At 60.5% G+C, this 48,958-nt stretch carries 52 protein-coding genes and 1 pseudogene (1 of these 53 running past the window's edge); 28 read left to right on the top strand and 25 right to left on the bottom strand.

Annotated features, from left to right (window positions below; all coding sequences use genetic code 11):
• Nucleotides 1-486 (bottom strand): annotated as a pseudogene (locus Q1A34_RS18995) (signal recognition particle-docking protein FtsY); the annotation flags it as partial.
• An 80-nt stretch (nt 487-566) separates the two neighbouring features.
• Entirely contained in the window at nt 567-2,267 is a 1,701-nt protein-coding gene (locus Q1A34_RS18990) for an NAD(P)H-dependent oxidoreductase subunit E (protein ID WP_300038190.1), read from the bottom strand.
• Between the two features lie 220 nt (nt 2,268-2,487).
• Here Q1A34_RS18990 and Q1A34_RS18985 point away from each other — a divergent pair, with 220 nt between their 5' ends.
• A complete protein-coding gene (locus Q1A34_RS18985; RefSeq protein WP_300038187.1) occupies nt 2,488-2,667 on the top strand; it encodes a hypothetical protein in 180 nt (59 codons plus the stop codon).
• Between the two features lie 15 nt (nt 2,668-2,682).
• Nucleotides 2,683-3,090 (top strand): hypothetical protein, encoded by a 408-nt coding sequence (locus tag Q1A34_RS18980; protein WP_300038225.1) that lies wholly within the window; start codon nt 2,683-2,685, stop codon nt 3,088-3,090.
• Nucleotides 3,091-3,092: 2 nt separating this feature from the next.
• On the opposite strand, the gene xseA is transcribed toward Q1A34_RS18980, so the two are convergent.
• Entirely contained in the window at nt 3,093-4,646 is a 1,554-nt protein-coding gene (gene xseA / locus Q1A34_RS18975; protein WP_300038184.1) for an exodeoxyribonuclease VII large subunit, read from the bottom strand.
• An 80-nt stretch (nt 4,647-4,726) separates the two neighbouring features.
• On the opposite strand from xseA, the gene purD reads away from it, so the two are divergent.
• Entirely contained in the window at nt 4,727-5,989 is a 1,263-nt protein-coding gene (gene purD / locus Q1A34_RS18970; RefSeq protein ID WP_300038181.1) for a phosphoribosylamine--glycine ligase, read from the top strand.
• A 22-nt stretch (nt 5,990-6,011) separates the two neighbouring features.
• On the opposite strand, the gene Q1A34_RS18965 is transcribed toward purD, so the two are convergent.
• From Q1A34_RS18965 to Q1A34_RS18955, 3 genes are read right to left on the bottom strand one after another with little or no spacing between them, the layout of a single operon-like run.
• Nucleotides 6,012-6,419 (bottom strand): hypothetical protein, encoded by a 408-nt coding sequence (locus Q1A34_RS18965; protein WP_300038178.1) that lies wholly within the window; start codon nt 6,417-6,419, stop codon nt 6,012-6,014.
• Nucleotides 6,410-7,177 carry a VCBS repeat-containing protein gene (locus Q1A34_RS18960; RefSeq protein WP_300038175.1) on the bottom strand — a complete coding sequence of 256 codons (768 nt, stop codon included), beginning with the start codon at nt 7,175-7,177 and terminating at the stop codon, nt 6,410-6,412. Before Q1A34_RS18960 ends, Q1A34_RS18965 begins: the two co-directional genes overlap by 10 nt.
• Nucleotides 7,177-7,500 carry a 2Fe-2S iron-sulfur cluster-binding protein gene (locus tag Q1A34_RS18955; protein ID WP_300038172.1) on the bottom strand — a complete coding sequence of 108 codons (324 nt, stop codon included), beginning with the start codon at nt 7,498-7,500 and terminating at the stop codon, nt 7,177-7,179. Before Q1A34_RS18955 ends, Q1A34_RS18960 begins: the two co-directional genes overlap by 1 nt.
• A 126-nt stretch (nt 7,501-7,626) precedes the next feature.
• Between Q1A34_RS18955 and Q1A34_RS18950 the strand changes: the two genes are divergently transcribed.
• On the top strand, nt 7,627-8,007 hold the full coding sequence (locus Q1A34_RS18950; protein ID WP_300038168.1) for an OB-fold nucleic acid binding domain-containing protein: 381 nt from the start codon (nt 7,627-7,629) through the stop codon (nt 8,005-8,007).
• Nucleotides 8,008-8,278: 271 nt separating this feature from the next.
• On the opposite strand, the gene Q1A34_RS18945 is transcribed toward Q1A34_RS18950, so the two are convergent.
• The 6 genes from Q1A34_RS18945 to rpiA all read right to left on the bottom strand — a co-directional run bounded on the left by Q1A34_RS18945 (nt 8,279) and on the right by rpiA (nt 14,627).
• On the bottom strand, nt 8,279-9,745 hold the full coding sequence (locus Q1A34_RS18945; protein WP_300038165.1) for a DegQ family serine endoprotease: 1,467 nt from the start codon (nt 9,743-9,745) through the stop codon (nt 8,279-8,281).
• 196 nt (nt 9,746-9,941) lie between these two features.
• Nucleotides 9,942-10,136, bottom strand: coding sequence for a DUF2065 domain-containing protein (locus Q1A34_RS18940; protein WP_300038162.1), 195 nt, complete (start codon nt 10,134-10,136; stop codon nt 9,942-9,944).
• Nucleotides 10,133-11,029 carry a protease modulator HflC gene (locus Q1A34_RS18935; protein ID WP_300038159.1) on the bottom strand — a complete coding sequence of 299 codons (897 nt, stop codon included), beginning with the start codon at nt 11,027-11,029 and terminating at the stop codon, nt 10,133-10,135. The genes Q1A34_RS18940 and Q1A34_RS18935 overlap by 4 nt, the downstream gene beginning before the upstream one ends.
• Nucleotides 11,029-12,183, bottom strand: a complete 1,155-nt coding sequence (hflK, locus tag Q1A34_RS18930; RefSeq protein ID WP_300038156.1) for an FtsH protease activity modulator HflK — start codon at nt 12,181-12,183, stop codon at nt 11,029-11,031. Before hflK ends, Q1A34_RS18935 begins: the two co-directional genes overlap by 1 nt.
• Nucleotides 12,184-12,255: 72 nt before the next feature.
• Nucleotides 12,256-13,725, bottom strand: coding sequence for an FAD-dependent oxidoreductase (locus tag Q1A34_RS18925; RefSeq protein ID WP_300038153.1), 1,470 nt, complete (start codon nt 13,723-13,725; stop codon nt 12,256-12,258).
• A 113-nt stretch (nt 13,726-13,838) separates the two neighbouring features.
• Nucleotides 13,839-14,627 (bottom strand): ribose-5-phosphate isomerase RpiA, encoded by a 789-nt coding sequence (gene rpiA / locus Q1A34_RS18920; protein ID WP_300038150.1) that lies wholly within the window; start codon nt 14,625-14,627, stop codon nt 13,839-13,841.
• Nucleotides 14,628-14,808: 181 nt separating this feature from the next.
• Between rpiA and Q1A34_RS18915 the strand changes: the two genes are divergently transcribed.
• The 3 genes from Q1A34_RS18915 (at nt 14,809) to Q1A34_RS18905 (ending at nt 17,861) form a co-directional block, all read left to right on the top strand.
• Nucleotides 14,809-15,501 carry a glutathione S-transferase gene (locus Q1A34_RS18915; RefSeq protein WP_300038221.1) on the top strand — a complete coding sequence of 231 codons (693 nt, stop codon included), beginning with the start codon at nt 14,809-14,811 and terminating at the stop codon, nt 15,499-15,501.
• Nucleotides 15,502-16,875 (top strand): L-serine ammonia-lyase, encoded by a 1,374-nt coding sequence (locus Q1A34_RS18910; RefSeq protein ID WP_300038147.1) that lies wholly within the window; start codon nt 15,502-15,504, stop codon nt 16,873-16,875.
• A gap of 83 nt (nt 16,876-16,958) precedes the next feature.
• Nucleotides 16,959-17,861, top strand: coding sequence for a DMT family transporter (locus tag Q1A34_RS18905; RefSeq protein ID WP_300038144.1), 903 nt, complete (start codon nt 16,959-16,961; stop codon nt 17,859-17,861).
• Here Q1A34_RS18905 and Q1A34_RS18900 read toward each other — a convergent pair.
• Nucleotides 17,791-18,513, bottom strand: coding sequence for a thiamine diphosphokinase (locus Q1A34_RS18900; protein ID WP_300038141.1), 723 nt, complete (start codon nt 18,511-18,513; stop codon nt 17,791-17,793). The two genes, Q1A34_RS18905 and Q1A34_RS18900, sit on opposite strands and share 71 nt — an antisense overlap.
• Before the next feature lie 138 nt (nt 18,514-18,651).
• On the opposite strand from Q1A34_RS18900, the gene Q1A34_RS18895 reads away from it, so the two are divergent.
• A complete protein-coding gene (locus tag Q1A34_RS18895) occupies nt 18,652-20,751 on the top strand; it encodes a hypothetical protein (RefSeq protein WP_300038138.1) in 2,100 nt (699 codons plus the stop codon).
• Between the two features lie 66 nt (nt 20,752-20,817).
• Here Q1A34_RS18895 and Q1A34_RS18890 read toward each other — a convergent pair whose 3' ends face one another.
• Both Q1A34_RS18890 and Q1A34_RS18885 read right to left on the bottom strand, forming a co-directional pair.
• Nucleotides 20,818-21,042 (bottom strand): DUF2842 domain-containing protein, encoded by a 225-nt coding sequence (locus Q1A34_RS18890; protein ID WP_300038135.1) that lies wholly within the window; start codon nt 21,040-21,042, stop codon nt 20,818-20,820.
• Nucleotides 21,043-21,050: 8 nt separating this feature from the next.
• Nucleotides 21,051-22,346 carry an adenylosuccinate synthase gene (locus tag Q1A34_RS18885; RefSeq protein WP_300038132.1) on the bottom strand — a complete coding sequence of 432 codons (1,296 nt, stop codon included), beginning with the start codon at nt 22,344-22,346 and terminating at the stop codon, nt 21,051-21,053.
• Between the two features lie 129 nt (nt 22,347-22,475).
• Between Q1A34_RS18885 and Q1A34_RS18880 the strand changes: the two genes are divergently transcribed.
• Nucleotides 22,476-22,874 (top strand): DUF6524 family protein, encoded by a 399-nt coding sequence (locus Q1A34_RS18880; RefSeq protein WP_300038129.1) that lies wholly within the window; start codon nt 22,476-22,478, stop codon nt 22,872-22,874.
• Between the two features lie 24 nt (nt 22,875-22,898).
• Nucleotides 22,899-23,123 carry a hypothetical protein gene (locus tag Q1A34_RS18875; RefSeq protein WP_300038126.1) on the top strand — a complete coding sequence of 75 codons (225 nt, stop codon included), beginning with the start codon at nt 22,899-22,901 and terminating at the stop codon, nt 23,121-23,123.
• A 141-nt stretch (nt 23,124-23,264) separates the two neighbouring features.
• Here Q1A34_RS18875 and Q1A34_RS18870 read toward each other — a convergent pair whose 3' ends face one another.
• From Q1A34_RS18870 to nthA, 3 genes are read right to left on the bottom strand one after another with little or no spacing between them, the layout of a single operon-like run.
• A complete protein-coding gene (locus Q1A34_RS18870) occupies nt 23,265-23,573 on the bottom strand; it encodes a nitrile hydratase accessory protein (protein ID WP_300038123.1) in 309 nt (102 codons plus the stop codon).
• Nucleotides 23,570-24,244: a nitrile hydratase subunit beta gene (gene nthB, locus Q1A34_RS18865; RefSeq protein WP_300038120.1), complete on the bottom strand. Its 675-nt coding sequence runs from the start codon at nt 24,242-24,244 to the stop codon at nt 23,570-23,572. Before nthB ends, Q1A34_RS18870 begins: the two co-directional genes overlap by 4 nt.
• Nucleotides 24,241-24,852, bottom strand: a complete 612-nt coding sequence (gene nthA, locus Q1A34_RS18860; protein ID WP_300038117.1) for a nitrile hydratase subunit alpha — start codon at nt 24,850-24,852, stop codon at nt 24,241-24,243. The genes nthB and nthA overlap by 4 nt, the downstream gene beginning before the upstream one ends.
• Nucleotides 24,853-25,158: 306 nt before the next feature.
• On the opposite strand from nthA, the gene secG reads away from it, so the two are divergent.
• Entirely contained in the window at nt 25,159-25,524 is a 366-nt protein-coding gene (gene secG / locus Q1A34_RS18855) for a preprotein translocase subunit SecG (protein ID WP_300038114.1), read from the top strand.
• Between the two features lie 171 nt (nt 25,525-25,695).
• Nucleotides 25,696-27,342: a CTP synthase gene (locus Q1A34_RS18850; protein WP_300038111.1), complete on the top strand. Its 1,647-nt coding sequence runs from the start codon at nt 25,696-25,698 to the stop codon at nt 27,340-27,342.
• A 59-nt stretch (nt 27,343-27,401) separates the two neighbouring features.
• Here the strand turns inward: Q1A34_RS18850 and Q1A34_RS18845 are convergent, their stop codons facing one another.
• Nucleotides 27,402-28,022, bottom strand: a complete 621-nt coding sequence (locus tag Q1A34_RS18845; protein ID WP_300038108.1) for a hypothetical protein — start codon at nt 28,020-28,022, stop codon at nt 27,402-27,404.
• Between the two features lie 670 nt (nt 28,023-28,692).
• Here Q1A34_RS18845 and Q1A34_RS18840 point away from each other — a divergent pair.
• From Q1A34_RS18840 to Q1A34_RS18770, 15 genes are all read left to right on the top strand, one after another.
• The gene (locus Q1A34_RS18840) at nt 28,693-29,541 is read left to right on the top strand and encodes a choice-of-anchor E domain-containing protein (protein WP_300038105.1); all 849 of its coding nucleotides are present in this window, start codon (nt 28,693-28,695) and stop codon (nt 29,539-29,541) included.
• 278 nt (nt 29,542-29,819) lie between these two features.
• Nucleotides 29,820-30,602, top strand: a complete 783-nt coding sequence (gene rlmJ, locus Q1A34_RS18835; RefSeq protein WP_300038102.1) for a 23S rRNA (adenine(2030)-N(6))-methyltransferase RlmJ — start codon at nt 29,820-29,822, stop codon at nt 30,600-30,602.
• A gap of 48 nt (nt 30,603-30,650) precedes the next feature.
• Nucleotides 30,651-31,301, top strand: a complete 651-nt coding sequence (locus Q1A34_RS18830; protein WP_300038099.1) for a hypothetical protein — start codon at nt 30,651-30,653, stop codon at nt 31,299-31,301.
• Nucleotides 31,302-31,311: 10 nt separating this feature from the next.
• Nucleotides 31,312-31,749, top strand: a complete 438-nt coding sequence (locus Q1A34_RS18825; RefSeq protein ID WP_300038096.1) for a TerB family tellurite resistance protein — start codon at nt 31,312-31,314, stop codon at nt 31,747-31,749.
• A 38-nt stretch (nt 31,750-31,787) separates the two neighbouring features.
• Nucleotides 31,788-32,228 (top strand): TerB family tellurite resistance protein, encoded by a 441-nt coding sequence (locus tag Q1A34_RS18820; RefSeq protein ID WP_300038093.1) that lies wholly within the window; start codon nt 31,788-31,790, stop codon nt 32,226-32,228.
• The gene (locus Q1A34_RS18815) at nt 32,225-32,968 is read left to right on the top strand and encodes a PhnD/SsuA/transferrin family substrate-binding protein (RefSeq protein ID WP_300038090.1); all 744 of its coding nucleotides are present in this window, start codon (nt 32,225-32,227) and stop codon (nt 32,966-32,968) included. Before Q1A34_RS18820 ends, Q1A34_RS18815 begins: the two co-directional genes overlap by 4 nt.
• Nucleotides 32,969-33,079: 111 nt before the next feature.
• Complete coding sequence (locus Q1A34_RS18810; RefSeq protein ID WP_300038087.1) at nt 33,080-33,856, top strand: amino acid ABC transporter ATP-binding protein; 777 nt, start codon at nt 33,080-33,082, stop codon at nt 33,854-33,856.
• Nucleotides 33,857-33,887: 31 nt separating this feature from the next.
• Nucleotides 33,888-34,613: a transporter substrate-binding domain-containing protein gene (locus tag Q1A34_RS18805; RefSeq protein ID WP_300038084.1), complete on the top strand. Its 726-nt coding sequence runs from the start codon at nt 33,888-33,890 to the stop codon at nt 34,611-34,613.
• A 74-nt stretch (nt 34,614-34,687) separates the two neighbouring features.
• Complete coding sequence (locus Q1A34_RS18800) at nt 34,688-35,572, top strand: ABC transporter permease (protein WP_300038217.1); 885 nt, start codon at nt 34,688-34,690, stop codon at nt 35,570-35,572.
• Between the two features lie 91 nt (nt 35,573-35,663).
• The gene (locus Q1A34_RS18795; RefSeq protein WP_300038081.1) at nt 35,664-36,470 is read left to right on the top strand and encodes an amino acid ABC transporter permease; all 807 of its coding nucleotides are present in this window, start codon (nt 35,664-35,666) and stop codon (nt 36,468-36,470) included.
• Nucleotides 36,471-36,596: 126 nt separating this feature from the next.
• Entirely contained in the window at nt 36,597-37,931 is a 1,335-nt protein-coding gene (locus tag Q1A34_RS18790; RefSeq protein ID WP_300038078.1) for a glutamine synthetase family protein, read from the top strand.
• A 13-nt stretch (nt 37,932-37,944) separates the two neighbouring features.
• Nucleotides 37,945-38,622, top strand: coding sequence for a type 1 glutamine amidotransferase (locus Q1A34_RS18785; protein WP_300038075.1), 678 nt, complete (start codon nt 37,945-37,947; stop codon nt 38,620-38,622).
• Nucleotides 38,622-39,980: a glutamine synthetase family protein gene (locus Q1A34_RS18780; RefSeq protein WP_300038072.1), complete on the top strand. Its 1,359-nt coding sequence runs from the start codon at nt 38,622-38,624 to the stop codon at nt 39,978-39,980. The genes Q1A34_RS18785 and Q1A34_RS18780 overlap by 1 nt, the downstream gene beginning before the upstream one ends.
• 8 nt (nt 39,981-39,988) lie before the next feature.
• Nucleotides 39,989-41,293: an FAD-binding oxidoreductase gene (locus Q1A34_RS18775; RefSeq protein WP_300038069.1), complete on the top strand. Its 1,305-nt coding sequence runs from the start codon at nt 39,989-39,991 to the stop codon at nt 41,291-41,293.
• Nucleotides 41,294-41,373: 80 nt separating this feature from the next.
• Complete coding sequence (locus tag Q1A34_RS18770; RefSeq protein ID WP_300038066.1) at nt 41,374-42,564, top strand: aminotransferase class I/II-fold pyridoxal phosphate-dependent enzyme; 1,191 nt, start codon at nt 41,374-41,376, stop codon at nt 42,562-42,564.
• Between the two features lie 9 nt (nt 42,565-42,573).
• On the opposite strand, the gene phaR is transcribed toward Q1A34_RS18770, so the two are convergent.
• The 3 genes from phaR to phaC form a co-directional block, all read right to left on the bottom strand.
• The gene (gene phaR / locus Q1A34_RS18765) at nt 42,574-43,146 is read right to left on the bottom strand and encodes a polyhydroxyalkanoate synthesis repressor PhaR (RefSeq protein ID WP_300038064.1); all 573 of its coding nucleotides are present in this window, start codon (nt 43,144-43,146) and stop codon (nt 42,574-42,576) included.
• Nucleotides 43,147-43,282: 136 nt separating this feature from the next.
• Nucleotides 43,283-43,726, bottom strand: a complete 444-nt coding sequence (locus tag Q1A34_RS18760; RefSeq protein WP_300038061.1) for a phasin family protein — start codon at nt 43,724-43,726, stop codon at nt 43,283-43,285.
• A 134-nt stretch (nt 43,727-43,860) separates the two neighbouring features.
• Nucleotides 43,861-45,666, bottom strand: coding sequence for a class I poly(R)-hydroxyalkanoic acid synthase (phaC, locus tag Q1A34_RS18755; protein WP_300038058.1), 1,806 nt, complete (start codon nt 45,664-45,666; stop codon nt 43,861-43,863).
• 105 nt (nt 45,667-45,771) lie between these two features.
• Between phaC and phaZ the strand changes: the two genes are divergently transcribed.
• Nucleotides 45,772-47,052 carry a polyhydroxyalkanoate depolymerase gene (phaZ, locus tag Q1A34_RS18750; RefSeq protein ID WP_300038055.1) on the top strand — a complete coding sequence of 427 codons (1,281 nt, stop codon included), beginning with the start codon at nt 45,772-45,774 and terminating at the stop codon, nt 47,050-47,052.
• 5 nt (nt 47,053-47,057) lie between these two features.
• Here phaZ and Q1A34_RS18745 read toward each other — a convergent pair whose 3' ends face one another.
• From Q1A34_RS18745 to Q1A34_RS18735, 3 genes are all read right to left on the bottom strand, one after another.
• Entirely contained in the window at nt 47,058-47,768 is a 711-nt protein-coding gene (locus tag Q1A34_RS18745; RefSeq protein WP_300038052.1) for an alpha/beta fold hydrolase, read from the bottom strand.
• A gap of 439 nt (nt 47,769-48,207) precedes the next feature.
• A complete protein-coding gene (locus Q1A34_RS18740; RefSeq protein ID WP_300038214.1) occupies nt 48,208-48,822 on the bottom strand; it encodes a hypothetical protein in 615 nt (204 codons plus the stop codon).
• Nucleotides 48,823-48,839: 17 nt separating this feature from the next.
• Nucleotides 48,840-48,958, bottom strand: the 3' portion of a protein-coding gene (locus Q1A34_RS18735; RefSeq protein ID WP_300038047.1) for a VOC family protein. 307 nt of this gene lie beyond the right edge of the window; 119 of the gene's 426 nt are visible here — the last part of the coding sequence; the start codon falls outside the window, past its right edge; it ends in the stop codon at nt 48,840-48,842.

The raw sequence follows: 48,958 nt of genomic DNA, 5'->3' as shown, positions 1-48,958 counted from the left end.
GGGTTCGGGTTCGGGTTCGGGTTCGGGTTCGGGTTCGGGTTCGGGTTCGGGTTCGGGTTCGGGTTCGGGTTCGGGTTCGGGTTGAAGGACTTCCGGATCCGCCCCCGTGTCAAGTACTTGCGGGCCGGGTTCTGTCGGGTCTGTCGCGGACAAAGTTTCAGAGCCGGTATCGGACCCGACCGCTTCCGGAATCAGATCCGGCGCCTTCTCAGGAGACTGAAGAACCTCGTCTGTCGCCAGGATTTCGCCCGAAGAAGGTTCCGGCGCTTCTTCTTCGGAACTCAGGCCGGGCTCCGGTTCCAGCTCCGGGCCCGGTAAAGTCTCCGAAGAAACCCCGGATCCCTTCGGTACGGGTTGCGCTGTCGCCGAGGGTTCGGGCGCAAGCGTTTCCTCGACGCCACCGTCCTCCACAATGGCTTCCAGCCCCTCGTCGATCTTTGACGACGACTTGAACAGCCGGTCCTTGAGTTTCTTGAAAAACGCCATAGCAGCGGCCCCGCCCCGTAAATTTGCAGCACCTCCCATCTAAGGGGAATTGCACCGGAGTAAAAGGCCCGCTGCGGGTATCAGATTTCGTCAGGGAAATGTTTGATGACCATGCGGATCGGATTTGGTGCCGCCTGACCCAGCCCGCAGATCGACGCATCGACCATCGCCGTGCTCAGCTCTTCGAGCAGGCCCTGATCCCACTGATCCGCCTGCATCAGTTTTACCGCCTTTTCGCAGCCCACGCGGCAGGGCGTGCACTGACCACAGCTTTCATCCTCAAAGAACCGCAGCATATTGAGCGCTGCGCCCCGCGCGCTGTCCTGATCCGACAGCACCACAACAGCCGCAGAGCCGATGAACGACCCCAATGGCTGAAGCGTGTCGAAATCAAGCGGCACATCGCAGATTGATGCGGGCAGGATACCGGATGACGGGCCGCCCGGCTGATAGGCCTTGAAGGCGTGGCCTTCTGCCATTCCGCCCGCTGCCTCAATGATATCGGTAATTGTCGAACCTGCGGGCAGAAGGTGCACACCCGGGTTTGCCACACGCCCCGAAACCGAATAGCTGCGCAGGCCCTTGCGCCCGTTCTTTTCAACCGAGGACAAAACTTCGGGGCCCTCACGGCAGATCCGCGCGACCCAGTGCAGCGTTTCAACATTGTGGACCAGTGTCGGACGGCCAAAAACACCGACCTGTGCCACAAAGGGCGGGCGGTGGCGGGGCATGCCGCGTTTGCCTTCGATGCTTTCGATCATCGCGCTTTCTTCGCCGCAGATATACGCACCTGCGCCCCGCCGCAGATCGATGTAGCCGGGTGTGACGATGCCTGCTTCTTCCAGCGCGCGAATTTCGCGGGCGAGAATTTCCAGCACGGCGGGGTATTCGTCGCGCATATAGATAAAGGCGGTTTCTGCCTCCACGGCCCAGGCTGCAATCAGCATGCCTTCCAGAAAGAGATGCGGCACACGCTCCAGATAGTAGCGGTCTTTGAAGGTCCCCGGCTCGCCCTCGTCACCATTCACGGCCAGATAGCGCGGGCCTGCGTTAGCACGCACAAAGCCCCACTTTTTGCCCGAGGGAAAACCGGCACCGCCAAGGCCCCGCAAACCTGAGGCCAGAACCTGTTCCTGCACTGCTTCCCAGTCGCCGCTTTCCCGCAGGGACTTCAGTGCGGCGTATCCACCGTCGGCCACATAGGCGGAAAAGTCCTGATACTCGGGGATGTGCGCATGCGTGTCACCGGCAGCAATCGCCACTTGCACTTTTTCGGGCGTGGCGTGATCGATATGGGCGTGCCCCAGTTCCAGCACCGGCGCTGTGTCACAACGGCCCATGCAGGGCGCGCGAAGAACGCGTACCTCTGCCGGATCCAGCCCTTCTTCGAGCGCGGCCCTGAGCTGCTGCGCACCGGCCAGCTCACATGACAGCGAATCGCAGACGCGGATGGTCAGCGCAGGAGGTGGCGTTTCGCCTTCTTTGACGACATCGAAATGGGCATAAAATGTCGCCACCTCGTAGACCTCGGCCATGGACATGCGCATTTCTTCGGCAAGTGCACGCAGATGGGCGGCAGAAAGATGCCCATAGGCATCCTGGATTTTGTGCAGATGTTCGATCAGCAGGTCAGCACGACGCGGCGCGTCGCCCAGCAGAGCACGGACGACTTCCCATGCATCATCCTGCAGCTGGCGCCCTTTGGTATGGTGCCGGCCTTTGCCCTTGCCCGATTTCCAAACGCCTTTGCGCGGGGTTTTATCTGCATTGTCCAGTGCCATCGGCGTTTTCTCCGGGTGCTGCGCATCATTTGCGGCAGCGGTTTGTGATGTCGTTCAGTGCCAAGACTATCAGCCCGGCTGGCCCAAAAATAGCGCCAAACCACCTGTGCAATGCGGCCAGAAACGACACTCCCGTGTCCGATCCGAAACTTCTGTCATTAACCGCACCCTCGCTGCGCGCTTGGAGCCGGCAACCGGAAGAGGTAAACAGACAGTTAACATGAAACCAACAACCGCCTCCTGTCTGTTCTGCCTGACCCGCCTGCCAGCTGGTGCGGCCCCGGGCGGTGTCCGGGCCGGAAGCGGCCTGGTCACTGTGGCACCGGCTGTCTATGCAGCCGACCGTTCAGGCCTGTCCGTGTCAGCAGCTGCCGGGTGGACACAGGCCGTTCTTTTGTAAATGTGAAAGGTGATGATGATGAAAAACCCCCTTGCCCTGCTGCTGGTCTGCGCGCTTTGCACAGGCCCTGGACTCGCCGCCGAAGGCAACATGAATGCCGAGGCCTTTGATGATTACACACGCGGCAAAACGCTGTTTTACGGCGAGAATGGCGCGACCTATGGCGCAGAGGTTTACATGGACAACCGCCGTGTGCGCTGGTCCTTTCTGGACGGTGAATGCAAGGAAGGCGTCTGGTACGAGGAAGCAGGCCAGATCTGTTTTGTCTACGAGGACAACCCCGATCCCCAGTGCTGGACGTTCCGCCAGAACGGTCAGGGCCTGATTGCCAGCTTTCGCAATATGCCGGGTGGAACCGAGCTTTATGAGGCAACGGATCTGAACGAAGAAATGATCTGCCTCGGCCCGGACGTGGGCGTCTGACGCTAAAAGAGCGAGCCCTGTTCGGGTGGTTTTTTCCCCGGCGTTTTACGGGCTGCGGGTTTCGCAGACTGTCCGCCAACGGTTGCGCGGCCATCGGCAAACTGGATCTCCAGGCGTTCGGCTTTCTTTGCTGATGCACTGTCTGTGATGACAACACCTGCGCTGCGGACCACCGCGAAACCGCGCTCCAGCGTGGCCTCATAGCCCAGCGTGCGCCGCAAGCGTTCTGCCGCGTCAATCCTGCTCTGCCATGCCGCAGTCTGGCGCTGACCGGCTTCGGAAAGGCGGCGGGAAACGATGTTCAGCTGCCTGCGGCGCTCCTGCGTTTCCCGGGCCAGTGTGTCAGGCCGGAACCGGCGCAGCTGAGCTTTCAGGCGCTCGTCCTTGACGCCTATGGCGCGGAGCAGCGCGGGCCCCAGACGCACCGCACGTTCGCCGAGCCGCCGCTGATCCCCCGCAACCGCCCGTGTCAGCGTCGCCGGACGCAGAGAACCGCTGATATCCGCCAGACGCACCTTGCGCTGCTGCACACCAGTCATCAGGGCAGGCCCCAGACGCGCGGCCCGCGTATCCAGCCGCTGGCGGGGGCTGTCGAGCAGGCTGTCCGGCCGGGGCAGCGCGCGCTCCAGATCCCGCAGCCGCTGACCGCGCCGGGTCAGACCGTTGCTCAGCGCCTGCCGCATCCGGGCGTCCTGACCGTCCAGCCAGGCCATCAGTTCATGGCGCACCGGCACGGCCAGTTCCGCAGCCGCTGTCGGCGTCGGTGCGCGGTGATCGGAAACAAAATCAATCAGGGTGGTGTCCGTCTCATGCCCCACGGCGGAAATGAGCGGGATATCAGAGGCTGCGACGGCCCTCGCGACAATCTCCTCGTTGAATCCCCACAGATCCTCGACCGAGCCGCCGCCCCGCGCGACGATCAGCAGATCAGGACGCGGCATTGCCCCGCCGGGCGACAGAGCGTTGAACCCGGCCACCGCGCGGGCCACTTCGGGCGCGCATCTCTCTCCCTGTACGGCCACCGGCCAGATCAGCACCTTGCGCGGGAACCGGTCGCGCAGACGGTGCAGAATATCGCGGATCACCGCGCCCTGCAGTGACGTCACAACGCCGATCACATCCGGCAGATACGGCAGGCTTTTCTTGCGCGCGGCATCAAACAGCCCCTCTGCGGCCAGAGCTTTCTTGCGCTTTTCCAGCATCGCCATCAGCGCACCTTCGCCCGCCACGGCCAGACGCTGGGTATTAAGACCGTATTTGGACTGGAAACCAGAGGCGGTCATCTTGCCCTCGGCGACGACCTCCATCCCTTCCTCGGGCATCATGCCCAGTCCCGGCACCTGGCCTTTCCAGGTCATGCACGACAGCACAGAGCGATCATCCTTGAGGTCAAAATACAGATGTCCGGAACGGGCCAGGACCACGCGCCCGACCTCGCCGCGCACCCGGACCCATCCCAACTCACTCTCCACGAGCTTTTTGACCGCACCGCCGATCTCGGAGACGGTGAATTCAGGTGTGTTTGATCCCGGGGCCGGGTTGTCGATCAGGTCCATTGCTGCTCTGGTGTTGTCGTTTGCTCGGGCGCAGCTTAGAACGCCGCAAAGCGGATGACCATGCAGATCAGGAGCGCCCCATGAACATTCTTATCCTTGGCAGCGGCGGACGTGAACATGCACTGGCCTGGGCGGTGATGCAGAACCCGAAATGCGACCGCCTGATCGTGGCACCGGGCAATGCAGGCATTGCAGGTATTGCGGAATGTGCCGCCCTCAATATCGGGGACGGCGGCGCTGTGGTGACCTTTGCCGAGGAAAACGCGATCGACTTTGTGATTATCGGCCCCGAAGCGCCCCTGGTGGCCGGTGTCGCCGACCGGCTGCGTGCAGCGGGTCTGCTCGTCTTTGGCCCGGATGCAGCAGCCGCGCGGCTGGAGGCCTCGAAATCCTTTACCAAAGAGATCTGCGATGCGGCCGGCGCACCGACCGCCGCCTATGGTCACTTTACCGATGCAGCAAGTGCACGCGCCTATGTCGAGGCACAGGGAGCGCCGATTGTGATCAAGGCGGACGGGCTGGCCGCGGGCAAAGGCGTGATCATCGCCCAGACGACCCGGGAGGCACTTGCGGCCGTCGATGATATGTTCGACGGCGCGTTTGGTGCTGCCGGAGCAGAGGTGGTGGTCGAGGAGTTCATGGACGGCGAAGAAGCCTCATTCTTTGTGCTGTGTGACGGTGAAAATGTGCTGCCCATTGGTACCGCTCAGGACCACAAACGCGTCGGCGAAGGCGATACCGGGCCCAATACTGGCGGTATGGGTGCCTATTCGCCTGCACCTGTGATGGATGACGCGGTTGTCACCGCCACGCTGGACCGGATCGTGCGCCCCACAATGGCCGAGATGGCCCGGCGCGGCAGCCCTTATCAGGGTGTGCTCTTTGTCGGGCTGATGATCGAAAACGGCGCGCCCCGGCTGGTCGAATACAATGTGCGCTTCGGCGACCCGGAATGCCAGGCGCTGATGATGCGCCTGGGGGCTCAGGCGCTGGATCTGATGCACGCCACGGCAGAGAGGCGCCTGAGCGAAATGAATGTGAACTGGGCCGATGACCATGCCCTGACCGTCGTGCTTGCCGCCTCAGGGTACCCGGGAGCCTATGAGAAAGGCTCCGTGATCCGTGGCCTGGACGGGCTGCCCGAAGATAGCCGGAGGATGGTGTTTCACGCCGGAACGGGGCGCGATGCGGGGCAGTTTACAGCACAGGGCGGGCGCGTTCTGGCCGTGACAGCCCGGGCGGATACGCTGAAAGAGGCGCAGGCCACGGCCTACGGTATGGTCGACAGTATTGACTGGCCTGAAGGGTTTTGTCGTCGCGATATCGGCTGGCGGGCGCTCTGAGCCTGCTCGGTTCGCGTGCGGATCAGGAAGTGGGCGGCGGCTCGCACACAACGCGATCATCGTTCAGAACATCAATGCGCTGGAACTCGCTGCCATCCGGGGCCGCGACCACCAGTGTGTCGTCGACCTCAAAAGGTACCCAGCAATGTGACTTCGGCGGCCGCTCATCGTCATAGGAAAAGCACACCTGCCCCTCCCGCACAAAGACCGTTCCATAGGCGCAACTGCCGTCGGAACGTGCCCAGACTGTCCTGTCGCGACGCAGAAACTGCTCCACACCAACAAGGTTCCCGCTGTAATACATCACAAAGGTCGCCGTGCGTCCGGTGACCCTGTCCAGAAAATCGTCGGCGGACAGACGATCCTGCGCCGTGGCCGGCAGCGCCACCAGCAGCACCAGTGCCACCAGTACAGCGCGCGCTACCGGCACGACAGAGCATTTTCAAAGGCGTTCGGCGCGGTTCCGTGTTCCATTGGGTCAGACATAAACCCATCGCCATCCCAGCGCAGCGCAACCAGCCCGGACCAGTTGGCAGTGGCCAGCACCATTTCAGGCCCCGCACCGCAATCGCGCAGTCCGCCCGAGATGAAATCCTCGCCAATCCGGTGATTGCTGTATCCGGCGATTGCAGCAACCTGCTGAAAAGCGCCATCCTGCCAGCGCCAGATCCGCAGGGTTTTTGCCAGGTGTGGCCGGTCGACAAAGGCGATCTCGATATGCCCGTCACCGTCCAAATCTGCAGCACCGACAGGCGCCAGCCAGCGAAACCGTGTACCGATGTTCGGTGTCGCAGCCAGTTCTTTCAGCTCGGCCCCTTGGAGACCATAGATCACAAGACGCGCGCCCAGAGCCGCGTCGCTTTCAACGGTAACAACCTCTGGCGCACCGTCGCCGGTAATGTCCCAGAGGCGCGGGGCGATATCTTCGAAAACCCGTCCTGTGGGTGCCGTGATCACATGGGACAGGGTGCGGCCATCCGTGGTGACGGACGAAACCTCGAGGGTCTGCCATTCTATGCTGTCGCCGAGGACCCCATGCGGATAATCACTGGTCGGCCCTGTATAGACAGCGTCCGTAATCCCGGAGGCTGCAACAGGCCCCGCCAGCCACAGACACAGCATCAGCAGCGCGCGGCGCGCAGATGGGTGCGGCACGCGGGACAGCAGACGCCGCGCCCCTGTGATCATCAGATCTGTTTTTCTGGCATCTGGACTACCAGGCCGTCCAGTGCGTCTGTCACCTTGAGCTGGCAGGTCAGACGGGAGCGCGCCGGATCGGGTTCATAGGCGAAATCCAGCATGTCTTCTTCCATGTCTTCCTTGGCCGGCAGCTTGTCGGTCCAGGACGGATCCACATAAACGTGGCAGGTCGAGCAGGCACAGGCACCGCCACAGTCGGCCTCGATCCCCGGAATATTGTTATCCCGCGCGCCTTCCATAACAGTCAGCCCATTGGCGACCTCAACAACATGCTCTTTGCCGCCGTGTTCGATATAGGTGATCTTTGCCACGTCTCCGGGCCCCCTTTTATGTGTCTTCGGACATGTCTACCGGGGCGATATAAGACGCGCCAGCCCGTTTTGCGAGACCGAATGATCACGTTTGCGCTGCCGCTCAGATGTTCTATATATGTTCTCATGCAGATCATTCCCTCTTATCCGCCGGCCCACCGCGGCACACGGACAGACAGATGGCCCCGCCCGCCCTCTTGTCTGACGGCTGCCCGGCTGAATGAGCCGCCGCTCAATGCCAGGATCACCGTGGCGGGCCTGGTTATTCTGCGCCAGCGTCCCGGGACGGCAAAGGGGGTGATCTTTCTGACCCTCGAGGACGAAACCGGCGTGGTCAACATCATCGTCTGGCGGCATGTCTACGAACGTTTCCGCAGGGCTGTGGTGGCAGGTCGGATGCTGCGTGTCACCGGCCGTCTGCAACGCGCCCACTCGGTAACCCATGTGCTGGCCGAACAGATCGAAGACATTTCTGCGCTGCTCGACACGCTTGTCGCCCCCGCCTGAAACCCAGCGCGCCGGGTACAGCGGGTGGCCTGGGAACATCGCAGACCGCATCCCTCTTCCGGCGACAGACCATCAGAAAAATGGCCCGTGATACCGCGCAGAGATGACGCCGACACCCCGCGTACGGCCTGCGCTCCACCGGGACACAGACCGGGACTGACTGCTGCGCAGGCCCAAAAGGGCGTGCCAGCAGGCGCATCACATGCTGCAGACCACGTAAAAAAGGCGCCCCCTTTCGGGAGCGCCTCTGTCACATGAAGAAAGCTGGCTGTTATTCAGCCTCGGCCAGCGAAAGAGCCACGAAACGCGGATCGCCGGCCCGCCGCACCAGCAGCAGCAATGACTTCCGGCCCGCTTCGCGCGCGGCTTCCACGCGCTCTTTCAGCTCGGCCACAGTGCCGATCTTGTTCTGCCCTGCCTCGACAATCACATCTCCGGGGCGCAGGCCTTTCTCAAAGGCTTCGGATGCCTCATCCACCTCTGTCACAGCAAGACCCGATACGCCTTCAGGCACACCCAGCTCTTCGCGCAGTTCGTCGTTGATCACCGTCAGGGTCAGACCCAGCATCTCTGTGCTGACCGGTTCCTCTTCTTCAGGGGCCTGGGCGACAGCCGGAACGGCACCTTCGGCCTCTTCGCGGCGACCCAGTGTAACGCGCAGCACTTTGGATTTTCCGTCGCGCATAACTGTGACGCGCACGGTTTCGCCCACCGGGCTGTTCCCGACACGGCGCACCAGTTCACGCGTATCCGCGACTTCCTCACCGGCAAAGCTGATGATCACATCACCGGCTTCCATACCTGCCTCGCGCGCGGGGCCCTCGGGCACATCTGTCACCAGTGCACCGGCAGCTACCTCGAGCCCGATCGCTTCGGCCACATCCTCCGTCACGTCCTGAATGCGCACACCCAGCCAGCCGCGACGCGTTTCACCGAACTCTTTGAGCTGGTCCACAACGCGGGTCACAACATTGGATGCCATGGAAAAACCGATGCCGATAGAGCCACCATTGGGCGACAGAATAGCCGTGTTCACACCGATCACTGCGCCGTCCATGTTAAAGAGCGGGCCACCGGAGTTGCCGCGGTTGATCGCCGCATCGGTCTGAATGTAGTCGTCATATGTGCCGCTGAGCGCCCTGTTGCGCGCAGAGACGATCCCGGCCGAAACAGAAAAGCCCTGCCCCAGCGGGTTGCCCATGGCAATCACCCAGTCTCCCACACGGGCGGTGTCACTGTCGCCAAAGGAGACAAACGGCAGCGCCTCGTCGGCCTCGACTTTCAGCAGGGCGATATCGGTGTTGGGGTCCGTGCCGATCACCTCTGCGACAAGTTCCTCGCCGTTGAAGAATTCGATCAGGATTTCGTCCGCACCTTCGATCACGTGGTTGTTCGTGACCACGTACCCGTCTTCAGAGATCACAAAACCGGAGCCCAGAGCAGAGGACCGGCGCGGGTTGTCCCCGTCATCGCCGCGGTCGCGGAAAAAATCCTCAAAGGGCGATCCTTCGGGCACGATGCCCTGGGGCCCTGTGCGCCGTGATACGACCGTCGATGTGGTGATGTTCACGACGGACGGGCTGATCTTTTCGGCCAGCGGCGCAAGACTTGCCTGCTGGGCCGCCGCCATCAGCGGGTGCAGCAGCATAAATGCCAGCGTCAGAACCGCCAGCACCAGAACGCGTGCCTGCATGTATGAAGTTATGAATGTGGACTGAGATACCGCCTTGGGCTGCATGCTTTGCCTCCTCGCTCTCTTTTCCGGCCGCACGGGCCTCATTTGCACAGGTCCCGGCAACGGGGACAACAGTGCATGTAGGGTGACATGGTTGCAACAACCAAGATGGGTCATGTCCGCAGTGTTTCAACTATGCGTTACCAAAGTGTGAACTGGTTACCCAAGTATTTACGCACCGTGCGCAGGCAAGGCCGGGTCAGACGCCCAGATGGAACGCCAGCCAGACCAGAATGGCGCCGGACACAACGACCAGCCAGCCGATCTGGCGCACCGCCGCCTCGGGCAAAGAGCGCAGAATTTCCAGCATACGCTCCACAAGCGAAGGGGCCAGCGCATAGGCCAGCCCCTCGATAATCATCACCAGCCCGAGAGCCAGAAGGAGGATGCTCACCGCTCGCCCTCTTCGGAACGGGCACCCTGATCAGATCGCAGATAGTTGAAGAACTCCGAATCCGGTGACAGCACCATCGTCGAGTTCGAGCCCTTGAGCGAGCGCTCATAGGCCGTCAGCGAACGATAAAATTCAAAGAATTCCGGATCCGCGCCAAAGGCACCCGCAAAGATTGCGTTACGTTCCGCATCTGCCTGACCGCGGATAATGTCAGCTTCGCGCGTTGCATCAGATGTCAGCTCGACCACCGTCCTGTCGGCCAGAGCGCGCACACGCTGGGCTGCTTCCTCACCGCGTGCGATCTCGTCTGCTGCCTCACGTTCCCGTTCAGCCCGCATCCGCGCAAAGGTCGCATCAAGGTTCTGTTCCGGCAGGTTGGTCTGTTTGAGACGCACGTCGACCACCTCAAGACCCAGCGGCAGGGCACGCTGGCGCGCCTGTGCGGTGATCCTGGCCATCAGGTCGGCCCGGTCTGCGGACAGGATGGTGTTTGACGTCACGCCGTCCGAACCCAGAACCTCGCGGATAACAGGGTTGAGAATGCGTTCCAGACGGTCTTCTGCACCGCGCAGACCGTTGACACCAACCGCCTCGCGGAACTGAATCACATCAGAAATACGGTACCGCGCGAAGGCATCGACAACCAGACGACGATCATCTGAGGGCGTCACCTCGGTGACGTCGGTATCCAGCGCCTGAATACGGTCGTCATAGCGCACAACTTCCTGAATAAACGGGATTTTGAACGCAAGGCCGGGGTCTTCCTTGACGGATTTGATCTGACCAAACTGCAAAACCAGCGCTTTTTCACGTTCGTCTACGATGAAGACCGAACTCAGAACGCCAACAGCGGCGATCACGGCAATCGGGATAAGAAAGTTCGTGGCACGCATCAGTTTGTACCTCCGGAATTGCGGCGCAGTTCGTTGAGCGGCAGATAGGGAACGACACCCTGCCCGCCAGTCCCGCCGGCATCGCCTTCAAGAATGATTTTGTCGACATCGCCGAGAACCCGCTCCATCGTCTCCAGATAGAGACGTTTCCGGGTGACTTCAGGCGCTTTGGAGTATTCCTCAAGCACCGATGTAAAGCGCGCGGCTTCACCCTGGGCCTCGTTGACCTGTTGGGCGCGGTAGGCTTCGGCCTGCTCAAGCTGGCTGGCGGCCTCACCACGCGCACCGGCGGTGACGCGGTTTGCATATGCGTCGGCCTGACGCTCCAGACGGTCACGCTCCTGTTCAGCGGCCTGCACTTCACGGAAGCTGTCGATCACCTCACGCGGCGGGTCCGCTTTGTCGAGGTTGAGCAGAACAATATTCACGCCGCTGTCATACTGATCAAGCGTCGACTGGATCAGTTCCAGCGCCTCATCGGCGATAAGCTGACGATCCCTGTTCAGGATCGGCGCCAGCTGGTTACGCGCGATGACCTCGCGCATGGCCGATTCAGACACCGCACGAATGGTTTCCTGGGGTTCGGCCAGGTTAAACAGATATTTCGCCGGGTCGCTGATGTTCCAGACCACCTGGAAATCAATGTCGATGATATTCTCATCCGTGGTCAGCATCAGACCGCTGTCTGTGCGTGACCCGATGTCCTCGGTTTGCTGACGCGTCACAGGCAGAACTTCTGCGGTGACCAGCGGCCATGGCGCAAAGTTCAGGCCGGGATTGCCGATGGATGAGTATTCACCAAGGAACAGTTCCACTGACTGTTCTTCGGGTGCGACTGTGTAAAAGCTGGCCATCAGCCAGGCGCCGACAGCACCGATTGCAATCAGACCAACCGTGCCGCGTGTCAGGGCCGGACCACCACCGCCCTGGCCACCGCCACCGCCGCCATTGCGGCCGTCGCCGCCTTTGCCGCCCATCAGAACGCGCAGGCGTTCCTGACCTTTTTTGACCAGCTCATCAATCTCGGGGATCTGCGGGCCGTCGTTGCGGGGTCCGCGCGGGCCTCCGCCGTTGTTTCCCCCTGATCCGTTGTTCGGTCTGTCACCGCCCGAATTTCCGCCGCCCCCCCAGGGGCCGCCATTATTGCCAGCCATTAATACTCTTTCCTTCCTCAACCGCCTCTGTGCGATAAATCCATGCCATAGGTACGACGAAACGCGCGGAATTCAAGCCGTACGCATCGGGTTCCGCATTGTCACGATCTCTTCCGACATTGTCGGGTGAACCGCAACCGTCCGGTCGAAATCTTCCTTGGTTGCACCCATTTTCACGGCGATGCCCGCCAGCTGGATCATCTCGCCTGCATTTGGTGCGACGATATGGCAGCCGAGGACCACGCGCGTGGCCTGGGACACGATCAGCTTCATCAGCACACGGTCGGGCCGTCCGGCAAAAGCCGTCTGCATCGGCCGGAAAGACGTGCAGTAGACTTCCACAGGTTCCTGCTCCCGTGCGGCTTCCTCGCTCAGCCCCACCGTGCCCATCTCGGGCTGGGTAAAAATGGCCGATGGGATCAGTTCGTGATCCACAGCTGTCGGCTCTCCTTTGAAGACCGTGTTCACAAAGGCCATGCCCTCGCGGATCGCAACGGGTGTCAGGTTCACGCGGTCAGTTACGTCACCGATGGCGTAGATCGAAGGCACAGCGGTCTGGCTGTATTCGTCCACCACGATCTCACCGCGCCGGCCCAGTCTGACACCGGCCTCTTCCAGCCCCATGTCACGGGTGTTCGGATCGCGGCCGGTGGCAAAGAGCACCACATCAAAGACCTGCTCGCTGCCATTGGTCGCTTTGACCCAGATTGGCCCGGATGTCTGACCAACTTCACGTTCGTGCGCGGTCTCGGCACGCTCACGCGCCATGCCACCCAGCGCCGCATCGCTGGCCGTCCCGGCGCCTGACAGCGAATGATCAGCATCCGCCGGGGCCATTTCCACGATGTTTGTGCCCACTTTCAGGTCGATGCCCCGCTCACGCATGGATTCAGCGACAAGACCACGCGCCTCATCATCAAATCCGCGCAGGATCTGCGCGCCGCGGTAGTATTGCGTCACCTTCACGCCCAGCCCGTTCATGATCCCGGCAAATTCACAGGCGATGTAACCGCCGCCGACAATCAGGATGGATTTCGGCAGTTCTTTCAGGTGAAAAATGTCATCTGACACAATACCCAGATGTGCGTTAGGAATATCCGGGCGGACCGGATGGCCGCCGGTGGCGACCAGAATGTGTTTGGCCGTTCTGGTCTCACCGGTGGACAGCTTTACCTCATGCGGGCCTTCGATGCTGGCCCGGGCGTCAAATGTCTCTACACCCGATCCGGCCAGCAGGTTACGGTAGACCTGTTCCAGGCGGTCCAGCTCATTGTTCAGCCTGCCCTGAAAGGATGACCAGTCAAAAGGCCCCTGTTTCAGGTCCCAGCCATAAGAACGCGCGTCATCGACCACATCGGCGTATTCAGAAGCGAAAACCATCAGTTTTTTCGGCACACAGCCGCGGATCACACAGGTGCCGCCATAGCGGTCATCCTCTGCCAGAGCGACCTTTGCGTCTGCCTCGCCTGCTGCCACGCGGGCCGCGCGCACGCCCCCTGACCCGCCTCCGATAACAAAAAGATCATAGTCGAATTCGCTCATGGCTGGGCCTTTCTGTGGTCTGTTTCAGTCCGGGCACCTGTCAGGTGCAGGAGCTTTGTTATCTGCGGGCCGCGCCGCACGGGCGCAAGCAGGGTCACCGATCTGTGATAGGCTCAGTCCACAAGATCGGCAAAAAGATTATCTGTATCGGCAAAGTCGAAACGCTCTGTGGCCACCCGGCCCTCGCTGAGATCGCGGATTTCCACACGGCCATCTCCAAAGCCGATGATCACACGGTCACAGATGTCGATGAACAGCCCGTTCTCGACCACACCGGGCATCTGGTTGATCACCAGCGCCAGTTGGCGCGCGTCCCCGATCCGTTTCAGGTGCAGATCCAGGATGTGATTGCCCTCGTCCGTGACAAAGGGCGCATCGCCGTTCATCCGCAGCGTGGTGTCACGGCCCAGAACGTCCATGGAAACCAGCGTCTCCTCCACCAGGGCCTTTGTTGTCTGCAAACCGAAAGGGATCACTTCGATGGGCAGCGGAAAGGCCCCCAGTGTACCCACTTCTTTGCCCGCATCCGCGATGACGATCATCTGGTCCGAGGCCGTGGCCACGATTTTCTCCTGCAGCAGAGCCCCGCCGCCGCCTTTGATCAGGTTCAGGTCGCTGTCAAATTCATCCGCCCCGTCGATGGTCAGATCCAGCCAGCGCGCCTGATCCAGCGTGATGACCTCGATCCCAACCTCGCGCGCCAGTTCGGCGGTACGTGTGGATGTGGGCACCCCTTTGATCTGCAGGCCCTCATCCCGGACCCGCTCGCCCAGGCATTTCACCAGCCATGCCGCGGTGGAACCCGTCCCCAGACCAACTTTCATCCCGCTTTCCACGTATTGCGATGCACGTTTTGCAGAAATGAATTTCGCTTTGTCGATCAGGGAGAGTTCGGACGTCATCGGGCAGGCTCCTGGTGCTGGCAGTCACAGGCCTTATAGGCAACAGGCGCAGGCCTTGCGAGACCCGATTTGCCATGATTCAGAGCATCTGTGCCGGCACACCCGGCAATTGATGCGTTTTTCGACGCCACCGGTCGCTTTTGCTGCGCCCGGGCCGGTGCAGATACCCTATCTGACAGGCATGACCCAGACTTATGTGCTTCACTATGCGCCCGACAATGCCTCCCTGCCGGTCCGGCTGGTGCTGGAGGAACTGGGCCTGCCCTACCGGACACAACTGGTCGACCGGAAAGCACGCGCGCAGCACTCAGCGGATTACCTGGCCGTGAACCCCGCCGGGCTGATCCCCGCGCTGGAAACACCGGACGGGCCGGTGTCGGAAACTGCGGCGATTCTGCTCTGGCTCGCCGACCGGCACGGCAGCGGCCTGTTTCCTGCGCCAGACAGCCCTGCCCGGGCGGAGGCGCTGAAATGGCTCTTTTTTGCCTCCAACACACTGCACGCCGAGCTCCGGCGGCTGTTCTACCCCGACCAGTACATCGGATCCGGGCCTGCGGATCAGGAGAGGCTCCGGTCCTTTTCCCGCCAGGCCATCATCCGGCACCTGACGTTGTTGGACCGTGTTGTCAGCCCGGGCACAGCGCCGGGCATTCTGGACTGGTATCTCGGCGCGATGCTGCGCTGGTGCGCGCTCTATCCACGCGGCGCGGATCACAGCTGGTTTGATCTCAGAGCCTTTGACAATCTCTTTCAGATGGCCCAGGGGCTGGAGGGGCGCGCCAGCACGCGGGCGGCACAGGCCGCCGAAGGTCTGGGCGCCACCCCGTTCACTGCGCCGCGCGCGCCAGAACCGCCCGAGGGGAGTGCTCTTTAGATGTTTTTGTCTGTATTCGATATGTTCAAAGTGGGTATCGGCCCCTCGTCATCCCATACGATGGGCCCCATGATGGCTGCTGCACGCTTTCTGGACATGATGCGCACCTCTCCTTTCGAATTTCACGGTCTGCGCGCCTCTCTGCACGGCAGTCTCGCCTTTACCGGCGTCGGCCACGCAACCGACCGGGCCACCATTCTGGGTCTCGCCGGATTTGTGCCGGACACCTATGATGCAGAAAAAGCCGAGGCCGTTCTGACACAGATCCGCGCCACCGGTATGATCGAACCGGAGGGGCTGGCACCGCTGCGCTTTGCCCCCGCCAACGATCTGGTCTTTGACTATGACAACGCGCTGCCGGGCCATGCCAACGGGATGATCCTGATGGCGACGGATGCGCAGGGGGATGTTACCCTGCGCGAGACTTTCTATTCCATCGGCGGTGGTTTCGTGATGACAGAGGCCGAACTGGCCGCCGGAAAGGACACAGACGACGGCGCACCGGTGCCCTTCCCTTTCAAATCCGCGGCCGAAATGCTGCAGATGTCCACAACCTCAGGTAAATCAATTGCCCAGATGAAACGGGCGAACGAGGACAGCCGCATCGGGCACGAAAACCTGCGCAGCGGGACGCGGCGTCTCTGGCAGGTGATGAATGACTGTATTGAACGGGGTCTGGCAAACGATGGCATTCTGCCCGGCGGGCTGAACGTGAAACGCCGCGCCCGGGGCATTCACCAGAAGCTGCTGGAGGAGCGCGGGATGAACCTGACCGCGCCGCATACCATCAATGACTGGATGAGTGTTTACGCCATGGCCGTGAACGAGGAAAACGCCGCCGGCGGTCAGGTCGTGACGGCCCCGACCAACGGGGCCGCAGGTGTGTTGCCGGCGACGCTGAAATACTACCTCGATCATGTGCCCGGCGCCTCCGAGGCGCATGTGGAGGACTTTCTGCTCACCGCCGCCGCCATCGGTGGCCTGGTCAAATACAACGCCTCTATTTCGGGGGCCGAGGCGGGGTGCCAGGCCGAAGTGGGTTCTGCAGCGGCCATGGCAGCGGCAGGTCTGTGTGCCGTCATGGGCGGCACACCGGCCCAGGTGGAAAATGCAGCCGAGATTGCTCTGGAGCATCACCTCGGCATGACCTGCGACCCGGTCAAAGGCCTGGTGCAGGTGCCCTGTATAGAGCGCAACGGTCTGGGCGCAATCAAGGCCGTGTCCGCCGCCTCGCTGGCCCTGCGCGGGGATGGCACGCACCTCGTGCCACTGGATGCCTGTATCGAAACCATGCGCCAGACCGGTCGGGACATGTCAGAGAAATACAAGGAAACATCGCTGGGCGGGCTGGCTGTAAACGTGCCAAACTGTTGATCCGGCGGTATTTCGCCAAACCGCCGCGCCACCGCGCACAACCACCGCTTGCAAAGCAGCGGCCCCCGACCTAGCATCCGCCAATGTCACTGGACCGTCCTCTTCTCGGCATCATGCTGATGCTCGGCTTTTGCGTGCTTGCACCTGTCGGGGATGCCGTGGCCAAAATTCTCGGTCAGACGGTGCCGGTCGGGCAACTGGTGGTGGTCCGATTTGCGGTCCAGGCTGTGCTGCTGATCCCGCTTGTCTGGCTCAGCGGGCGGGCATGGCGCATGGATCGCCGCGTCTTTCTGCTGACCATTCTGCGCACCCTGCTGCACATTGCCGGTATCGGAATGATGGTCACGGCCCTCAAATATCTGCCGCTCGCCGATGCCGTCGCAATTGCATTTGTGATGCCCTTTATCATGCTGATCCTCGGTCACTATGCACTGAACGAAGAAGTGGGCAGCAGGCGTATCGCCGCCTGTGCCGTGGGTTTTCTGGGGACGCTTATGGTGGTCCAGCCCAGCTTTGCCCAGGTCGGCTGGCCCGCGCTGCTGCCCGTGGGGGTCGCGGTGAATTTCGCCTTTTTCATGCTGGTCACCCGCCAGATCGCCAAAGAAACCGACCCCATCGGCCTGCAGGCGGTCAGCGGTGTGATTGCCGTTCTCGTCATGCTGCCGGTGTTCTGGATGTTCCGGGGCACTGACTGGACGCAGGTTCAGTTCGTGACCGTCTCCTCGATGGACTGGACGCTGCTGCTGGGCATCGGTGTTCTGGGCACCGTGGCGCATCTGTTGATGACCTGGTCGCTGCGCTACGCGCCCTCTGCGACGCTGGCCCCGATGCAATACCTCGAGATACCTTTTGCCACCGTCATCGGCTTTGTGGTCTTCGGCGACTTCCCGAACCCGCTGGCATCCCTGGGCATTGTCATAACGATGGGGGCAGGTCTCTATATCGTTCTGCGCGAGCGGGCCACCGCCCGGGCGCTTCAGGCCTGAGCAGCGCAGCAGCGACAGCGGCGAGGCTCTCGCGCGGCATCAGACACAGCATCATCGGCGCATCCATTTCCAGATGAATATCCCCCGTCGCCCGGTTCGACGTGCCCGACCGCAGCCCGGGCGCAAAATCCAGCCCGTCAATCGGCCACTCCAGCCCCTGCGACCGGCCCGTCACCGGCCCCATCGGAAAGAGCGATACCCGCAGGCCAGGCTCTGCCGCCATCCGGAACACCGGCGGGCACAGAAAAATGACATCTTCCGCGCCCAGCAGAAGCACCGGCATTTCACAGCGCACCGTCAGCGTGTGAAAAACGGACAACTGGTGATCAATACGCCCCCCGGCAAAGCCAACCCCCAGGATCAGCGGTGCTGACACATTGCGCAGGGCCTTGTCGAAATCGGTGCTGTCCTGCTCGGCGATGTGATGAATGCGCTCCGACGGCAGGCGGTCGCGCACCGAGGGGGGCAGCGAATCCATATCGCCGATCACGGCCTGCGGCATTATCCCGGCCTTCAGCGCCGCCCCGGCACCCCCGTCAGCTGCCACACAATCGGGTGCAAAAGCGCGTGTTGCCACAAAGTCATCCGCGCCCACAGGCCCGCCACCGGCCAGAATGAGCGGCAGATCGCTGATATAAAGGGGGTTTTTCATGATTGGTTAACGTCCATCAGGGAATTAGGTCACAATGTCGCCACAAAATGATCCGCAAATGATCACAGAATCGCACCGCTTTGGCACCCGTCATCTTGGTAAACAGCTTGTTTATAAAATACTGAGGACGAGCATCCCATGATTAAAAACAATAAGATTCTGACAGTCTCCTACGGCACATTTTCCTGCACCCTTGAAGGGTTCGACGACAGCTTTGACACAATGAAGGCCATTGCGGAATATTTCCGCGATCTGGCCGCAGACGACCGGTACTTTGGTGCCGAACCTCCCCAACCCGACGCAGAGATGCTGGCACAGATTGCCCAGCGCGAGCTCGCACGCCGTGTGCAGGCCAGCGAACAGGATGGCCGGATCACGCTGACCGCAGCCCAGGAGAATACCGAAGCGGCTGCCGAAGCCGCCGTGGTGGTCACTGCGGCACCCGCAGTGCAAGAGGCCGCACACCCGGTCGCACCGGAACTGCCTGTGGCAGAGCCTGCCCCCCTGGCCACAGCGCCTGCGGAAACTTACCAGGAAATCCAACCGGCGGATCCGGTGGTCGCGCCGCTGGTGCAGGACGCCCCGGAAACATTTCAGCACGGGACTGACCCCGCAGACACCGCCGCACCTGTTGATGCGCCCGCTGCGGCGGAGGCCTTTTTTGCGCAGAGCCCGGACATCGACGAGAGCTTTGAGATCGTGGAAGACAATGCGCCGCTGGACGTGCCTGCCGCTGACATTCCGCTGGCCGAACCTCTTGAGGTCGCGGAAGTCTCCGATACCGCCCGCAACGAAAGCATCGCAGACCGTCTGGCCCGGATCCGCGCCGTTGTCTCCCGCCACGATGACGAAGATGTGGTGGTGGACGAGGACTATGAGGAGGACATCCGCAGCGAAGCGCCCCTGAATGACAGTTTCCCGACCATCGCGATGCCGGATTTTCAGCCCGTGAGAGAAGAATTTGAGGACGAGGATGACAACATTGCAGCACAGACCGATGGTGATGTGATCGCCGGATTTGTCGGGCAAGCAGATGCAGACCTTTCTGATCCGGACATTGTCAAAGAAGACCAGCTGACCGGCGAAGCGCTTGCTGAAATCACGGCCTGGAGCGTGCAGCAGGAGGACCCCGTCGAAGAGGCGGATGTCCATGAAAGCCTGCAGGAGGATGATCTCTCAGCGATCCTCGACCGTATCGACAGCGACATGACCGCTGAGGCTGCCGCTGATCTGCCCGAACAACAGCACAGGGAAACGCCCGGGTCGGAAACCGTCTCTTCTGACGCGCAGACACTGATCCTGACGCAGGATGACACTGTGTCGCCGGACAGGGACACAGCACCCAAAGCGGACCCGTCAACCGCAGACAACCTGTTCGCGGGAGAGAGCGCCGATGATGCTGCAAGTCTCATGGAAGATGGCGACGTGATCGTCACGGGCCGGGTTCTCAAAGTGAACACCGAAGAGCTGAATGCAGCGCTCGAGTCCGGTGAGCTGGAAATCCTGGACGACGCAGAGGCAACAGCCACGACAGAGCCTGCCAGCCGGACATCCGCGCGGGACACTCTGCCGGCAATCGGCGATGGTGCCGACGAGGACGTCTCCCGCCTGATGGCCGAAGCGGATCACCAGATGGAAGAGCCGGAGGGTGCCACACGCCGCAGTGCCTTCTCGCACCTGCGCGCCGCGGTTGCTGCACGTTTTGCAGACAAGTCGATGGACACGGATGCCGAGGACAAGGCATCTGTCGAAAAATACCGCAGCGATCTGGCCGAGGTCGTCAAACCGCGCCGCCCTGCGTCCGAGCCTGCGGCACGCACAGACCGCCCTGCACCTGCGCAGCCGATGCCGCTTAAACTGGTGGCCGCACAGCGCATCGATGACAGCTCAGAGCCCGTCGCACCCCGCCGCGTCGCTGCCACCTTCGAAGCGGGCGATGACCTTGCACCCGACACCGGTTTTGCCGCCTTTGCCGAGGAAATGGGCGCAACACGCCTGCCCGACCTTCTGGAAGCTGCCGCAGCCTATATGGCCTTTGTCGAAGGTCAGGAACAGTTCTCGCGCCCGCAGCTCATGACCCGCGTAAGGCAGGCCGGGGGCGGTAATTTCTCACGCGAAGACGGGCTGCGCAGTTTTGGCCAGCTTTTGCGCGCCGGGAAAATCGAAAAGATGCAGGGCGGGCGTTTCGCCGCATCCCAGGAAATCGGCTATCGCCCGGACGAGCGCGCGGCAGGCTGAACCACCCCTTACCCTACCCATCAGCGGCGTGCCTCTCCGGCGCGCCGTTTTTTTTCGGGTTCCGGATCAGGAACCGCTGTCAGGACCATCCGGGTCGGCCTGGCCGATCCCCCGGAACACCGCCTTCAGCGGCACGGCCCAGAGCACCCCCAGCCCGACATAGACCAGCAGTTCCACAAAAATAGACGGTCGGTCCATCAGGTTTATTGCCGTAACGGCCACCACGATATAAAGCGGCAGGCCCACCAGCAGAATGAGCAGGGACAGCCGCCTGCGGGTCTTGTAGGTCATATCACACCTCAGTCGGCAAAAGGATCCGTGACCAGAATGGTGTCTTCCCGCTCCGGCGAGGTAGAGAGTAGGGCGACAGGACAGTCGATCAACTCTTCGACCCGGCGCACGTATTTAATCGCATTGGCCGGCAGATCGGCCCAGCTGCGCGCGCCTTCGGTCGACTCAGACCAGCCGGGCATCTCTTCGTAGATCGGCGTACAGCGCGCCTGATGATCCGCAGCCGTGGGCAGATAATCCACCCGCACCCCGTCCAGGTCATAGCCGACACAGATTTTCAGCGTGTCAAACCCGTCGAGCACATCAAGCTTGGTAAAGGCGATACCGTTCACACCCGACGTGGCACAGGTCTGGCGCACCAGCACCGCGTCAAACCAGCCGCACCGCCGTTTGCGCCCCGTAACAGTGCCAAACTCATGGCCACGCTCGCCCAGGCGCTGCCCGTCCGCATCATCCAGCTCTGACGGAAACGGCCCCTCGCCCACGCGGGTCGTATAGGCCTTCACAATGCCCAGGACATAGTCAATCGACCCGGGCCCGATCCCCACACCCGTGGCCGCCTGCCCCGCAATCACATTGGACGAGGTCACAAAAGGATAGGTGCCAAAATCGATGTCCAGCAGAGCACCCTGCGCACCCTCAAACAGGATACGTTTTCCTGCCTTTCGCTTTTCATTCAGCACCTTCCACACAGGTGCCGCATATTTCAGAATCTCAGGCGCCACGTCGCTCAGCTGCGCCAGCAGCGCATCGCGGTCCACGGGCTCTATCCCCAGGCCCCGGCGCAAGGGATCATGATGCTGCAACGCCCGGTCCACCCGCGCCTCCAGGGTCGCCGGATCCGCCAGGTCCGCCACCCGCACCGACCGCCGTCCCACCTTGTCCTCATAGGCCGGGCCGATGCCACGGCCCGTGGTCCCGATCTTGGTCCCCTTGCTCGCGGCTTCCTCACGCGCCCGGTCCAGCTCGCCGTGGATCGGCAGGATCAGCGGCGTATTCTCCGCGATCATCAGCGTTCCGGGTGTGATCTCCACCCCCTGCGCGCGGATCGTGTCGATCTCGCCCAGCAGATGCCAGGGGTCCAGCACCACACCGTTGCCGATCACAGACAGCTTCCCGCCCCGCACCACCCCCGACGGCAGCGCATTCAGCTTATAGACCTTGCCGTCAATCACCAGGGTGTGGCCCGCATTGTGCCCGCCCTGAAACCGCGCAATCACATCCGCACGTTCGCTGAGCCAGTCAACGATTTTGCCTTTTCCCTCATCGCCCCACTGGGCGCCGACAACGACAACATTGGCCATGGCGGGTCCTTTTCATCCGGGTTAAACCGGCGCCGGTATACTTCGGCGACCGCCGGTGTACCATGGACTTTTTGACCCGCCCTGCGGAAATTCCAGCCCGGCAAGGAAAGGCAGCGCTGAATTATGGACATGACAGGATTTCTGACCCGCTGGCTCTGCGCTTTCACACTGCTCAGCGTGACCTTCAACCCCACACAATACAACTATGTGCGCTGGGTGGCAGATCACGGCGGCAACAATCTGTCCGTCGCGGTGCTGGCCGGACTGTTGCTGACGGTGGGCTACATCATCTACCTGCGTGCAACGCTGCGCTCCATTGGCGGGCTGGGCATGACGCTGGTGCTGGCGATCTTTGCCGCATCGGTCTGGGTACTGCGCGATCTCGGCATCATTGATCTCGACAAACCCGGCCTGAATGTCTGGCTCGGGCTCATCGCCCTGTCGCTGGTGCTGGGCATCGGGCTCAGCTGGAGCCACGTGCGGCGCGCGCTCTCCGGCCAGGCCGATATGGACGATGTGGACGAATGAGCTCTCCCGTGCCAGACTGAGCCCATGACACACAGGCCAGACAGACCCGAAGACTTCCAGAAATTCTACTTTGCCAAAGTCGGCCTCGGCGAAGGCTGTGGCTGCGCTGAACGGGTCATCGACATGCATGAATTTGACCGCCAGGCAGGCCGCCCGCGACTGCACCTGCCCCGCCTGCCCCGACGGGGCAGCTTCCGGCGGTTCCTGCAAAAAGCCGGCCTCACCTCCCGGCCACACCGCCCCGACTGACGCCCTGCAAACGACAATCGGCACAGACACGATGCCAGGCCTGCGGACCCTGCCCCTTCACCCTTCTCCAAATACTCATGAAAAAGCCCGCCATCCCGCATACCGCCAGCCGGTGCGCGATACGGCACAGACAGATACGGGCTAAAGCTGCACCGGTGCGCCATGCGGCGTGCGCAGCCAGGCGGCCTCCCAGGCTGCCTTCATCCGGCGCAACTCCCCGGCCCCCGCCAGACCCCGCGCGCCCAGAAATTCTTCCAGGGTGTCCAGCCAGGCATTGAAATAGTCGTCGCCGCCATCCAGGTCCTGCGACAGCCCATGCCGTTTCAGCGTCGCGCCGAAAGCCTGCGCCCAGTCCGGCCAGTCGAAATGACCGGCCTCGTTCAGATGCACCGTCAGCGCAAAAAGCTGCGCGTGCCAGGGTTCGGCAAAGACGGGCCCGCGGGCACTCATGGTGTCGCCTGCAGATAGCTTTGCCACAGATCCAGCACGACCTCGTCGCCCGGATGTTCCGGATGCGCCCAGAGTTCAGAGGCCGGAAACACCACCGCATAGAGCGGCTCGGCCGCATCGCCCAGCCGGTGCGCGGAACTGTCGGGCAGCACATGTGTGCCATGACAGCGCAGGATGCGGCCCCGCGCACCCGCCGCATAGACCGGCAGCCGGGTGTGTCCCCCCTCCACAAGCGTATTTGCAGCAATCCGGCGGGTAACAACCGCGTCACCGGCCCCGAATGCGCGCGCAATTTTGCTCTCCCGGTCTGCCGGGCCGCCTGCGGCCAGCACTCCAGGTACCGCACCCGCCTGCAGCGCGCGCTCCGCCAGATCTGCGCGCCCGCCCGAAGTGCCGGCCAACTCGCTCCGGCTCAGCACACCTGTCTGCACCAGCAGATCGGCCAGCCCTGCCATCCACTTCTCGTAATAGGAAAAGCGCGCATAATCAGCGGGCGACAGACACTCGCGCGCATGGCGCGAGACATCAATATTCCACTCGCCCAGCGCGCCACAGGCCAGTGTCACCGCCAGCGCGCGAGCATGCCAGTCTTCGTGAAAGACCTCGCCCTCCGCCTCCGGGATCACCGGCCCGTCGCCAAAACGCCCGCCCATATCATGCGGGCGGGTCATGGGCTCACCGCAAGGCCGGTGCCGATCATACTGTCGCGCGTCACCAGGTCCATCAGCGCCTCTTCATCCATCCCTTCGGTGCCAGCGGGGCGCTGCGGCACAACCAGATAGCGCACCTCTGCCGTCGAATCCCAGACCCGCACCGCTGTTGCCTCCGGCAGGGTCACCCCAAATTCCGCGAGCACTTTACGCGGCTCGCGCACGGCCCGCGCCCGGTAGGCATCGGACTTGTACCATGTGGGCGGGATGCCCAGCAGCGGCCACGGATAGCAACTGCACAGGGTACAGACGACCATATTATGCACCGCCTCCGTGTTTTCGACCGCCACCATATGCTCGCCCTGGCGTCCGTAATAGCCCATGTCCGAGACCACCGCCGTGGCATCCTCCATCAGGGCCGCGTGAAAACCCGGATCACACCAGGCCCGGGCCACAACCCGCGCGCCATTGCGCGGCCCAATTCGGTTTTCATAGGTGTCGATAATGGCATCCAGCGCCGCCGGATCGATCAGCCCCTTGCGGGTCAGAACGGTTTCCAGCGCGCGCACACGCAGCGCAGGATCAGAGGGCAGAAGACTATGCGGGTGGTCGGGGTCATCATGGGGCATAGGTCATCATTGCCTGCGCCTTTCCTGCTGTCCAGCGTCGAAACCCCTGTCCCATCGACATATTTTTTACCACCATAGCGGGTAATTCTGTGCTATACTATTAGCAAGAAGTGAGTCTGCTGCGCCTCAGTTCCAGGATAACCCTCTTAGTTGCGCGCATGTGAGCACCGCTTCGCCAGACCGCCGCGCCTGCGTGGCGGTTTTCGGTGTCCGAGAAAGCCGTAACGCTTAACCGATCCTCCCTTGCAGCGCGGGGCAAACTTGCCTAGATACCCCGGAACACATGTGTGAAAGCTGCAGGTTTCAATGGAAAACGTCGTCCTCATTATCCACCTTATTCTGGCGCTCAGCCTGATCGCGGTCGTGCTGCTGCAGCGGTCCGAGGGTGGCGGCCTTGGTATGGGCGGTGGCGGCGGCGGTGCCGTCGCGGGACGTTCCGGAGCGACAGCGCTCGGCAAGGTGACCTGGATGCTGGCGATTGCCTTTATCTGTACCTCCATCACACTGACCATCTTTGCGGCTGAAAACGCGACAGGCTCTTCGGTTGTTGACAGGCTGGGTGTCACACCGCCCGCCCTGAATGATCCGGCAACACCGGCAGCACCCGATGGGGACAGCCTGCTGCCACCGGGCCCGGATGACAACGCACCGCTGGTGCCGACCCTCGACTGACCCAAAAACAACAACTTGCGGCAGGGCCGGAATTCGCAACAGGATGTTGCGGTGCGCCTTGCCTTTGCCGCGCGAATCCTGATACACTTAAGTCCCGTGGTGCTGTGAAAATTCATGGCTGAACCGGGCCACCTGATCAGGGGCCGAACCGACGCACGGGAGCTTCGACACATGGCACGTTACATCTTTATCACCGGCGGTGTGGTCTCCAGCCTTGGCAAGGGTCTGGCCTCTGCGGCCCTTGGTGCTTTGCTCCAGGCGCGGGGATTTTCGGTCAGGCTGCGCAAGCTCGATCCTTACCTGAACGTCGATCCCGGGACCATGTCGCCCTTTGAACATGGCGAGGTTTTCGTCACGGATGATGGCGCGGAAACCGACCTGGATCTGGGGCATTATGAACGTTTCACGGGCGTGCCCGCGCGCAACACCGATTCCGTCTCCTCGGGCCGGATCTACTCCAACGTGCTCGAAAAAGAACGTCGCGGAGACTATCTGGGCAAAACCATCCAGGTGGTTCCCCATGTGACGAACGAGATCAAAGCCTTCCTCGATGTGGGCGGGGATGAGGTCGACTTTATGCTCTGCGAGATCGGTGGCACCGTGGGCGACATTGAGGGCCTGCCCTTTTTCGAGGCGATCCGCCAGTACAGCCACGACAAACCGCGCGGCCAGTGCATCTTTATGCACCTCACCCTGTTGCCCTACCTCGCCGCCTCCGGTGAGCTGAAAACCAAACCCACACAGCACTCCGTCAAAGAGCTGCAGTCGATCGGCATCGCGCCCGATATCCTGGTCTGCCGCTCCGAACATCCGATCCCGGAAAAGGAACGCGAGAAAATCGCGCTTTTCTGTAACGTGCGCAAAGAGGCGGTCGTTGCGGCCTATGACCTGAAAACCATCTATGACGCGCCGCTGGCCTATCACGAACAGGGGCTGGACCAGGCCGTGCTCGACGCTTTTGACATCTCGCCCGCGCCGAAACCCGACATGACCGTCTGGCATGATGTCTCGGACCGGGTGCACAACCCCGAAGGCGAGGTCCGCGTGGCCATCGTCGGCAAATACACCCAGCTTGAGGACGCGTATAAATCCATCGCCGAGGCGCTGACCCACGGCGGCATGGCCAACCGCGTCAAGGTCCGCGTGGAATGGGTGGATGCCGAAATTTTTGACACCGCCGATGATGTCGCCCCCCATCTCGAAGGCTTCCACGCCATTCTGGTGCCCGGCGGGTTTGGCGAGCGTGGCACCGAGGGCAAGATCAAGGCCGCACAATACGCCCGCGAACACAAGGTGCCCTATCTGGGCATCTGTCTGGGCATGCAGATGGCCGTGATCGAGGCCGCGCGCAATGTGGCTGACATCAAATCGGCAGGCTCCGAGGAGTTCGACCACGAGGCTGGCAAAAAGCGTTTTGAACCGGTGGTCTATCACCTCAAGGAATGGGTCCAGGGCAATGCCAAAGTCAGCCGCAAAGTGGGTGACGACAAGGGCGGCACCATGCGGCTGGGGTCCTATGACGCGGTGCTGAGCGGAGGCTCAAAGGTCGCAGAAGTCTACGGCACCACAACCATCGACGAACGCCACCGCCACCGCTACGAGGTCGACATCAAATACCGCGACAAGCTCGAAGAGGCAGGCCTGGTCTTCTCCGGCATGTCGCCCGATGGCAAACTGCCCGAAATCGTCGAATGGCCCGACCACCCCTGGTTCATCGGCGTCCAGTTCCACCCCGAACTGAAATCCAAACCCTTTGACCCGCATCCCCTGTTCCGCGATTTCGTGCGCGCCGCCAAAGAGATCTCGCGCCTGGTCTGAGGGGGGGCAGCGCCCGCACTTCAATTTCAATCTGTCAGAATTCGCCGCACTCTGTGTTTTCAGGTGCGCCGTTTACGGTGCCGCCGCAACGCGACCGGCACCATGAGACCCGAAAGAAGAAGCAGCGCGTTGGCAGGGAGCGGCACCGTTTCGACAGGACCGACGTTGGAAATCGTACCTTTGATACTCTGCCATTCAAAACCTTGGTCATCAACGAAAATAAATTGGCCGGAAAGTTCAAATTGATAGTTGAAGTTGCCAATGAACTGGACGCCGCCTGTCATCGTATCAAAGTCAAAATTACCTGAGTACAAACGCGAAGCACTCGGTCGTAATGTTTGGTCGCTGATCGGACAGGCATGCGGACCAATGGAACACGCGAAGTAGAGATCGGAATTGCTTGACGGATCGAACGACCAGTTTTTTGAGAAATCAACTTTTTCAGGTGATCGCGACAGGTTTCTGAATGAAATTTCGCCCCTGTAAGTCTCGCCAACGACCAGTGTTGGAAAGCTCAGGACACATTGTGGATCGGGAAAACCTGGTGCGTTGCACTGGTTTTCAGAGATGGTGACATCAAATCCGATCTTGAAGATGTCCTTGCTGGTCGCCGCTTCCAGACGGATGCCGGTGCCCCCGAAACCTATCAAAATGATTGTGGAGAGCAAAAACCTGAGCATGAAAATATCCTTAAAAATTGGTTAACAGAAGGCCCACCCTGTTAACACTTCCGGACCATGGTCAAGGAACGCGGACAGAATGGCCCCCGAATACCCGCGAGCCGGGAATACACCCGCCCGATCCTCGCGAGCCGGGAACTTTTCGCACAGAGCCTGAGCAGGCCGCGTGCGATGCCGCCAGCCCCGCTGCCGCGGACGGCTGCAAGAATCAGGCACGAACGATTATCGCGCGGCGTCAACGCCCGCCTGGAACCAGGCAACCGGTGTTCAGTTTCGGGCCCGCGACCGGCACGTTCGGATCCAGTGGCGCGCGTTCCGCCGCCTGAGCACACTTCAGTCTGCCGCAGCAAAAAACCCGACCGTCCTTCAGCGCCGAACATTGCATAGATATCAGCCGCAGGATGACCGGACCCGGACGCGGTGCGTCTGGATAACTTGACCGGTGCCCGGTTTCGGCGCAGGCTGTGAGCGTCTGCCATCTGTTTGAGGAATGCCGGTTGCGGCCTCGCATGTTTGGAACATGCGCGGTTTTTTCGTGCACACCGCCTCGTCAGCTGACGGCCGTCATGATGGATGCGTGTCGTTATTTTATATGCAAGGCGGGTATTTCGGCCTGAATTTTCTGCAGGTCTCCCGTTCATTTTTTTTAAAGGAAATGGGTTAGATCGATATGACCAATACAGTTAATCTCAGAACAGGCACTGCAGGCCTGGGCATGTTAAAACCGAGCCTGGCAGCGCTTGCAATAACCCTTGTCGGGGCGACAGCACAGGCCGCTACCATGTCGGTGTTCCAATCACAGACCGGCTCGTTCGGTGCCTCGCAGGAAGCCCAGGGCGGCGCATTCGTCAGCGGCGCCGGCATTCAAACGCAGGCAGAGGGAACAAATACGACCCTGACGCGCGATGACCGGGCCGCGACGATGACCTTTGACCAGTTCGATGCTTCTTTGGGCACCCTGACGGGCGTTACGGTCAAATATTCAATCACCCAAGCCAACCGGAATTCCATTCAGCATCTGAGACGTAACTGTGAAACGGATATCGGGGGGTGTTCAATACTGGTCGATGCAAAAACGAATGTGGACTACGGCATCGATATTGCACCGTTCGAGACGGCAAGCAGAGACAGCAACCCGCCTTTGGATGTCTCGTTGAAAGCCTTCGGCTCTCTGAGCGACACAGATCCCGAACGCAGTTTCGCACTCACCGGCAGCCAGTCACGAACCTTTCCGGCTTCAACAGCGACCCGGTTCATCGGAGACGGAACCATTGACATACAGCCGATCGTCCAGGCTGTGACGCAGGTTAAAGTCAGCTGCCAGGGAAGTATCATCACAATTGACTTAAAGGACTGCAACGGCGACGTGCAGATCCGCTACAACATCTTCTACCGGGTGGATGTATTGTATCAGTACGAGGAGACTGTCGTCGCGCCGGACACTGTGCCCCTGCCTGCGGGCCTGCCATTGCTGGCAATCGGGTTGCTGGGTCTGGGTGCATTTGCGCGGCGGGGCTGATGATGCAGCGGCACATGCGCAGCACGCCAGGGCATGCTGCCTGCGCATGGGATGTTTCCGCAAACGCCCCCTTTACCTTTCCTCAACAAACCCGCCCGGGCGCTCTGTTAACCGCGCCCGGACCGACGCAGGCACCGACAAAATACCGACGTTTTACCGACATGATACCGACGTCGCTTTTCCCTGTGTCCCCGGGCCTTTACCCGCATTTGTGCGATTCGGCGCGCAGAGCGCGCTTATGCGTTGCGCGCGCGCTGCGTTAAGGGCATGTCAGGGGGATGCTCAGCTACCAGCATATGTATCACGCGGGCAATCTCGCGGACGTGCACAAACACGGGCTTCTGGCCTGGATGCTGGCCTATCTCACACGCAAGGACAAACCGCTCTCTTACGTGGAAACCCATGCGGGCCGGGCGCTTTATGACCTGAGCAGCGAGGCCGCGACCCGCACCGGCGAGGCGGCCCAGGGCATCGCGCGGGCCGCCGGATTTTTCCCGGAAGAGCACCCCTTTGCCACAACGCTTGCCCGCATTCGCGCAACACATGGGGCGCACAGCTACCCCGGTTCGCCGCTTATCGCCTGCGAGATGCTGCGCGCTCAGGACAATCTGCATCTGGCCGAGCTGCACCCGGGCGAGCACGCAGAGCTGCGCCGGGCACTGCGCGGATACAAGGTGAAATGCCACGGCCAGGACGGGTTTGAACTGGCCCATTCCCTGCTGCCCCCCACCCCGCGCCGCGGGTTGCTGCTGATAGATCCCAGCTATGAGATCAAGAGCGATTTCAACGACATACCCCGCCATATCGCGCGGTATCACAAGGCCTGGAATGTCGGCGTGATCTGCCTGTGGTATCCCATTCTGACCTCTGGTGCAGAACGCGCCATGGTCCGGCAGTTGCAGGCAGGCCACCCCGACGCGCTCAGCCACGAGGTCCGTTTTCCCCCGGCGCGGCCGGGTCACGGCATGGTCGGATCAGGCCTCTTTGTGGTCAATCCGCCCTGGGGCCTGGCAGAGGAAGCGGCGCGTCTGGCATCACATTTTGCGCAGCCCCGCCCCTGAAACGCAAAAAACATTGACCCGGGCGGGTGCCATGGCAGGATATGCACCATGCGGTATGTCCTTGCCCTTCTGCTTGTTCTGATCACGCGGCCCGTCCTTGCCTGCGAGACGCCGGTTTGTCTGGTGGATCCCGACAGCCTGGCACTGACGCGCATCATTACCTTTGAGGATACCCCCGGCAGATACGGTCCGGGCCATCCGGTGCAGGATCTGCTGGTTCTGCCGGGCGCCGTTTTTGGCGAGCGTTTTGCCGGCCAGCTCGTTGCGGCCCAGGGGGATCATGACCTGGTCTCGGGGGATGTACTCTCCCCGCTGACAGTGGTTGCCGGGGCACCTGGGCAGAACCTGTCCGTGGTTTTTATGCAGGGAAATAATGTACTTAACGGCTATGGTGTCGCCGGTTTCCCCCGCCGTCACGCACAGGGCGAAGGCGCGATTGCCTTTCTCTTTGACGAGGACCAGTCAGCCATCGCCTTTCAGCTGCGCGGGGGCGAGGCAGGCTCCGCGCGGGTCAGTTTTCTGAACCGGAACGGGACAGTCATTTCCGTACTCGACCTGCCGCCAGCAGGCGAACATGCCTTTGGTTTTGCCCGCGAGACCGGCACCGGCGACATCGCCGGCGTGCTGATCACCAACACCGATCCGCAGGGGCTCGCACTGGACAATGTCCGGTTTGGCCGCGCTCCTGATCTGAGCTAGAAAGTCACTGATGTTCGAACGCCTCTTTCCCAGACAAAAACGTGAAAAAGAACCGTTGCCCCAACCGGATGCGCAGCTGGCGCTCGGGGCATTACTGGTCCGGGTGGCGCTGGCGGACAGGCAGTACCAGGCGTCAGAAGTGGGCCAGATCGATCGCATACTCGCGGGAACTTTTGGCCTGAAACCACTGGAGGCCGCCCGGCTGCGCGCAACCTGCGAGGCATTGGAGCGCCACGCACCCGGCACGCCGGAATTTGCCGAAATTCTGCGCGCCGAAGTCGCCTATGAAGACCGCAAGGCGCTGGCTGATGCCATGTGGTCTGTGGCTCTTGCCGATGGCGAACGCGATGACAGCGAGGAGGACCAGCTGACGGCCATCGAGACAGCGCTCGGTCTGTCAGAGGCTGATATCGCTGCCGTCAGGGAAAGCGCCCTGCGCGAAAACTGACGCTGGCAGCGCCCGCACAAAGGCATTATATCCCGGATATGTTTGCAGATTTACTCAAAAGGCTGACACAGCCGGAACCCGATGCCCTGCCCGACGAGGATGCAAGGCTGGCCCTGACCGCCCTGCTCGTACGGGTGGCACGTGCGGATAATGACTACAGCGAAGGCGAGAAAAAGCGGATCGACGCTATCAACGCGCGCCGCTACGGGCTTGGCCCGGGTGCCACGGATGCGCTGCGCCGCGAGGCCGAAACGCTCGAAGCAGAAGCGCCTGATACCGTTCGTTTTACCCGCGCCATCAAGGACGCCGTGCCCTATGAGGAGCGCCTCGCCGTATTGGAAGCCCTCTGGGAAGTCGTTCTCGCCGACGGAACGCGCGCACAGGAAGAAGACGCCCTGGTGCGTATGGTCAGCAGCTTTCTGGGGATCAGCGATCGTGATTCGGCTCTGGCGCGCCAGTCCGTCGACACGCGGAGATGACGGCCAGTCTGCCGATGTACGACACGGCCGTCACAGCGCCGGCCAACGACCGTTTCTGGACGCTGATCCGCACGGGCCTCGGCGAAGGCCCCAAGACACTCGACCGCAGCACAGACCCGCATGAGACATGGGAAGACCCGGCGCTCGTGCTGTCGCAAACCTGCGGACTGCCGTACCGCAGCCGGTTGCACGACAGGGTCGGTCTGGTCGGTACGCCGGACTATGGAGTGCCCGGATGCCCGCCGGGTTATTACTGTTCGGTCCTGGCCATCCGTATCAGCGACGCTCGCAAGGATCTGCGCGAATTCCACAACAGTCTGTTGGCGCGAAATGACGCCCGCTCGCAGTCCGGCTGGGCCGCCGTTGAAGCGCATCTGTCTGAAAACAATACCGGGTTCAGCTTTGCAGGTCAGACAATTGACACCGGTTCTCACGCCGCGTCCGCGCGTGCAGTGGCCGGGGGCGATGCGGATATTGCCGCCATAGACGCCGTGACCTGGTCCCTTATGGTGCGCGATACCGAAATCACGGACGATCTGCGGATCATTGCAGTGACGCGTCCCACCCCCGGCCTGCCACTGATTACAGCAGCCAGCCGCGATGCAAATGCGCTGCGGGACATCTGCCGCAAAGCCGTGCAGGCGCTGAGCGACAGCGACAGGGACTGCCTGATGATCAGGGATATCGTGTGGATACCTGCCGGGACCTATCTGGAGGAACCCCTGCCGCCACCCGGTTGACCACGGTACGAAAAATCCACCGTCCTGACGCTGCGGAACGCCTTTCCGCGTTGCAAATGCGCACGTTTTGGCCCCTTATACCGCACTGAAACAGCACAGAGACACCCAGCCTTGACGACACAGCCTCCTGTCATCGACATCAGCAACCTGCACAAGGCCTATGGCGGGCTGGAGGTTCTGAAAGGCGTGGACATAACCGCACCCAAAGGACATGTCATTTCGCTCATCGGCTCGTCAGGGTCGGGCAAATCCACACTGCTGCGCTGCTGCAACCTCCTGGAGGACAGCCAGCAGGGCGAGGTCAGATTCAAAGGCGAGCCTGTCACCTGGAAAGGCGAAGGACACAACCGGCGCCCGGCGGACGCGGGCCAGGTGCTACGGATCCGCACCAATCTCAGCATGGTGTTCCAGCAGTTTAATCTCTGGGCACATATGACCATTCTGCAAAATGTGATGGAAGCGCCCCTGACCGTTCTGAAACGCGACCGTGACGAGGTCGAGAGCGCGGCGCGCGGATATCTGGAAAAAGTCGGCATCGGCGACAAATGCGATGCCTATCCCGCCCAGCTGTCCGGCGGTCAGCAGCAGCGTGCGGCGATTGCCCGGGCGCTTTGTATGGAGCCAGAGGCGCTGCTCTTTGATGAGCCGACATCGGCGCTGGATCCTGAGCTGGAACAGGAAGTTGTCCGGGTCATCAAAGACCTGGCAGCGGAGGGGCGCACGATGCTTATCGTGACCCACGACATGAAACTGGCCGCTGATGTGTCTGACCACGTGGTCTTTCTGCATCAGGGGCTGATCGAGGAACAGGGGCCGCCGGACAGGTTGTTCGGCGCGCCCTCATCAGAACGCCTGCGCGGGTTTCTTTCTGCAACCCAGGCAGCGTAACACCCATAAAAAAAGTAACGGGAGTATCACCATGAAGACACTGATTCTGACAACTGCAGCACTGGCACTGACCGCTGGGATGGCGCTGGCTGACGGCCACGCCAAAACCATCCGCATGGGCACAGAGGGCGCCTACCCTCCCTACAACTTCATCAATGACGCCGGTGAGGTCGACGGGTTTGAGCGCGAGCTGGGCGACGAGCTTTGCGCGCGCGCCGAACTGACCTGTGAATGGGTCACCAACGAATGGGACAGCATTATCCCCAACCTGGTGTCGGGCAACTACGATACCATCATCGCAGGCATGTCCATCACGGACGAGCGCGATGAGGTCATTGATTTTACACAGAACTACACACTTCCGGATCCTTCTGCCTATCTGGCGTTGTCGGCTGATGCCGACCTCGCGGGCGGCGTGATTGCGGCACAGACCAACACAATTCAGGCGGCTTTCATCGCCGACACCGGCGCGACACTGGTTGAGTTCGCAACGCCCGAAGAAACCATCGCCGCGGTGAAAAACGGCGAAGCGGACGCGGTGCTCGCTGACAAAGCGTTCCTCGCACCTATCGAGGCAGACGACGCGGACCTCATTTTCCTTGAGCAGGAAGAGCTGATCGGCGGCGGCGTTGGCATGGGCCTGCGTGAAAGCGACGGCGAACTGCGTGCCAAGTTTGATGCGGCCATCCAGTCCATGAAGGACGACGGTTCGCTCAACGCGCTGCTCACCAAATGGGAAATCGGCGGCGCATTCTGATCCGCTGACAACGGGGGCGGCACTGCGCTGCCCCCGTTTTTCTTTCCCGGACAGTCCAGTCTGCGAGGCCCGTAATTTTCAGTTTCTGTACAGATCCCAGTGTGTTGTCAGACTGGCCATGGATGGCCTGCTATCTGACCACCGGCAAACATATGTCGATCTACCTGTCGGTCTTTACCGTTCTGGCCCTGCTGGCGGTGACGGCCCCTGTGGCATTGATGTTTGGCTTTGGCGGCGCCACGGCGGCGCGCTCTTCTGTGCTGCCGCTGCGCTGGTTTGGAAAGACCTATATCGCGCTTGTGCGGGGCGTGCCCGACATCGCATTTTTTCTGTTTTTTGTCATCGCGCTGGATCAGGGCATTGAATACCTGCGGCACAAGGCCCTGTGCCCGGACTGGTCCGAGCCGATCCGCCAGGGCAATGACTTTGTGGTCTGTCAGGCTGCAAAGATGCCGCTGGGCAATGCACCGCAATGGGTGCACGAGACCTATGGGTTTTCACTGGCTGTCCTGACATTCGCCATCGTGTTCGGGGCATTTGCGGCCAATGTGCTCTTTGGCGCAATGCGGGCCGTACCCCGCACGCAACTGGAAACAGCCGAAGCCTATGGCATGACCCGGCGTCAGACATTCTGGCGTGTTCTGGTCCCCCAGATGTGGGTCTATGCCCTGCCCGGTCTGAGCAATCTGTGGATGGTGCTGATCAAAGCGACACCGCTGCTCTTTCTGCTGGGTGTTGAGGATATCGTCTACTGGGCGCGGGAGCTGGGCGGGACAAAGACATCCCGCTTTACGGACTATCCGCATGGCGACTGGCGGATGTGGTATTTCCTGGCGCTTCTGGTGTTTTATCTGATTTTCACACGGGTGTCCGAGGTCGTCCTCGGGCGGCTGATGAACCGCCTTACGCGCGGGCAGGCAACTGCCGGTGGAGAAGCACAAAGGAAAGCAGCCGTATGACCTGCGCCTTTCCGATGGCCATCCTGCGTGACACGACCTGTGCCCTGAGCCTGCGATCGCCCTCTTCTGAATGTACAGAGAGGACCGGATCATGAGTTGCTGGGAAACTGTCCAGGCTTACGGTCTGCGGTCCGTAGGCATCGGGGAACGTCTGCTCCCGCGAGAGGACTTTACGCTGTGCCAGCAGTTTACGCTGATCGGCTCGGGCATGATCTGGAATGTGTACTTCGGCGTTGTGGCACTCTTTTTCGGCTTTTTCTTCGCCACGGCTCTGGCAGTTGGCAAGGCATCTCCGAACCGGCTTTTCCGCAAACCTTCTGAATGGTTTATCTTTATCTTCCGCGGCTCGCCGCTCTTTATCCAGTTCTTTTTCGGGTATTTCCTATTTCTCAGCCTCAAGAGCGTGCATCCGGTTTTTGACCCGTTCACGGCCGCATGGCTTGGCGCGCTGGTAGTACTGTTTTTCAACACCTCAGCCTATTCAGCAGAGATATTCTATGGCGCGCTGCTCTCTGTGCCCAAGGGCGACACGGAGGCCGCCGATGCCTACGGCATGTCCGGCTGGCCGCGTTTCAAACGCGTGATCTGGCCCACCTCACTGCGCCTTGCATGGCCGGCTTATACGAACGAGGCGATCTTTCTTTTTCAATCCACCGCACTGGTGTTCTTTTCGGGGTTTCCCGCATGGCAGCAACGTGGTGACGCGCTTTATTATGCCAATTACTTCGCGGACAAGACCTTCAATCCCTTTATCCCCTATCCCATCCTCGCGATGTATTTCATTTTACTGACGCTCGTCGTGGTGGGTCTTTTTGGTCTGATCAATGCCCGGCTGAACCGGCACCTGCCCCAGAACGCGCGGCCAAAACTGCGTATCCGCCCCAATCTGATCCGCTGAAATCAGCGTGTTTTGTTGCCGTTGCACTGCGCCCGGAATAATTTGATCAAATTTTGCTGGCAGTCTGGCGCTGAAACAGGCATCTAAAGAACCAGACCGCAATCGCGGCGCATATTCTGGTGACTTATGAAAGACTGGCTTCGCAAACATCCACACGTCCGCACCATCCGGGTCGCGGCTTCTGATCTGAACGGACAGGCGCGCGGCAAACGCATTCCTTCACGTTTTGCCGACAAGGTCATGACGGACGGCACCCGCTTTCCCATGTCCGCACTGAACCTCGATATCTGGGGAGAAGACATCGACAACAGCCCCCTTGTCTGGGAGACCGGCGACAGGGACGGTGTACTGAAGCCCACAGCGCGGGGTTTCATGCCGATGCCCTGGCTGGACGCGCCCACGGCACTGCTGCCCATCTGGATGTATCATGAGGATGGCAGACCCTTTGACGGAGACCCGCGTCACGCACTCGCACGTGTTCTGCAGCGGTATGCCGCGCGCGGGCTGACCCCTGTCTGCGCGGTCGAACTGGAGTTTTTTCTGATCGACGATTCCGGCCGTTCGCTTCAGGTGCCCCCGTCGCCCCGTTCAGGAAAACGCCGGGTAGCCGGGGAAATCCTGTCGCTGCGCGCTCTCGACCAGTTCGATACCTTTTTCACTGATCTCTATGACGCCTGCGAAGAGATGGATATTCCCGCAGATACGGCGATCTCCGAGGCAGGGCTCGGCCAGTTCGAGATCAATCTGATGCACTGCGACGACGCGCTGCGGGCGGCGGACGATGCATGGCTGTTCAAAATGCTGGTCAAAGGCATGGCGCGCAAACACGGTTTTGCCGCCAGCTTCATGGCCAAACCCTATGAAGACTACGCAGGCTCTGGTCTGCATGTGCATTTCTCTGTGCTCGACGCTGATGGGAACAATGTTTTTGACGATGGCACGGACCAGGGCACCGACATGCTGCGCCATGCGGTCGCCGGATGTATGAACGCGATGCCCGGCTCGGCACTGGTCTTTGCGCCACATGCCAACAGTTTCGACAGGATGGTACCGGGCAGCCACGCGCCCACAGGCATCAGCTGGGCCTATGAGAACCGCACATCGGCGATCCGTATCCCTTCTGGCAGCCCTTCGGCACGCCGCATCGAACACCGTGTGGCAGGCGGAGACGTGAACCCCTACCTGATGCTGACGGCGGTTCTGGGCGCTGCAATCAACGGGATTGAGGACGCACAGGAGCCACCCGCCCCGATCACCGGCAATGCCTATGAGGCGGATCTGCCTCAGATCCCCGCCACCTGGTCGGAAGCGATCGACGCCTTTGAGGCCAGTCCGGAGATCGCGCGGATTTTTGCACCTGATCTGATCCGCAACTTCGTGCTGACCAAACGCCAGGAGCTGCAATATATGGATGAGCTGACACCGGCAGAACGGGTAAACATCTATCTGGATACCGTGTGAGGGAGGCCTGCGTATGAAGATCGGCATCCTCATGACGGGCCATCCCCCCGACAGCCTCGCGACCAATGGCAGATATGACGCCTATTTCGAACGGCTGCTGGACGGACATGGATTTACCTTTGAAGGCTGGGCCGTTGTGGATGGTATCTTCCCGTCCGGCATTGACGCAGCCGATGGCTGGCTGATCACAGGTTCGCGCCATGGCGCTTATGAGGACCACCCCTGGATCCCACCGCTGGAGACATTTATCCGCAACGTCCACGATGCAGGCATTCCCATGATCGGCGTCTGCTTTGGGCATCAGATTATCGCTCAGGCACTTGGGGGACGGGTCGAAAAGTTCGCGGGTGGCTGGTCCGTGGGCCGAACCGAATACGAGATCGATGGCCGGCAGGTGGCGATCAACGCATGGCATCAGGATCAGGTGACAAAACGCCCCGAAGGCGCCGAGGTGTTTGCCCGCACCGATTTCTGCGAGAACGCCGGGCTGGTCTACGGTGACCGCATCTGGACAATTCAGCCGCATCCGGAATACGGCTCTGATTTCATTGAGGGGCTGATCAACTCGCGCGGTCGCGGTGTGGTCCCTGACGATTTGCTGGATGGAGCGCTGGAGAAACTCAACGCCCCGACAGATCGCATGAAAGTAGCGAACACAATGGCTGAATTTTTCAGGAAAGAGAGGGCCTGATGGCCGACTGGACAGACAAACTCCCCAATGCAGCACAGGATTATCTGTCTGGCAGACGGCTGGATGAGGTAGAATGCATCATCTCGGATCTGCCCGGTATTGCACGGGGCAAAGCGGTTCCCGCATCCAAATTCGCACGCCAGGACTACTTTCACCTGCCCGACAGCATCTTTTACCAGACCATCACCGGCGACTGGGGCGAGGCTGCAGGCGACGAAGGATTTATTGAAAAGGACATGATCCTGCGCCCGGATATGGACACGGCATCAGCCGCGCCCTGGACCGGGGACTGGACGCTTCAGGTCATCCACGACGCTTTCGACCGCGAAGGAAATGCGGTGCCCTTCAGCCCGCGGAACGTGCTCAAACGTGTTTGCGACCTCTACCGGGACAAGGGCTGGAAGCCCGTTGTCGCACCAGAGATGGAGTTTTTCCTGGTTGCCCGCAATCTTGACCCGGCCCACGACATCAAACCAATGATGGGCCGGTCCGGAAGACCGGCTGCCGCACGTCAGGCCTATTCCATGACGGCGGTGGACGAGTTCGGCCCCGTGATCGACGACATATATGATTTTGCCGAGGCACAGGGGTTTGAGATCGACGGCATTACCCAGGAAGGCGGCGCGGGACAGTTGGAGATCAACCTGCGCCACGGTGATCCTGTGCGCCTTGCCGACGAGGTTTTCTATTTCAAACGGCTGATCCGCGAAGCCGCGCTGCGACATGACTGCTTTGCAACCTTCATGGCAAAACCCATCGCGGATGAACCTGGCAGCGCGATGCACATCCACCATTCTGTGTTGGATCTGAATACCGGCGACAACATTTTTTCAGCTGGTGACGGGCAGGAAACACCTGAGTTCTTCCACTTTATCGCGGGATTGCAGCGGCACATGCCCGAAGCGCTGGCCGTGATTGCGCCTTATGTGAACAGCTACAGGCGGTACGTCAAGGATCACGCAGCCCCGATCAATCTGAACTGGGGGCGTGACAACCGCACAACCGGTATCCGTATTCCGCTCTCAGACCCCACGGCGCGGCGGGTCGAAAACCGGCTGGCGGGGATGGACTGCAATCCGTATCTGGGGATTGCGGCAAGTCTGGCCTGCGGATACCTGGGGCTGACCAATGCGGAACAGCCCGCCGAGGAGTTCAAAGGCGACGCCTATGACGGCGACGGAGACATCCCCCGCGTTCTGGGCTCTGCTCTCGATCTGTTTGAAGAAGCCGAAGCGCTGCATGCCGTGCTGGGGCCTGAGTTTGCCCGGGTCTATTCCATCGTAAAACGTGCGGAATACGATGAGTTTCTCCAGGTCATTTCCCCCTGGGAGCGTGAGCATCTTTTGCTGAACGTCTGAGGCCGATCATGGACCTGCTTTATGCAAACGACCGCCAGGGCCAGTATCCTGAGAGTTGGTATGCGGCGACCGTCAGCCCGCCCCCACCACGGCCAGCGCTCTGCGGAACAATACGTGCCGACGTCTGTGTGGTGGGCGGCGGCTACACCGGGTTGTCCGCAGCACTGCATCTGGCGCAGGCCGGTCGGAAGGTTGTCCTGCTGGAGGCCCACAGAGCCGGTTTCGGCGCATCCGGCCGCAATGGCGGGCAACTGGGCAGCGGGCAACGTGTAGATCAGACCAAACTGGAAAAAATGGCCGGCACTGATGCCGCCCGGGCCCTCTGGGAATTAGGCGAGGATGCCAAGAATCTGGTTAAAGGGCTGATTGCAAAACACGATATCGAATGCTGGCTCAGGCCAGGCGTCGCATGGGCAGGGTCGAGTACGTCCGAAGTGTACGAGTTGCATGACTACGCCCATTTCCTGCGGGACCGCTATGGGTACGACCAGATAGAAACCTTTGATGCAGCAGGTTTCGCCGGCATTTGCCCCTCTCCCGACTATCGGGGAGGTGTGCTGGATATGGGGGCGGCGCACCTGCACCCACTCGCCTTTGCGCTTGGGCTGGCAAGAGCGGCAGAGGCCGCCGGGGTCACCATTTGCGAAAACACGCGCGTGACAGGCATCGCGCATGGAACCCCTGTCAGCGTGCTCACAGATGGTGGCGAGGTCATTGCTGATCACGTCATTCTGGGGTGCAACGGGTATCTGTCAGGGCTTGCACCTCAGGTCACTGCGCGGGTCATGCCGATCAATAACTTTATTGTAGCGACAGAACCGCTGGGAGACGAAGCCGAGCGTGTACTGGCCCGCGATGTGGCTGTCGCCGACAGCCGGTTTGTTGTGAATTACTTCCGTCTGTCACATGACAAACGACTGCTCTTCGGCGGTGGCGAAACCTACGGCTACCGTTTCCCCGCAGATATTCAGAAAGTTGTGCGCAAACCGATGGAAGTTGTCTTTCCGCATCTCAAAGACGTGCGTGTCGATTACGCCTGGGGCGGCACACTTGGCATCACGATGAAACGGTTCCCATATCTGGCGCGGATCGCTCCGAATGTTCTGTCCGGGTCGGGGTATTCCGGTCATGGCGTTGGGACGGCAACCCATGCTGGCATGCTGATGGCACAGGCTGTTGAAGGGCAGGCTGATGGTTTTGACACCATGGCCGCCATTCCGACCCCGGCTTTTCCGGGCGGAGGGGCGTTGCGCAGCCCGCTTCTGGTACTGGCCATGACCTCGTACGCGTTGCGTGACCGGATCGGCATCTGAGCGCCGTTACAAAAGATTCACTTGGAACGGGAATTTCTTTGATTTAGTATTTCAAAAAGTTAACTTTTGGAAATCTGAATATGCAACTTCCAGATATGCACGCCGCCGAGCCCATTCCGGACACCGCGCGCAGTGAAATCGAGCGCCTTTTACAGTCCGGTGATCTCTTCCGGTATACCGCTGAACGGGATGCGCCCGTCTCTTTACTGGAAGCCGAGTTCGCCGAGATGATGGGCAGCCGGTTTGCTTTGGCGGTTTCCTCGTGCTCGGCCGCTCTTTTTCTGTCGCTCAAAGCACTTGATCTGCCGGATAACGCGCGCGTGCTGATCCCCGGATTTACCTTTGCCGCCGTGCCCTCAGCCGTGATCCACGCAGGCTGCAAGCCTGTTCTGTGTGAGGTCGGGGAAGACTACCGCATTGATATCACCGATTTCTCTGCAAAGCTTGATCAGGGCACAGAGGCGGTAATCATCAGTCACATGCGCGGACACACGTCCGATATGGATGCCATTATGGCACTTTGTGCGGCCGCGAATGTCCCTGTTATCGAAGACGCTGCACATTCACTGGGGACCACATGGCGCGGCCAGAAAATCGGCACGATCGGCCGGGTGGGCTGTTTTTCCTTCCAGTCCTACAAAATGGTTAACGCGGGCGAAGGGGGCATCCTGATTACCGATGACGCCGATCTTGTTGCCCGCGCGATCATCATGTCCGGCGCTTACGAGCATAACTGGCAAAAGCATCCCGTGCTGCACGAGGCATTTGCCAAATGGCAGAACCGTCTGCCGCTTTACAACCTGCGGCTCAGCAACATGTCAGCGGCGCTGATCCGACCACAGCTGGAGGCCCTGCCCCGGCGAGTTGCCGACGGACGCCGAAACCACGACTATGTGGCAGCGCGGTTGAACGCGACGCGGTACTTTGACGTGCCTGACCCGCTGCGCGGAGAAGAGCGCGCCCCGGACAGCATTCAGTTCAACATCCTTGAGCTCGACACAGACACTGTCGCGGCCTTCGCGCGTGCGGCACGCGATGCGGGGGTCAAAGTGCAGGTGTTTGGTCAAAGCACCGACAATGCACGCGCTTTCTGGAACTGGCAGTTTATCGAGGATCTGCCAGAGCTTCCCCGGACCAGAGCAATGCTCATGCGGGCCTGCGATGTGCGACTGCCGGTGCGGCTGAACCACGCGGAACTGGATGCGGTCACAACCGTGTTGATGGACGCCATGAAAAAAGTGACCGGCCCGCAAAAGGCTGCTGTTGCCTGACGGCCGGTGTTACTTGAGGCGGGACAGTTTTTCCTGCAGTTCCGCGAGCTGCTTTTTGATCGCGTCCAGGTCTTCACCCTCCGCGCCGGGGCTGTCGCCAGCCCCCTCCTGCGGGGTCTGACCACTCCATCCGGCTGCGCCACCGCCCAGCCCACCTGTCATTGCCTTCATAAAGGCCTGTTGCTGCGCCTGCATCAGCTCAAAACCGGGCATTTTGGCCATCGGGTTCATGGCGTTCATTTTGTCCATCATCTGGCTCTGACCGTCGCGCAGCATCTCGAATGAGGCTTGCAGGAACTGAGGCACAACACTGCCACCCGGGGTCATATAACTGCGCACAAGATCGTTCAGCACGTCCACCGGCAGCACGCTTTCGCCGCGGCTTTCGTGTTCTGCAATGATCTGGAGCAGGTATTGACGTGTCAGATCGTCACCAGACTTGAGATCAACGATCTGAACTTCGCGTCCTTCGCGGATAAATCCCGCGATATCCTCAAGCGTCACGTAGTCACTGGTCTCGGTATTGTACAGCCTGCGGCTCGCATACCGCTTGATCAGCAATGGTTGGTTTTTTTCCGCCACAGGCCTTCTCCCCGACATCAGTGCTGCATTGCAGCTTAGGCTACTGTTTTGCAAAAAGAAAGGGCGGGCTGATGAGAGCCCGCCCCATAATATTGCGCCTTTTCAGGGAGGAGTCGGCGCAAAACTGTGTGTCGTCTTACTTGGCAGACGCTTTTTTCACGGCTGCTGTCGCTTCGTTTGTCGCTTTTTTGACGGCCGCAGTTGCGTCTTCGCTCATGTCTTTTCCAGCTGCCATCATCAGCTCGACTGTGTCCATCTGGGCTTTCTTCGCAACTTCAGCGAAAGCGGCCATGTGCTCAGCAGCTGTTTCCGAATATGCGGAAGCAAAGTCTGTTACCGCTTTTGCATAGTCTGCAGGCTCGGATTTCGCTTTGGACATTTCGGCCAGTTTGGCGAATGTGTCCTGTGCCCATTTGCTGGAAATCTCTGTGGATTTCTCTGCAGCTGTCAGAGCAACGCCGGAGAGTTTCTCGTTCAGGGTCGCAGTTGTTTTGAAAGCGTCTTCCATTGCGGATGTGTCCACGGGGAAAGAGCCCATAACGTCTTTAAACATTGCATTCATGTCTGCTGTCTTAGCCATTTCAGTATCCTTTCATCGCTTCGCGGGACCATCCCGTTTGCGTCTGAAAGCTATATACGTGCTGCACTGCAGCATTGCAAGTCTTTTTTCTGCGGTGCAGCATAAATCTGAATAGCAGGAAAACCCTATTTCATTCAGAGGGTTGCCTTGCCAGCGACATAGGTTCCCGGTGCTTCGCACAAAACAGGATGGCTCGAATCTCCCGGAATACGTGCGGGAATCTGCTTGCCCGACCGCTTTTTGAGCCATGCTTCCCAGCGCGGCCACCACGAGCCTTCGTTGAAATCAGCATCTTCAAGCCAGTCTGTGTGATCAAGGCTCAGATCGGGGTTGGTATAGTGGCCATACTTTTTGCGGGACGGCGGATTAACAATCCCGGCGATATGTCCCGACTGGGTTACGATAAAGGTCTTATCTTTTGACCCCATCTGCTGAACCCCGCGATAGCTGTCTTTCCACGCGGCAATATGGTCCGTCTCGCAGGCGATCGCACAGAGCGGCACGGTGACATCCGAAAGCTTCAGCCGGTGTCCCAGAAGTTCAAATCCACCTTCGGCCAGTTCGTTGCGCTGACACAGGCCCCGCAGGTATTGCCGTGCCATTTTGCCCGGCAGGTTCGCCCCGTCTCCGTTCCAGTACAGCAGATCAAAGGCAGGTGGCGTTTCTCCCATCATGTAGCTTTTGATGGCCGGCGTATAAATCAGGTCGTTGCTGCGCAGGAATGAGAACGTCCGCGCCATGATCACAGAAGGCAGAACGCCCTTGTCAGCAATTTCCTCTTCGATACCATCGATAAAATCATCCGTCAGGAAAGGCGTGAACTCGCCCTGATCCGAAAAATCGGTGAGCGCGGTAAACAGGGTCGCGGACTTCACGGACTTGTCGCCGCGCTGTTTCAACAGCGACAGCGTGAGCGACAGCGTTGTGCCTGCAATGCAATAGCCAACGGCGTTGACCTGTTTTTCGCCGGTGATTTCCCGGACTTCACGGATGGCCGCCAGATAGCCGTCCTCAATGTAGTCCTCTAGCCCGATGTCGGCATAGGTCGGGTCCGGGTTTATCCAGGACACCATGAATACTGAATACCCTTGGTCGGTGAGCCATTTGACCATGCTGTTCTGCGCCTTGAGGTCCAGAATGTAGTACTTGTTGATCCAGGGCGGGAATATCACCAGCGGGGTCTTGCAGACCTCATCGGTGGTCGGGGCATACTGGATCAGTTCCATCATCCGGTTGCGGTACACGACACTGCCGGGCGTGGTGGCGATGTTGCGACCCAGCTCAAAGGCATCTTCATCGGCGAGTTTCACGACGAGTTCGCCATTGTTTGCCTCCAGATCATGGATCAGGTTTTCCAGTCCCTGCACCAGGCTCTGGCCCTCCGTTTCGATCGCGCGTTCCAGCGCATCCGGGTTGGTCGCCAGAAAGTTGGTGGGCGACATCATATCGACGATCTGCCGGGCAAAGTAAGTCAGCCGGTTTTTTTCCAGCGGCTCCAGATCGCCCATTTCGTCCACCGCGCGGGTCAGGGCTTCGGCATTGATCAGATACTGCTGTTTGACAAAGTTGAAGTAGGGGTGTGTGTCCCACAGCGGATTTGTAAAGCGGCGGTCCGACGGGCCCGGATCTTCAGGCGCGCTCAGTTTGCCTTTAGCGAGTGTTTGCTGCGCCTGCACAAAGTGCTTCATCGTGTCCGACCAGTACGACATCTGATGCTCAAGCACCTTGGCCGGGTTATGCACAGCCTCGCTCCACCAGGACTGGGCTGCCCGGCCGAAAAGATCATGGCCCGGAGCATCCAGAGCCGGATTATGTCCCTGACGTGAGGTCATTACGCGGTGCAGCCGTTCCGAAAGCTCCTCAACTTTTTTGAGGTTCATCGTCATACGTTCCAGCGTTTCTCCGGCGGGCAGAGCAGGATCTTCGGTTTTGGTTGTCATATTATTCTTTCCCACATATGATGCACCTGCAGCATAAAGTCGTTGGCTTTCAGGGGGCGGGGCGGCTGTCTGTCTGGTGCGCCCGAATTATTGAAGGATACCCCTATGCGCTATATGGCCACGTACGACCTGATGGAAACCATCCGAAACACCAACCAGTGGCTCGGTGCTTCCGCCCTTGCAATGGCATCCTATCCTGCATTTTCTCTCCTGCCAAATCCGGCCATTGCCTGGACCCGCGCCTGGGGCGAGGTCACGGAACGGACGTTCCAGCGCATGATTGTGAAACCCGACTGGAATATCCCGCCAGTGCCCAGCGATGACGGGCAGGATCACGTTGTCACAACCGAGGCGATAATTGAACGCGACTTTGGCGATCTGCTGCATTTTGTCGTACCCGGACGGCCTGTTCCCAAACGTAAGGTTCTGCTTGTTGCGCCGATGTCGGGTCACTACGCAACATTGCTGCGCTCGACCGTCATCAGCCTGCTGCCCGATGCTGATCTTTACATTACCGACTGGCACAATGCGCGCGATATTCCGGTCAGCGCCGGCAAGTTCGATATTGAGGATTACACCCTCTATCTCGTCGATTTCATGAAAGAGCTCGGCCCGGACACGCATGTGATTGCAGTGTGTCAGCCCGCCCCGCTGACACTCGCCGCGACCGCATATCTGGCCGAAGAAGACCCCAAGGCACAGCCGCGCAGCCTGACGCTGATCGGTGGGCCGATTGATCCGAACGCCACACCCACAGACGTTACTGATTTCGGACACCGTGTCACAATGGGCCAGCTTGAAGAGCTGATGATCCAGCGCGTCGGCTTTAAGTATCCCGGCGTCGGGCGTATGGTCTACCCAGGCTTGCTGCAGCTGAATTCCTTTATCACGATGAACCTCGAAACACACTCGCGTGCCTTTACCGACCAGATCGGCCGGGTCGCACGCGGCGAAGCTGCAGAGCACGACAAGCACAACAAGTTTTACGACGAATACCTCGCAGTCATGGATATGACGGCCGAGTTCTATCTGTCGACCGTCGAGCGCATCTTCAAGAACGGTGAGATCGCCAGGAACGAGTTCACGGTGGCTGGCAAACGGGTCGACATCGGCAAGATCACAACCGTCGCCGTAAAAACCGTCGAGGGGTCAAAAGACGATATCTCCGCGCCGGGTCAGTGCGTCGCAGCGCTCGATCTGTGTACCGGACTGCCTGATCACAAAAAGGCCAGCCATCTGGAAGAGGGCGCAGGGCATTACGGCATCTTTGCAGGCAAAAGCTGGCGCCGGAACATCCGTCCCCTTGTGCTCGACTTTATCGATGCGAATGCGGATGCCCCGGCCAAAAAGACCCGCAAACCGGCCAACAAAAATTCCGCTGCCTGACAGGGCTACCTGAGAACCAGCGGCATCGCCATCCAGTCCCGCAGGGCCTGCGTGGTCTCTGCTGGTTGCTCCAACGGCGGCAGGTGTCCGGAATTCTCCAGCACCCTCAGGGTCGCAGAAGGCATCAGTTCAGACATAAATTCATGCCTTTTGACCGGGCACAGTACGTCATGCGCGCCACACATGATCAAGGCCGGCACTTTGCACTGACGCAGGGTTTTCTGCTGGTCACGCCGTCGCTGCAGCGCCCGTGACTGCCGGACAAACACCTCTGGCCCCAGCGCGCGCGCCATGTCCAGAACCAGATCGAGAACCGCCTTCCGGTGCGGACCCGGCGCCAGATATTTTGGTTTCATTTCCTCGCGCATCACGTCGAGCATCCGGCCCGCGCGCGCTGCAACAATCTGTGGTTCACGGTCGGCAGCAACCTGCGGTGTTTCTGCCAGTGGGTTTGTGTCCATCAGGGCGACGCGGGTGATCCTGTCCGGTGCCCGGCGCAGCAGTTCCATCGCAACAATGCCGCCCATACTCAACCCGGCCAGCGCAAACCGCTGCGGCAGCTGGTCAAGCAGGCCAGACGCGATTTCCTCGATCCGCTCGCCCCCTGTGATCGGAGCGGTCATAACAGGTATCTCAGAAGAAAGCTCTGCGATCTGCGGCCCGAACAGCCGTGCGTCGCACATCATCCCTGGCAACAGCACAAGCGCTTCAGGCATCCGGGATACCACCGTTCCAATAACACTGCTTATGCATCATTCGCCGACGCCTGAACAAAACTCTTTTCCAGGAGTCTACCCGCAGAACGTGTGTCCGCAAGGGGCACAATGCATTTCGGCAAGCTTTCAGCGCCGGATTTGATCCCAGCGGAGATCGGGATGACGCCGCAGATCAAGAAGCTCAGACACTGCCTCAAAACCACCGGCTGTCAGCGCGTCAATGCGCAAAACAGGCGTTGCCTCGCGCTGGATGCGACAAAGACCATCCGCACGGGATTGACCGGGGCAGTGCCAGCAGTGTGCCGGGGCCGCTCGGGCCCGAGGCCACATCACATATCCTCCCCCTGAGACCGACCACACTGCGGGGCGATATCCCAGAATCCGCAAAACCATCTGATCCTGAGGCCTGGCAGTCCAAATCGCACTAAACCGATGCGTTTCAGGGAAACTTTATGCCTCGGAATTGTGGAAAATCGATATACCTCGCCTGCCGTTGCTCCTGTGTTTCCACGGGCGCGTCGCCTGCACGCAGCAGCATACCCCGCGGCGCAATGTAGCTTGATATGGTCCGGTGCGGCCGCGGTCGCCAGACGAGATTGAAGGCCGCGAGTTTCGGGAAAAACCACATCTCGGAATAGGGCAGATGATCATGCACCCACCAGGCCAGGTCGCGCCAGTCCCTGCCCCGGTCGTATTGATCTGCAAACCAGGGGATGACCAGAGACGTGCCCGCGATGGCCTGCTGGCCGCTGTCGCGATCCCAGATATGGCATTCAAGCGGGTTGTCGTTGCGCGCGCAATTCAGCCGGTTCTCGTTCCCATAGCGGTTGAGATCGGCCGACCTGTACCCGGAACGGATGGCGATCCGCCCAAATGTTTCTTCTAACGGATCAAGCAGCGTCTCGCACAGGGCGCGACCGTTGGCGATTGCGAGATCCGGGTCGTCCGGAATATTTCGGATCTGATGAAAACTGCCGATCTCGGAATACAGAAAATCCCGCATGTAGAAGTGTTTTGACAGCCTGACGCGCCCAAGGGTCTCAAGGCTCCACATGCTGCGCGGGCGGCGCATCAGTACCCGTTCCAGCGAAAGGCACCGTCCTCGCGCAGGGGAGAGAAAGGATTAAAGGCCACTTCCCAGATATGCCCTTCAGGGTCGGCGAAATAGCCGTGATGACCGCCCCAGAATA

It is taken from the genome of uncultured Roseobacter sp., assembly GCF_947491795.1.
Taxonomy (GTDB): Bacteria; Pseudomonadota; Alphaproteobacteria; order Rhodobacterales; family Rhodobacteraceae; genus Roseobacter.
The sequence above is the reverse complement of the archived record's forward strand: the minus strand, read 5'-3'. Positions and strand labels throughout refer to the sequence as shown.

Excerpts from the sequence above, each read along its gene's own strand:
- Q1A34_RS18990 (WP_300038190.1), bottom strand. The coding sequence starts at position 2,267 with ATGGCACTGGACAATGCAGATAAAACCCCGCGCAAAGGCGTTTGGAAA.
- Q1A34_RS18985 (WP_300038187.1), top strand. The coding sequence starts at position 2,488 with ATGAAACCAACAACCGCCTCCTGTCTGTTCTGCCTGACCCGCCTGCCA.
- Q1A34_RS18980 (WP_300038225.1), top strand. The coding sequence starts at position 2,683 with ATGATGAAAAACCCCCTTGCCCTGCTGCTGGTCTGCGCGCTTTGCACA.
- xseA (WP_300038184.1), bottom strand. The coding sequence starts at position 4,646 with ATGGACCTGATCGACAACCCGGCCCCGGGATCAAACACACCTGAATTC.
- purD (WP_300038181.1), top strand. The coding sequence starts at position 4,727 with ATGAACATTCTTATCCTTGGCAGCGGCGGACGTGAACATGCACTGGCC.
- Q1A34_RS18960 (WP_300038175.1), bottom strand. The coding sequence starts at position 7,177 with ATGATCACAGGGGCGCGGCGTCTGCTGTCCCGCGTGCCGCACCCATCT.
- Q1A34_RS18950 (WP_300038168.1), top strand. The coding sequence starts at position 7,627 with ATGCAGATCATTCCCTCTTATCCGCCGGCCCACCGCGGCACACGGACA.
- Q1A34_RS18945 (WP_300038165.1), bottom strand. The coding sequence starts at position 9,745 with ATGCAGCCCAAGGCGGTATCTCAGTCCACATTCATAACTTCATACATG.
- Q1A34_RS18935 (WP_300038159.1), bottom strand. The coding sequence starts at position 11,029 with ATGCGTGCCACGAACTTTCTTATCCCGATTGCCGTGATCGCCGCTGTT.
- hflK (WP_300038156.1), bottom strand. The coding sequence starts at position 12,183 with ATGGCTGGCAATAATGGCGGCCCCTGGGGGGGCGGCGGAAATTCGGGC.
- Q1A34_RS18925 (WP_300038153.1), bottom strand. The coding sequence starts at position 13,725 with ATGAGCGAATTCGACTATGATCTTTTTGTTATCGGAGGCGGGTCAGGG.
- rpiA (WP_300038150.1), bottom strand. The coding sequence starts at position 14,627 with ATGACGTCCGAACTCTCCCTGATCGACAAAGCGAAATTCATTTCTGCA.
- Q1A34_RS18915 (WP_300038221.1), top strand. The coding sequence starts at position 14,809 with ATGACCCAGACTTATGTGCTTCACTATGCGCCCGACAATGCCTCCCTG.
- Q1A34_RS18910 (WP_300038147.1), top strand. The coding sequence starts at position 15,502 with ATGTTTTTGTCTGTATTCGATATGTTCAAAGTGGGTATCGGCCCCTCG.
- Q1A34_RS18905 (WP_300038144.1), top strand. The coding sequence starts at position 16,959 with ATGTCACTGGACCGTCCTCTTCTCGGCATCATGCTGATGCTCGGCTTT.
- Q1A34_RS18900 (WP_300038141.1), bottom strand. The coding sequence starts at position 18,513 with ATGAAAAACCCCCTTTATATCAGCGATCTGCCGCTCATTCTGGCCGGT.
- Q1A34_RS18895 (WP_300038138.1), top strand. The coding sequence starts at position 18,652 with ATGATTAAAAACAATAAGATTCTGACAGTCTCCTACGGCACATTTTCC.
- Q1A34_RS18890 (WP_300038135.1), bottom strand. The coding sequence starts at position 21,042 with ATGACCTACAAGACCCGCAGGCGGCTGTCCCTGCTCATTCTGCTGGTG.
- Q1A34_RS18885 (WP_300038132.1), bottom strand. The coding sequence starts at position 22,346 with ATGGCCAATGTTGTCGTTGTCGGCGCCCAGTGGGGCGATGAGGGAAAA.
- Q1A34_RS18880 (WP_300038129.1), top strand. The coding sequence starts at position 22,476 with ATGACAGGATTTCTGACCCGCTGGCTCTGCGCTTTCACACTGCTCAGC.
- Q1A34_RS18875 (WP_300038126.1), top strand. The coding sequence starts at position 22,899 with ATGACACACAGGCCAGACAGACCCGAAGACTTCCAGAAATTCTACTTT.
- Q1A34_RS18870 (WP_300038123.1), bottom strand. The coding sequence starts at position 23,573 with ATGAGTGCCCGCGGGCCCGTCTTTGCCGAACCCTGGCACGCGCAGCTT.
- nthB (WP_300038120.1), bottom strand. The coding sequence starts at position 24,244 with ATGACCCGCCCGCATGATATGGGCGGGCGTTTTGGCGACGGGCCGGTG.
- nthA (WP_300038117.1), bottom strand. The coding sequence starts at position 24,852 with ATGCCCCATGATGACCCCGACCACCCGCATAGTCTTCTGCCCTCTGAT.
- secG (WP_300038114.1), top strand. The coding sequence starts at position 25,159 with ATGGAAAACGTCGTCCTCATTATCCACCTTATTCTGGCGCTCAGCCTG.
- Q1A34_RS18850 (WP_300038111.1), top strand. The coding sequence starts at position 25,696 with ATGGCACGTTACATCTTTATCACCGGCGGTGTGGTCTCCAGCCTTGGC.
- Q1A34_RS18845 (WP_300038108.1), bottom strand. The coding sequence starts at position 28,022 with ATGCTCAGGTTTTTGCTCTCCACAATCATTTTGATAGGTTTCGGGGGC.
- Q1A34_RS18840 (WP_300038105.1), top strand. The coding sequence starts at position 28,693 with ATGACCAATACAGTTAATCTCAGAACAGGCACTGCAGGCCTGGGCATG.
- rlmJ (WP_300038102.1), top strand. The coding sequence starts at position 29,820 with ATGCTCAGCTACCAGCATATGTATCACGCGGGCAATCTCGCGGACGTG.
- Q1A34_RS18830 (WP_300038099.1), top strand. The coding sequence starts at position 30,651 with ATGCGGTATGTCCTTGCCCTTCTGCTTGTTCTGATCACGCGGCCCGTC.
- Q1A34_RS18825 (WP_300038096.1), top strand. The coding sequence starts at position 31,312 with ATGTTCGAACGCCTCTTTCCCAGACAAAAACGTGAAAAAGAACCGTTG.
- Q1A34_RS18820 (WP_300038093.1), top strand. The coding sequence starts at position 31,788 with ATGTTTGCAGATTTACTCAAAAGGCTGACACAGCCGGAACCCGATGCC.
- Q1A34_RS18815 (WP_300038090.1), top strand. The coding sequence starts at position 32,225 with ATGACGGCCAGTCTGCCGATGTACGACACGGCCGTCACAGCGCCGGCC.
- Q1A34_RS18805 (WP_300038084.1), top strand. The coding sequence starts at position 33,888 with ATGAAGACACTGATTCTGACAACTGCAGCACTGGCACTGACCGCTGGG.
- Q1A34_RS18795 (WP_300038081.1), top strand. The coding sequence starts at position 35,664 with ATGAGTTGCTGGGAAACTGTCCAGGCTTACGGTCTGCGGTCCGTAGGC.
- Q1A34_RS18790 (WP_300038078.1), top strand. The coding sequence starts at position 36,597 with ATGAAAGACTGGCTTCGCAAACATCCACACGTCCGCACCATCCGGGTC.
- Q1A34_RS18785 (WP_300038075.1), top strand. The coding sequence starts at position 37,945 with ATGAAGATCGGCATCCTCATGACGGGCCATCCCCCCGACAGCCTCGCG.
- Q1A34_RS18780 (WP_300038072.1), top strand. The coding sequence starts at position 38,622 with ATGGCCGACTGGACAGACAAACTCCCCAATGCAGCACAGGATTATCTG.
- Q1A34_RS18775 (WP_300038069.1), top strand. The coding sequence starts at position 39,989 with ATGGACCTGCTTTATGCAAACGACCGCCAGGGCCAGTATCCTGAGAGT.
- Q1A34_RS18770 (WP_300038066.1), top strand. The coding sequence starts at position 41,374 with ATGCAACTTCCAGATATGCACGCCGCCGAGCCCATTCCGGACACCGCG.
- Q1A34_RS18760 (WP_300038061.1), bottom strand. The coding sequence starts at position 43,726 with ATGGCTAAGACAGCAGACATGAATGCAATGTTTAAAGACGTTATGGGC.
- phaC (WP_300038058.1), bottom strand. The coding sequence starts at position 45,666 with ATGACAACCAAAACCGAAGATCCTGCTCTGCCCGCCGGAGAAACGCTG.
- phaZ (WP_300038055.1), top strand. The coding sequence starts at position 45,772 with ATGCGCTATATGGCCACGTACGACCTGATGGAAACCATCCGAAACACC.
- Q1A34_RS18745 (WP_300038052.1), bottom strand. The coding sequence starts at position 47,768 with ATGCCTGAAGCGCTTGTGCTGTTGCCAGGGATGATGTGCGACGCACGG.
- Q1A34_RS18740 (WP_300038214.1), bottom strand. The coding sequence starts at position 48,822 with ATGTGGAGCCTTGAGACCCTTGGGCGCGTCAGGCTGTCAAAACACTTC.